The organism is Gordonia sp. JH63 (assembly GCF_009856645.1).
GTDB lineage: Bacteria > Actinomycetota > Actinomycetes > Mycobacteriales > Mycobacteriaceae > Gordonia > Gordonia hongkongensis.
Window position 1 is genome coordinate 113279 of record NZ_CP047236.1, and the last position, 49554, is coordinate 162832.

A 49554-nucleotide genomic window follows, 5' to 3' on the forward strand; every position below is an offset into this window, starting at 1 on the left:
CGTTCAGTCCGGTGAAATCGGTGTCGGCGTTGTGGGCTGTCGCGCCGCTGCCGATGGCCGAGAAGATCGAGGCCGCCCACCGTCAGGCGGTCGCCGATGCACTGGCGTTCATCGAGCGCGAAGCGTGCCTGTCGCGGTTGGGAACCGACGGCATCGCCCAGGTCGACACCGACGGTCTGATCGCCGCGGCGTTCACCCACCGCGACTCCCGCGCCGGGGACCCGGACCTACACACCCACGTCGCCATCTCCAACAAGGTGCGGGTGCGTGACGCCGCCGGGATCACCCGGTGGATGGCCCTGGACGGCACCCCGTTGTTCAAGGCCACCGTGTCCGCGTCGGAGGTGTACAACTCGCGCATCGAGCTCTACCTCCAGCGCGATCTCGGGGTCTCGTTCAGCGAACGACAACAGACCGATGCACGGAAACGACCGGTCCGTGAAATCGACGGTGTGTCCACCGAACTGATGACGCAGTGGTCGTCGCGGCGCGCGGCGATCGAAGACCGCATCGGTGAACTGTCGAAGCAGTTCCTCGCCGATCACGGCCGCGAACCCACCACCGGTGAGGCCTTCGATCTGGCCCAGCAAGCCACCCTGGACACCCGCGAAGCCAAACACGAACCCCGTTCCTATGCCGAGCAACGCCAGGCGTGGCGGGCCGATGCGCGGCGCATCCTCGGCGGGGATCGGGCGATCAGCGACCTCGTGCACGAGGCCACCCATCCACGCCCCCGCACCCGTGAGTATCCGGAGTTCACCGACGAGCTGTGCACCGACCTCGCCGATGCGTGCATCGAGAACATCTCGGCCACCCGCGCCCGCTGGCAGCGTCCGCATCTGCGCGCCGAAGCCGAACGCCAACTGCGTGCCCGCGACTTCGCCGGCATCACCGACACCGACGAACTCGCCGCCGCCATCGAGCGCATCGTCGACACCGCCCTGGCCGCTGACACCAGCGTCGCGGTGTCGTCTGACGCCCTCGACGGCGACCTCAACGAACCCGACGTGTTGCGTCGCGCGAACGGCGAATCAGTGTTCGTGCGCCACGACGTCGCCCTACACACCAGCACCGAGATCCTCGCCGCCGAACACCGCATCGTGGCCGCCGCCAAACGCACCGACGGCCGCCGCCTCGACGAGACCACCGTCGACATCGCATTGCTCGAGCAAGCCGCCAACGGCCGCGAACTCAACGCCGGCCAAGCCGCCATGGTGCGCGAACTGGCCACCTCCGGACGCCGCGTGCAACTGGTGCTGGCGCCCGCCGGTACCGGTAAGACCACCGCCATGCGCACCCTCGCCCGGGCGTGGACCGACAGCGGCGGAACCCTCATCGGACTGGCCCCCACCGCCGCCGCGGCGGCGGTGCTGCGCGAAGAACTCGACACCACCACCGACACCGCCGCCAAGCTCGTCCAACTCGCCCAAGCCAGCCGCGACCGCGCCCTAGCCGCAACACCGCCCTCGCGCACAGAGGGCAACCCCGAACTCGCTGCGAAGGTGACCGCGGCCCAGGAGAAACTGGCCGATCCCGCCTATCACGCACCCAAGGAACCGGACTGGTTCACCAGCATCGGACCCGACACCCTCGTCGTCGTCGACGAGGCCGGGATGGCCTCGACCGCCGACCTCGATGCGGTGATCCAGTGCGTGGCCGCCCGCGGTGGCAGTGTGCGGCTAGTCGGCGACGACCAGCAACTCGCCTCCATCTCGGCCGGCGGTGTGCTGCGCGACGTCGCCCACGAAACCGGCGCTCTGACCCTGAGCCAGGTGGTCCGCTTCTCCGACGCCGCCGAGGGTTCGGCGTCGTTGGCGCTGCGCGACGGCGACCCCGCCGCCCTCGGCTTCTACGCCGACCACGCACGCATCCACGTCGAGTCCGACGCCGTGGCCGCCGATGACGCCTACCTGGCCTGGTTGGGCGACCGCGCCGCAGGCCGTGACACCGTCATGCTCGCCGCCACCCGCGACACCGTCAACGCCCTCAACGAACGGGCCCGCGCCGACCGTCTCGCCGGCATCGACCCCCACCTCCGCGGCCCCGAGCTGCGCCTGTCTGATGGCCTGGCCGCCAGCGTCGGCGACATCATCAGTACCCGCAGCAACCGCCGGGATCTGCGCCTGTCGGCCACCGACTGGGTCCGCAACGGCGACCGGTGGCGGGTCACCCACATCGGCGCCGACGGCACCCTGACCGCCCAGCACCTTGACCTCAACCGGCACGTGCAGCTACCCGCTGACTACGTCGCCGAGAACACCACCCTCGGTTACGCCTCCACCATCCACGCCGCCCAGGGCATGACCGCCGACACCTGCCACGTCATCGGCTCCGACGCCCTGGACCGCCAGCTGCTCTACGTCGCGATGACCCGCGGCCGCCACGGCAACCACATCTACCTGCCCACCACCGAAACCGACCCGCACAACGCCACCACCCCCAAAGCCCGCCACCCCCAAACCGGGCTGGAAACCCTGGCCGCGATCCTCGGCCGCGACGGCACCCAACAGTCGGCGACCACCGCCCAACGCGACGCCGTCGACCCGTTCCTACGTCTGTCCCGGGCCGCCGCAGCCTACGACCACGCCCTCGGTTCGGCTGCCGAACACACCCTCGGCGCCAAGGCGCTGCGCGACCTCGAACACGACGCCGACACCCTCTACAGCACCCACACCGGCACCCCCGCAGGCACGCTCACCGCGTGCGCAGCCTGGCCCACCCTGCGCACCCACCTCGCCACGCTGACGCTGGCCGGTGACGACCCGATCGCGCGGCTACAGGCCGCGATCACCCACCGCGAACTGGCCACCGCCGCCGACCCGGCCGCCGTGCTCGACTGGCGCCTGGACCCCACCCAGCAACACTCCGCAGGCGGCGGACCCCTGCCCTGGCTGCCGCGGGTCCCCGACGGGTTCGACGACCCCCAATGGACGCCCTACCTCACCCGCCGCGGCGCCCTCGTCACCGACCTCGCCGCCGCCGTCACCGAACGCGCCTACGCCTGGGACGCCACCACCGCCCCCGTGTGGGCGCGTCCACTGCTCCTCGCTGACGCCGACCGCGGCGGCGAGCTCGTCGCCGAACTCGCCGTGTTCCGCGCCGCCCGCGGCGTCGACGACACCGACCGGCGTCCCGCCGGACCGCGACCAGCTTCCATCGCCCTGGCGCGGCGCCATGCCGCGCTGACCGAGCGCGCCGACGCCCTGGTCACCACCACCGCCGAGGCCGCCCGCTACGCCGACCTCGCCCGCGACCTCGACCCCCACCTGCTCGCCGACCCGTACTGGCCCGAACTCGCCGACCACCTGTCGCTGGCCGCCCGCGCCGGCCTCGACGTCGATGCTCTGGCCCGCGACGCCCTCGCCGACAACCCGCTGCCCACCGAAATGCCCGCCGCCGCCCTGTGGTGGCGGCTGTCCGGTGAGTTGGCTCCCGCCGCGGCCGAAGCCACCAACACCGGCCTGCGCCCCGACTGGGCAGACGCTCTCGTCGGGATCGTCGGGGACCGGGCCGCCGAAGCGATCCTCACCGACCGCGCCTGGCCCGCACTCGTGGCCGCGGTCAGCGCCGCCGACCCCGCCCAGTGGACTCCCCACGAGCTGCTCGACCTCGCCGACACCCTGCTCCACAGCGGCACCGACGACGACCACACCGTCCGCCTCGATGAATACGCCCGCCTCCTCACCTGGCGAGTCGAACTGCTCGTCACCCACAGCAGCCACGCCACCGACACCACCCCACTACCGCTGGCACCGCCCACCCCCGAAGACGAAGCCGCCGCCGAAGCAGCCGCCGAAGCCGCCGGACTGGCCGACCCCTGGGCCGACACACTCACCGGCCAGCCCGGCAACGACCTCGACGAGAACGTCGGCGTTGACGAGGACTACCTCGCCGCGCTCACCGCCACCGAACCGCCGCCGGAAACTGGCGTCGACGTCCTCGACCCGGACGACCTCGACCGCTACGAGGACCTGGACTTCGACGAGTTCGCCGCTGACGTCGTTGCACCTGATCGCTTCGCCGCGCCGACCGACCTCGCCGAATGCATCGCGCTGCGTTACGAACTCACCGCCCAACTCGCCGAACTCGGCACCGACATGGCGCAGCTGCGCGAGGCGATTAACGCCGGCACCAGTGCCCACCAGCAGGCCATGGCCCCGCATGTCTTGGCGTTGCGCGCTGCTGCCGACCACCAGTTCGCCGCGGCCGCCGACACCGCAGGGCATCACCACGACCTGATGATGGCCGAACAACTCATCGAAGACCTCACCAACCAGGCAGCCGCCCTGCGCCGCATCGCCGCCCAGCTCCGCGCCGCCGACACCACCGACCTCGACCCCCTCAGCGACGAGGAAGCACCCGGCCTCGCCGCGCTACGCGCCGAGGCCGATGCCACCGCCCTGGACTGGCGCATCACCGCCGCGACCGCCGACCGCGACGCCCTCGCCGCCGTCTACGACGACGCGAACGCCCGCCTCGAGACGGCGATCGCCGAATCCGGCGGTGTCCGCGTCACCGACACCGACGTCGAACTCATGCGCCTGCAAGCCAGCGAACTCGACGAACTCAACCTCGCCGACCTGCGCGCCCGCCGCGCCGACCTCACCACCCGCATCTACCGAATCGACAACCGCCTCAACCACGTCCACGCCCTCACCCACACCGCCCACCACCACCGCGACACCTACCTCATGCCCACCACGGCCACCGCGCCCGTCGCTACCCCCGACGCGGTCACGCCGTCGGCGACGCAGCCCGCACCTGAGGCCACCGCCACCGTGGTCGCCGAACCGGCGGCCGACGCCGAGTTGCGTGACTGGCTCCACGAGGACCCGCTCCGCGTCATGAGCGACGACCAGCTCACCGCGCACCTACGTACCCTCACCCGCCGCCACACCCTCGCCGTCGACGACCTGAAAACCAGCCGACCAGCGCCCGAGCGGACGCCGCGGGTGCGCGCCGACCGCGCCGAACTCGCCGAGACCGTCGACCGCATCGCCACCGCCCGCACCGCCGGACGCGCTCTCGCTGACGCCGCTGCCCGTGTCGCTGAGGCGCGCGCCGAACTGGCGGCACTGCCGCCCGCGGGACGCGGACGCAAGGCGCGCGCCGAGTACGACCAACACCACCAGCGGCTCGCCGAGGCGGTCGCCGCGGCCGAGCGTCAGCACCAGTACCTCGCCGCCGCCCACGAACAGACCCGTCACGACGTCGGCGCCCCCGAACACCAATGGGACGACCTGACCGCCCGCGCCGCCGACACCGCCACGCTTGCAAGCGAACTGGCTGCCGCCGAGCAGGCCGACAACCGCGCCCGCGAACTCCGACAGAAAGCCCTCGACGACCGCGACACCACCGCGGTAGCGATCGAACACGCCCGAGCCGAAAGCGGCCGCCGCCGAGCACTACCCGCCGCCCGACGCGACGCCGAAGTCGCCATCCGGGGTGCCCTCAACCCGCCAGACCCCGAAGGAACCCCCACAGCAGCACCCCACTCGCCCGTGCCCCACGCTCCCGACCTGCCCCCAGCCCGGGATAGGGGCTACGACTCTGGTCTGGGCGACTAACCCTCGCTCACTCACCTGGACCCATCGTGGAACGTCAAGAACGTGCGAGTTTGCTAGCGTAACGGCGGTTCGCGATGAGACGGCATGGTTGATGAGGGGATCACTGTCTATGGGCCTGAGACGAGTCAGAACCGGACGGAGCTACTTCGCCGCATTGGGTGTCAGCGTGGTCTTGGCCGTCACGGTCGCGGGATGCGGCGACCAGCCGGCAGAGGTTGCGATTCCCACCCAATCCACAGCAACGCAAGCGACTTCGTCGCCTGAGTCGTCCTCGCCAACGTCGGTGACCGACGGGTCGGTGGCGCCCTCGTCGGCTGTCGACGCCACTGTTCGAGGTCCCGGGACTGTGTGCGAATCGACCGAGGCTCGGCGCATCGTGATCAACCGCGGCCACGCCGACTGCGCACAAGCGGTCCGCATCATCAGCGCGATCCCGGGAGTGGGAGAAGCCGCGCCGCCGGACATCGAAGGCTGGTCCTGCGGACGCGACGGTGGTTACGGGCACCTGGCCATGTCCGGCTACATGTACCGCTGTGACCGCGGCGGTGATCAGGTCCTGTCGCAGGACGATTCGGTGCCGGTGGCGGCCAACTGGGTCGACAACAACGACTACTACCGGACCAGTGACCAAGTCGACGGACAGAGTGGCTTTTACTTCCAGAGCCCTACTGGCTACTTCGCCTGCGCGATCATCGGCACGCCTGGTGCGGCCTCGGCCGGATGCCACGGCCAGCTCCCCTCTGCGGCCCCGACCATCAACCAACATCCAGACTTTCAGACAGCCAACACCATCGACTCTCTCAACGGCGAGCACGGGCAGCTTCGGCAACGCGGTGACCCGCAGTACCAGTTCATCAGCGACGTAAAGTCTCGCGTTCTCCCCTACAACCAGCCGATCTTCGTCTCCGGCTACACCTGCACCGTCGACAGAGACGCCGGCACCACCTGCCGTAACTTCGACACTGGCCACGGCTTCACAGTGAACCGATCGACGTACAAGCTGTTCTAAACGTTCCCCCCGAGCGAAGGAATGCCGCCGCGCACCGCGACGGAAAGAAATACCGAACACCTGAGCGACTGCATTAGACTGTGAGGCATGACGCCCACGGTCCGCCTCAGCACCCCCATGACGGGGGTCGTTGCGCGGAACGCTGAGGTCGTCCGCCGGATGATGCCGCGACTACCCGACTTCGGCATCGCCACACCGCGGCCGTTCGCGTCCCTCATTCGTACTGCTCCGACCGTGTCACTGGTCGATTTCCCGGACCTCTCGCCCGTCATGAGATCGGTGGCGCCGTCGATTCCCACACCGCACCAGATGATCGCTGCGTCGATGGGCCGCGGGTTTGGCCCTGTACGGAACCCGCGGACATCGACTGATCCTCGAAAGCGCTTCTGGACCTCGGTCATCGACCAACGCCGCGCCGCCGGCGACGCGCTGAGCGCATTCCTCTCCTTCGACCTGCTGGCCTTCTTCAATCTGCACGTCGTCCCGGACGCTGTGTCCGCTGGGATCGCCGCCGTCCAGGCGACGATCCTGCACTACGCCCAACTCCTAACTATCGAAATCGCGCTGGCGATCAAGGCTCTGCTGCAGCAACGATCAGCACGCCAACGACCACCAGGCCATCAGGTACCCACCCAGCCACGAGTGGTCCGCGGACCCACCTCCCGCAAGGTTCTCCACATCCCTTACCTTGCGGGACCTCGCATCGCGCACACGGCCGCCTAACCCCGGTTTCTCGTCAACAGCGTTGCGCTGTCCCCTTACCCAAGGAGACAGACCTCGTGTCATCCCTGAACTTTTCAACCCTGCCCCCCGCCCTGCTCGCCGCCGCCATCGGGATCGCTGGTGCGGTACTGCTGTCGACTACCTGCACCGCACTGTGGAGCCCTGACCCTGTCCAGCGCGAGCACGCCCGACTCGTGCTGGCCGATCTGCTCCACACCGTTCGAGTCGTCCTCGGCCGAGGCGACAGGGAGCCGCGGTCATGACCACAACCATCACCCGCCGCCCGGTCGGGCGGCCACCGCTGTGCTCGGCCGCGATCGCCCGCACCATCGCCGACTGGCACACCGCCGGGGACAGTGACCGCGTTATCGCCGACCGACTCAACCAGGCCGGGGTCCCGACACCGGCCGGCGGGACGCACTGGACCCGCGTACACGTCTGGCGGCTACGCCACACCGCCCACCTGCGCGCTGAAGGGTCACAGGTAGCCTCAGTTGCGGCGGCGCCGCACCCGGCGCGGCAGCCAACGTCTCCGCGCCGGTAGCGCCACCGCGGTCTGGGCGGGCCCGGTCTGGGCAGGCACCGACCAGATGGTCTCGGTGTCCCAGTGCGCGGGGAAACCCAGTTCGTCCGCCCGCCGCCCTGGTGGCAATTCGCTGAGCACCAGATGCCGGAGTCGTTGCGGCCAATCGTCGTTCGGGTTGATCCGCCGGACCAGGACCGCGATCACCGCCAGCGATGCATAGGGCCGCGAAAGCGGTCGGCCAGCAGTGATATGGGCGAGTTCAGGAACCGACGACAGCAGCCTTGGGCTCATTTGCTGGGTGACGTTGGCATTCCAGAATCGGGCATGGTGGGCACATACGTTGCGCACGTAGTTGAGGTTTTTCAGCCAGTCCTTCAGTGCGCCACTGTTTCCTACTCCGGCTCTGTCGAACAGGCCCAGCTGGGCGGCGATCGCGTCTCTGTCCTTCTGCAGCATCCCGCCGTAGAGCATCGACAGACCCCCGAAGTCGAGTAACTCGGTGATCACCCACACCGGTAGCGGCAGGCCGTACTTCTTCTTGAAGTGGGTCACGAAGTCGGCCTTGGAACGGGTGGTTTCGCGGGTTCGGTTCTCCAACCATTTGCGATGCTCGCTGTCGAGCCAGTTACTCACACCAGGTGGCGGGACCACGGCGCCACCGGCAAACTCAGCATCCAGGACAGACGGATCGGCGTGAGCGAATGCGCCGTGTCTGCCGAGGGTGTGGCCGACGTGAAAGCGGATGCTGACTTCGATCTTCTCGATGGCATCGAGGGTGAGCAAGCGGAGCTTTCGGTCGAACTGGTAGATGTCGATGACATTGGCCAGCGTTGCTCCGGTGACGAACTGATCGGTCACGACCGCCGGCTGGCCTGGTTTTTTGATGCTCTCACGCAACGGGTACCAGTAGCCACTGAGCCGGTAGTAGCCGACCCGACGTAGGTGTTCGCGAGCTTCTGCCCGATCTCCGAGAGTCAGTCCGCGGCTAGCGAGCAGGTCGAGTTGCTCGTCGACAGACTTGAACGGCTTCGAGTAGGGCGTGGAGGGCGTGACTGCCATACATATAGAGAACCAGCCTCCCCCCTCGCGAAGCGAGACGGAAGGCTGGCCGTGATGTCTAGCAGTCTACGGCTACACCCGGACAAGGCGCAATATGCCTGTTGAGTCGTCGCCGCGCTGCGATACGGGAGGCCCAGGACGTTATTCGCCGATCTTCACTGCGGCAACGCCACCGGGGGCTGTGCAGGTGCTGTAGGAGTCTGCGTGCGAACGCCCAGCAACGTACGACCACTGACACTCCCAGCCGTCGACGGTGAGGAACAGGCCCTGGCCCTGGGCTTGGTCGATCGAGGCGAAGTACTTCTGGCTCACTGTCATTGCGGTGGCGCAGTCGACCGGTCCGTTGAGCACAATGACGGGTTGTTCACCGGCCGCCCCGGGCACATACCCGCAGATGAGGCCCGCTGGTGCCGCGGTGGGCGCGCTGGGAGGTCGTGTTGTTTCAGTGATCGGCGGGCTCGACACGACAGGGGGTTGTGTCGTCGCTGGTATCTGCGTCGTCCAATCCACCGAATCTGATCGTTCGTAGTCCACGAACGGATCGGCGGTGTCGGCGCCGTTCTCGGTGCTTTGCCCGCAGGAGGTGAGCCCGAGCGTCACCACCCCCGCCGCAAGCAGGGTGACTGCGACCCTCGCCGCCCGCTGTCGTGAAGTCGCCATGCGCGCGAGTGTATCGCCGCGTGTGGCCGCGGACTGACGGCTTCTCCACGAGCGGTTCAGGGCGGGTCGCGATCTGGCTGCTGGCACTGTGCGGGTTGCTCAGGACGGTGTAGGTGGTTGGTATTGCCGGAGCATCGCGGCTTCGAGTGTCCCTGTGTCGGGGTCGATCACAAGACTCCAGTGCCCGCCACGGATCTGCACATGGCCGTGCTGACACAGGCCGTCACGGGCGGTCGCAGCCAGGTAGTCGTCGACTCCGACACGGAGCTCGGTGGAGGGCGGCTCGCCCAGCGCCGCCGCAGAGTCGTGAACCTTCGTCCGGGCGGTCTCGTAGACGACCATGGACGGATAGTCGACGTGGGGCAGCTCCTCGGCGAAGCGGGCCAGCGCCGGGGTCGACCGATTGGTAGCGCTGAGCGCGATGAGTTCGTCGCGCTGCAGAATCGCCACATGCGGCCGCGGCGGCGGGAAGCCGCGAAAGACCCCGTCGTCGTCGACGGCGTCGGCGAAGTCACGAAAGCCCATATTCGAGATTGACAGGTTGTTTTCGACCGACTGCACCTGGTCGGGGATGACGCGGAAGGTCCGGCCGGGTTCGTGGCCGAAATCAGGACGGCCGCAATCGACCACCAGGATCGGCATCTCCGGATGGGTCATTGAGATCGAGTCAGCGATAAACGCGTAGTAGGGCGGATCGTCACCGATCCGCTCGACAAGGGCCTCGACGGTCAGACCGTCGTTGTCTCGGTGGTCGATACACGTCAGCCTCGCCTCGAAGGTGGAATCGTCATCCATGCCGCTGTCCACAGGGGCCATCGCCGCCAGCGCGAGCTCGCGCCAGCGGTCGTCGTCGCTGAAATCGGTGCGCACCAGCAGCGACACACCGTTGGGGCTGTGCAGGTAGTCGTCGAGGTTGCGGCCGATCCCTAACGCGGAGATGATCGCAGCCTCGTCGTCGGCTTCCTGGCGGGCCGTGGCGGCGTCCCGGATGTCATCGACGTTGCCGGGCGGGTCAGGTAACACCACCTCGGCAAGGACTCGGTCGGCGTCTTCTGCGGAAATTGCGTTATAGGTGCGTAATTCGACTGTCCACGGCCCGATCGTGGTGCGTGCTCGGGGCGAGAATAGTTCCATCGAGAATCCCACTTCGGGCTCACCGAGTTCGGTCAGCCAGCGACGGATACCGAATTGGGGCGAATCCGCCGTCACGGTGACATCTAGTGCACCAGACAGGGGGTCACCTTCTGTTGGTGACGCGGTGACCTGCATCGGCACCCACCCGATGCGGGTCGGCGGCATATCCATCAGTTCCTGCATCTTCTGCTGGTGTTCGAGCTGTTCCCGTGACTCGAGGTACTCCTCGAACTCGACTGTTGGTCCGTCCCAGGTGAACAGGGCGGGGTCGAAGTCCTCGTCGAGCACCGGCGATTCCATCTGCATCCACTGCTCGCCTTGCCTCCATGAGAGCGCGATCCCCAACTCGGCGTCGATCACCACCGTGATGGTGGGACCGCCGTAGGAATCGTCGAACTCCACCTGCCAACCCCGCCGGCCCCGAACCTCGGCCTCGATTAATTGCTTCGGCTCACCGAACCGCGGTGGCCGTCCCGTCAGCTCCATTGGGGTCCAACTGCGGTACGCGGTGAACAACACCGTCGGAGACACGCCCGTCACTGCGACAAGGCGGTTCGGGTGCTTCGCGGTGTGCACGGCGACGCCGTCCTCACCGAACACGTACTCATCGGTGGCGCTCTCGATATAGGAGGGTGACCCGTCAGCGTTCTCCATCCGCCACGACGTGGGCGGAGCGAACCACACCGAGCTTGCTGTCCCGTCACTGGAATACACGGTGCCACGGGCCGTTCGGCCCATCGTGCCGAAGGACAAACCCCGAATCTGCGACCACGACGTCATACCCACCAACCTAACCGGCGTACCTCGCCCTGCTCGCGACTTCAGGCTCTATGAAGTGGTCGGTGGCTGATCGCCGTCGTCAGTGCGGTCGGCGGCGCGTTGTTGTTCGCGGGCGGTCTGACGTTGTTTCTCGGCGCGATCTCGCAACTGCTGCAGGAACTCCCGGTCTGCCTCAGGGTCTTGCGGAACGTAGCGGCCGGGGTGGTCGTACTCTGGGAACTCGTTGGCCGCACCAGCACCCGCATGCCGCCGCCGGCGCGGTCGTTCATCGCCCACAGGACGTCCGACCGCGAGCCACACCAGCGCACCAATCAACGGCAGCATCACAACCAGGATTACCCAGGCGAATTTGGGCAGCCTCGCGCACGGCAGCGTCGTCGGTGTTGATGATGTCGATCAGTGCGATCACCAGGATCACCAGGTAAATCAACCCGAGATACGGCACGTCTGCTCCCTCTTTTTCACGTCGGTCACCACACCTGCTGCACCCACAGTGGATGCCCGTTCAGACTCTTGGTTCGGTCAACATAGACCGCGATCACAACCCGCCCGCCTGGGTGGGCGGCGGCCTCGGAGATGACCTGGTGACCGGTCACATCATTCCAACTGGCGGCCTTGTCCGGACGGTAGTACGCCCTGGCGCGATAGCGGGAGTCGGTTTCGAGGATGACGCCCCAGTAGTCGTTGCCCAGTAGGGCGTTGATGACCCGGCCGGCGCCGAGATGGGCGGCGGCCACGGTGTCGGCGTGGTTGAGTTCGATCACCACCACCCCCGGCTGCGACGTCTCGACGATTCGCGCCGCCTGTGCCGGTGGACTGGCCAGCGCCACCCCGCCCGCCGCTACCGCGAGACTGAGCGCCGCGCCCGCCAACGCGGTGCGCATCCCCGACCTCGTCACCATCGCGTGTTCCCTTTCATAACCACGACCTTTGTTATCGCGAATAGTAGGCTCTGCCGCTCTGCTTGGTGTTGGTGGGAGCGTTTCATCACGGCGATGCTGTGCCGGAGGACTGGCCAGCACCACCGCCCGCCCGACAGTGCCGGTCCGCCCGATCGCGCCGAACGACAAAGGGTCGCACAGGCAATTCCTGCGCGCCCTTTGTGTGGTCAGCGGACCTTACGTAGATAGACGTCGCCGGTGGGGACGCCGCCGGCGAACAAGACACCTTTGTAGCCGTGTGGTGTCTTTCGTAGTTCGATGCGGGAGTACCAGTGCGCGACTGGGTCACCGGCGATCGAGACGATGCCGCCGTTGCGGGTCTGGGTGATGTGGCTGTTGGTGGCATTCCACGGCCCGACGCCGTAGATGTCTTGGAAGAGACGGTTGCCGATCACTCGGGCGTTGGATTCCGGGTAGGGGATGACGCCGTACATGACCAGCTGGTACTTGTATCGGCCGTCGTCGATCTTCGCTTGCGCTTGCCCACTTCCGAGGCCGAGACCAGTGGCGAGGCCTGCGGTGATGAGAAGTCCGGCGACGATGGTCTTGACGGCGGTGGAGAGTCGAGCTGTTGGCAAAGGCATGAAGTCACGTCCTGTTCGGTATTGGTTGCTGGTGATGGGTGCGCGGGTTTGGCGGTTCGCTTCTATCACGAACCCGGGACAGGCGTGGCCGGGCGACGCTGGTCGCGCGTGGCGAGCCACGCCTGTCCGGTGGGTCACCCCCGCGGGGTGGGCTTGTGCTCCTGGGGGCCAGGTGATCTTGACGTGGCGGGTTCTTGTGAGCGGTTGCCCCTTGTCGAGTCAGGTCCGAGGCGGCCTGCTCGGCGGCCGGGCCGAGAACCGCATCCGGGGTGCGACAGCGAGCTCGCACCCGCCATCGCCTCCGTCGGAGCGCGGTGAACGTCACTGCTGTACTCACAGGTCCAGGTCCGGGTCGCGTTGGGGCTGTGGCCCGTTATCGAGTGGGTCGGGTGGCGGGGGCTGCGATCCGGGGTTCTCTGTGCGTTCTGCTTCTGGTGGGGGTCGGGTGTCGGCGAGTAGTGTTCCGATCCCCGGTTCTGCTGTCGTGGTGTCTTTCTCGGCTTGGTACAGCTCTGCTTGGTGTTGGTGACTGCGTTTCATCGCGGCGACGTAGTCATCGGCATGGTCGAGTCCGGCTTCTTCGACCATGACCGGTGTCGGGTTGAGTTCCAGACTCCAGCCGGGTTGGCGACCGGCGTTGCGCATCCGTTCTTCGGCGGCTTGGCGGGCGGCGACGGCTTCTTCGGATTGTTGGGCCTGTTCGATCTCCATGCGTAGTTGCCGTAGCCGGACCTGTTTGGTCTGCAACTCATCGGCCCGGGTGAACGGTGCGTCGATGCGTGGGGCGTTGACCTCGACTTCTCGTCGGTAGCTGGCGATGCCAGCTTCCATTTGGGCGCGGGTGTCGTCGAGCCCGGCGTACAGGTTCTCCAGGCGGGTGGCGAGCCCGGACGCGGTCGCGGTGCGCCGCTCGGCGGTGGTGAACACCTGGGATGCGTCGAGAGTGAACCCCGGCCGCCCAGGGCAATCGAGCCACACGTGGATCTTGTCCTGGGCGAACTCGCGTGAGGCGTGCGCCTGGAGTCCCGACGGTATCGACGCGATCGGCATGGACTGCTTCATGCCGGCACCTTTGAGCTCGTGATAGACCGCGGTGACCCGCGACAACAGCGCCTCGGACCGCTCCGGGCGCTGAGCCCGGGACCTGTCCCCGGTGACCACGAACTGCTTACCGGCATCGATCCACTCCTGATGCCCGACCAGCAGAGCGTCGAGTTTGTCGATGCTGGCTTCCAAGCGTGGGATGGCGTGGTCGGCGGAGGACACGACCCGGCGGGCGTGTGAGCGGGAGTCGGCGTGCGCGCTGGCCAGTGCGGACAGGCTCTTCACCTCGTCTTCCAGGGTGGCCATTTCGAGGAACCGCTCGTCGCCGGTCGCGGCGGCTTTGGTCGCCGCAGCGGCCTCAGACAGTGAGTCATCGGCGATGTCGTCGACCTCGACGACGTCGTCGAGCTGCCCGCGTTTGGCCTGCTCGATGAACGCAGCCTTGGATTCGACTTTCGACCACATGACGGTGTCGGTGGTGCCGGCGGTGACGTAGTTCAGAATCTCGATCCGAGGATTCTGATTGCCCTGCCGGATGATCCGCCCTTCGCGCTGCTCGAGATCGGCGGGCCGCCACGGCACGTCCATGTGGTGCAGACCGATCAGGCGCCCCTGGACGTTCATGCCGGTACCCATCTTCGAGGTCGACCCGACCAGCACCGCGATCCGACCGGCTCGGCAGTCGGCCTGCAACGCCAGTTTCTGCGACGGCGATTTCGCGTCATGGATGAACGCGATCTTCTCCGCGGGCACGTTGTACTGCTCGACGAGAAGGTTTTTGAGGTTGGAGTACACCGACGGCCCGTCGGGTCGCGGGGTGCCGCGGTCGCAGAACACCAGCTGCAACGCCCCGCGGATCGGGGACCGCTCCCCTTCCTCGGTGAGGTACTCGTTGTCGGCGGTGGCGTGGTAGATGCGAGCGACCTGTTCGGCGACTGCATCGGCGCGGGTGTTTCCCGGATCCGGTTCGAGGTTGGCCAGCACCGGGTCCAAAGCGACGTTGCGGCCGTCGTTGAGGATCTTGAGCACGTTGTCGATGTCGGCGCGTCGCGGGTCGAGATGGTCGGCCCGATAGTCCAGATCGGCAATGAAGTCCTGTCGCTCCTGACCGGGTGTGCTGGTGACGATTTGCCGCCCGTCATGGGTCGGTAGATTGGCCGGGACCTGTTCACGGACAACGACATCGGTGTACTGGGCGGCCATGGCGAACATTTCCTTGGGGTTGGCGAACGCCGACACCTTGGAGACCACCCGCAGTTTGGTGCCGGTGGCGTTGGGGATCGTTTCCGAGCGGGTCGCGGTGAACGACGCCGCCCAGTCGGTGATCGAGCGGACCCCGGCCGCTTCGAGCACATCGGGGCGTAGGTATTGCTGCATCACCCACGACTCGGCGAGCGAGTTGGCGATCGGGGTGCCGGTGGCGAAAGTGGCGACCCGCTCTGCGCCTGGGGTGATGACCCGCCCGGCCGCGGCCGCCTGGTGCTGGCGACGTTCGCGCAGGTAGTCCAGCTTCAACGACAGGTCCTCGGCCTTGTTCGACCCGGTCAGCGACAACGAGTCGATCGCGCACTGGCGGCCCTTGTTCTTGTACTCGTGGGCCTCGTCGACGAACAGATAGTCCGCGCCGGTGTCTTCGAACAACACCCCATGGTCCTTGGTGGCCTGCTCGGTCGCGGTGGCGAGGCGGTCCTCGAGCTCCTTCTTCGCGCGTTCGATCTTCTTGACCGTTGCCTGGGTCATCTCGCCTGCGTCCGCGGACAGCGCGGCGTCGAGGTCGGCGACCTGACCGGCGATGTAGTCAGCGCGTCGCTGCGGGTGGACCCGGATCGCTGCGAACACCGACGCCGGGATGATGACCATGTCCCAGTCGCTGGTCGCGGTCTGCGCGGCGAACACGCGGCGGTCCTCAGGCGACATCCCTTTGCGCCCCACGAGCACGTTGGCCGCGGGATACCACATCTTCACTTCCCGGCCGAACTGCTCGATGAGGTGGGTGGGCACCACGATCCACGGCTGATTGACCAAGCCGCGGCGTTTAAGCTCCATCGCCGACATGAACATCGTGCCGGTCTTGCCGGCACCGACCACGTGATCGAGCAGCACCGTCGGCTCGGCGAGAATCCGCGCCACCGCATCGCGTTGGTAGGGGTGCGGCTCGAACACCGGGGACAGACCGGGCAGCGCCAGCCGTGACCCGTCGTGCTCGGGCCGGACCCAGGTGTTGAAGCGGCGATTCCATTTGGCGACCAGGCGGTCGCGGCGCTCATCATCCGACCACAGCCACGACCGGAACTCGGTGGTGATCTTCTCAGCCTGGACCTGGGCGAGGATGGTGGCCTGGGCATCCACCTCCGGCGCCCCCTCCTCCTGCGCTGCCTTGGAGTTTTTGACCACGATCGACCGCTGGTTGAGCAGCATCTCGGTGAGGGCGACCGCATCGAGCGCCTTGTTCTTTCTATCGGCATTGTCGGCGCCGTACTCAGTGCGCATCAGCGCGCTATTGCGTTCAAACGGTGGGACTTCGACCAACCACGTACCCGCCGCGCGCGACACCTGCACGCTGTCGGCGCCGAACGTCTCGCGCACGAACGCCTCGTAGTCGCGTGGCTCGATCCAGGTCGGTCCGAGTTTGACCGACCCGATCTGGGAGGGCTGCTTATCGGCCGGAATCACCTGTGCCAGTGCTTGTGTTAGCTCCGCCCAGTCCCGTTTTCCGGGATCGGTGCGGGCGGCTTCGGCGGCGCGGGCGTGTTTGGCGCGCACGTTGCCCGATAGCGCGGTCGCCGCGGGGACCAGGTCCTCGGGCATGTCCGGGTCGGCGTAGACCAGGCCGCGGATCGACTCGCGCGCTTGGGTGGTGGGTTGGTCGAGGAGTTCGGCGACACGGTCGAGATCGACCCGGCCGCGTTCACCGAGGCTGATCGCGACGGCTTCGGCCGGGGTATCCGCGCGTGACACCGGTACCGGCGCGACGACGACATCGCGGGAGAACACCGCGGTCTTGCTGACGGTGCCGGTCTCGTCGTCGTAGCGTTCCAACGCCAGCACGCCGGCCATTCCAGGATCGGCACGGACCGCCTCGAGATGGGTTTGGCGTCGCGAGGGTGCGCTGACCTGCCACGCCTTCTCCTCGAGGTCGGCCGCCACATCCTCAGGCAGCGGGCCGGGATAGGCGGCGCCGTCGGCGTCACGGTGGGCGTTACGCCACTTGGCTTCGAGTTCGGTGAACTTCTTGGAGGCCTGCTCGGCGGTGCGTTCCTTGCCGCCCACCAGCTTCGCCCGGTTCACCGGGCCGTAGGTGTTCAGGTAGGCGTCGTAGACCTCGTTGAGGTCCGCGCGCAGCGCATCCCGCTCGGCGCGGCTGCTCTGGGTGCGCTGAGCGGCGATCGTGGCCGCGAACAGGTCCCGCAGCCGCAGCAGATGCCGGGTCTCGGTGGCGCGGGTGGCGGGCACCTTCATCGGCTCATCGCCGCCGATCCCACGCCGCGAGAACACCCCGGTGGTCTCGTCGTAGCTGACGTGCCCGATCGGTATGTCTTCGCCATAGAGGGCGTCGGTGTCGAGGGCGCCGGCGGTGAACTCCATTCCGGCCGTGGCGGTGTCGTCGGCGAGGAACAGCCCGTCGCCGCGTTGCAGCGCGGCGTCGACGATGCCGGTCAGCCGGTCGCCGAGGTCGGCGGCGACATCGCCGCCGGGTTCGGCGGCCACGACGAGCATTCCGTCGCGGTAGAGGCCGCGATCGACACGCATCGTGCCCAGCACATGCTCCGGGTGGGTGGTGAAGTAGCGGTTCACGCCGATCTCGGTGGTCTCGCCGGTCCGGTCCGGGAGGTCGACGAGGTCGGAATGCAGCCACTCGGCGTCCGCAGGCGCGGCGGCGTCGGGTTCGCGGCGGCGGAACACCAGGACGTCGGTGACGACCTGGGTACCGGCGACCCGTTCGAACGCCGTCGACGGCAACCGCACCGCGCCGACGAGGTCGGCGACGGCGTGCATGTCTCGGCGGGCTTTGTCCGAGGCCGCGTCCAGCGTGCCGGCGGTCGTGATCGCCATGACGTATCCGCCGGGGGCGGTGAGGTTGAGCGACTTGAGCAGGAAGTGGTTGTGGATGCGGTGGCGGGCCGGATTGTGGATCGGGTCGTGCACCGTGAACCCGCCGAAGGGCACATTGCCGATCACCGCGGCGAACGAGCCCTCGGGCACCCGGGTGGTCTCGAAGCCCTCCAACCGCACTTGGGCGTCGGGGTAGAGCAGATGGGCGATCTGGGCGGTCGTCGGGTCGAGCTCCACGCCCACCATCTGCGCGCCGGGCGGCGCCATGCCGATGAACGTGCCGCTGCCGCAACCGGGTTCGAGCACCAGCCCGTCGTCGAACCCGGCGCGGGTCATTGCCGACCACATCGCTTGGGCGATCGCGGGATCGGTGTAGTGGGCGTTGAGGGTGGAGGCCTTCGCTTGGCGCCACTGCTCGGAATCCAGCAGGGCGCGTAGCTGCTCGCGCTCGGGCGCCCACTCCGACTTGGACTCGTCGAAGATGTCGGCCGCGGCACCCCAGCCCGACCACCGCGCCAGAATCTCGTGCTCGGCCGCGGTCGCCGGGCGTCCGGTGCGGGTCGTGTCGGTGAGGACCTCGAGTGCGGCGATGTTGGCGCGGGCGCGGGACTTGGCCCCCGATGGCACCAGCACCGTCCCCGGATGGATGAACCGGGTCGCAGGCCCCACCTCAGTCGCAGGCCCAACCTCAGCAGCCGCGGGCGAGGTGGTGGCCTCGTCGACGGCCGCAGCGCTCGCCGGCTCCGGTGCCTCTGCGTCGGGGGTGGGGTCGGGTTCGAGCCCGGCCACCACATGGTCGGCCTTGATGTAGACCACCGAGCCGTCCGGGCGTCGCGCCGGGGTGACCCGGGTGCTCGCCCACGCCGTCAGTGGCAGCCCGGTCTCGGACTGCGGGACCTGCGGCAGCGCGTCGTCGGCCTTCGGTGGCAGCGGTGTCCCGCCCGGGTCGACGACGGCCGGGTCAGTTGGGATCCGCAAATCGTCCAGGGACTCAAACAGCAGTCCCTGGCCGTCGTCGACTACCTCTGCGCGCGCTCGGCGGCGTCGCGAGCCCGATCGGCCAGCGCTGCGTCCACTATCGCGCTCAGCTCCGGAACCAGCGGATGCTCCGGCCCGTTGGGCACCGCCAGCCCGTCGGTCAGGCGTGCTTGCAGCAGTTGCTCGGCGTACACCTGGAACCGCGGCGTCTGATCCGGCCACACCTGCTCGGTCAGTTGTTCGGTCTCGCGGGTCGCTTCGATCGCCGACGGCGTCAGCCACCGCTGCATCCCGGTCATCGTGTCCGGGTTCGGTTCGGTCGGCTGGTCGTCGTCCTCGGGGCTGCGATGTCCCTCCCACAACGTCGCCAGCACCGTCTCCTCCGCGGAGTACCGGGCCTGCTGGTACAGCCGCTGCGTCGTCGGCACGTCCGGGTCGTTGCCCTCGTGGTCGGCTTTCCACGCCGCGATCGTCGCCAGCTCGGTCTGTGACTGCGTCTGAGCGATCTCGGCCTCCAGCCGCGTCGCTTCCGCGGTCACGAAGTCCTCGAACTCCATGCGGTCCATCTGCGTCAGTTCCTGGGCGTACCGCTCGGTCAGTGTCGCGCGCAGATCGTGAAACATCGGTGTCCTCCTCGTTGTGGGTATCCATAGTGCTCTGCGGTGCCGACATCCGCTGCCCGGATGGGTGGGTGTCGTTGAGCAGATCGAACAGATTGGGGGTGTTGTCGTCAGGGGTGGCGTTACGCGCCATACGTCGGAGCTCCTACCAAGTGAGGTCCGCCCGGCCCGGCCAACGCCGGCCCTCGCGGGGGTGGTTATTGTTCTCACTGGTCAGAGGCTGGATCTCTGGCCGATCAGTGCCCTGGCAGGTGTGTCCAGCACCTGTCAGGGCCTGAGACATCTCATGGCGGTTCCACGCGGTCGCCCTGGCCGACAAAGCGATACCGATACCGGCCGCCTACAACCTCTGTCGCCATCAGTCATTCACCCCGCAGGTGATAGTCGGACTCGATCGGCTCGCCGAGTGCCTGACCGTCCCGGCAGTCGTCGACACTGCCCGCCGCAGGGTCCTGCATGGATTCGTGGCGCTGGATGCGGCGTTGGCGAGTGCGGTTCAGCTCGTAGTCGATGCGGCGGCTGAGGTCGCGGCCGTCGACTCGAAGCATAAGGATCAGTCCACCGACCACGACAGCAGAGATGCCGGTCACGGTCGGACCGAAAACGTCGAGACCGATACCGACCACTGCCGCAGCACAACCCAGAATCGAGACCATGGCGGCCGCGAATCCGGTGTCGATGCCCGACCGGCCACGGGGGATGGCATACCTGGGGTCGGAGAGTACGGTGACCGGATCGGACAGGCAGGTGCGAATTTCCGTTGCATACAGGGGTTTCGGGATGACATGGAGGAAGTTCGCTGCCGTGGCCTGAGCCAGGGCTGCAACTTCCACGCTGTGATCGGCCAGTAGTTCGGCCGCTCGTCGGCTCGCTGCGGCGAGGATGCCGTCGATGCTCCACTCTCCGGTGTAGTCGGCGGGGCGGTCGTTGCTCACCAACAGGCGAAGCGCCACCTGGTGAAGCCGTGATAGCTCGTCATCGGTCCACTCGGCCATCTGTGGGTCACCGAGGGCGCCGCGGTAGTGGTAGGACGCTGCGATTGTGGCCACCAGTGTCGCCCAGTTCTTTTCGGTGTTAGTGGCCGGCTCTTGCAGGAGAGCACGCCAGAGGGCGAAGGTGCCTCCGGCATGGAGTGTGGAGTTGACGATGGTGCTGCTCAGTCTGATCTCGCTCACCTGTGCTCCGAAGGCGTGCAACACCACTGTCTGAGCTGCGTGGTAGCGGGCCACAGCGTCGACGGTGTCGGAGTTCTCGTAGTTCACGCTCCGCTTCATGAGGCCACGGTGGGGCATCGCGGCGCCGGCGAGTCGGACGGTCACGAATGTGAGGGCGATGATCCCTATGACGGCGATGACTGTGGCTCCGGTGCTCACGAATCGTCCGCGGTCCTCGGCAAGTGTGTGCAGCCACGACCACACCTGTTCGCCACCGTCGTCGGAGGTCCAGAGGTCGCGAATCGCGAGGACAAGACCGACGATGACGGCCGAGATGCCCATGTTGGCAGCAAATGTCGACGACACCGACCGCCGGTAGGGCTGCCAGCCGGGTCCCATTGACGGTCCAGGAAACGACGCGAGGGGGATGGCGATCATGGCTGGTCTCCTTGGGGTGTATCGAGCTGGCCAGGATCGTGGGGTTGGCGCTCGGATGGTTGGCGGCGTTGGTGGAGGACGGCTCTGGTGACGACGACTGCGCTGGTGATAGCGAGGATCACCAGCAGGACGACGCAGCCGACGAGTGCCCAATGAATCAGTGGCGGTGGTGGCATGGGCTGTCCCTCAGGGTTATGCGGCGTTGATGTCGGCGGGCGGGTCGAACCATCCCGGTGGGGGTGGGGTGGATTGATCGGCCAGCGTCTCGGTGGTGGTGTGTTTGTCGGGTGTGCACAGGTAGAGCGGCCCGTTTTCGGCGGTGAGCGTCCGCCAGTGGGTGTCGAGGTGGGCGGTCCACCACGACGACAGTGCGGCGGGGTCTTCGCTCAGGCGGGCGGTCTCCCACGCCTTCCACAGCTCCTCGAGGCGGATGACGACTTCGTCGTGGCGCCACCATTGCGGGCACCAGCGGGTGTCGCGGTCGAAGCGTCCGGCTTTGATGTGGCTGAGCCAGTTGGTGAACCAGTCGGAGCCGGAGGTGAATCGCCAGTGCGCGCGGGGGTCGTCGTCGGGGCTGTCGGTGTCGGGGGTGGTCATCGGGAAGTCCTTTCGCGGAGGGCGGCGGGTTGGGGTGTGGCGGACAGTGCGGCCTGCTGGGCTGCGCGTTCTGCCCCGCAGGCCTTCTTGGAGGCGTCGATCAGTTCGGCGTAGGGGCCGAGCCAGTAGGAGTTCTTGGTGGTGACGACGGTGCGGTTGCCGGAGGTCGCCAGCACTGCTCGTTCGGCGGGTAGTGCTTTGAGGTCGTCGATGCCGAGAATGGGTTCGCTGGACCAGGATTCGCTGGTGCTGGTTGATCCGAGACCTGAGCTGGAGTGTGAGCGGCTGCGGCGGCGGACGTCGCGTTGGCCGATCATGCGGCTCAGGCCGGACAGGTAGGACTCGTTGTTCGATGAGCCGGCGTAGATGTAGACGTTCGAGGAGTCGACGAGCATGTCGAGTTTGTCTTTGGACCACACTTTCGCGGCCTGGGCCAGCGATTGCAGCATGGTGACGATGACGATGCCCTGGCTGCCGAAGTGGGAGTACCAGTCGGGCAGTTCGGGCAGTTTGCACACGTTGGCGGCCTCGTCGAGCACTGCCACGACCGGCACCGGCAGCCGTCCGCCGTTGCGTCGGGCTTGGGCGACGGCGGCTTTGAAGATGGTGTCGGCGAGGGCGGTGGTCAGTGCGGTGGCCGCGCCGGCACCTTCCATCGACAGGGCGTACATGGTGTCGGTGGAGGTGACGAACGCTTGCGGATCGAACTTAGGCAGGTCGTGGCGGATGTCGTTGCTGCCGACTGTGTTGTCGCCGTCGAACCGGACCCGTTGGGGTGGGAGGACTGATCGGGCGTAGGCGGGCACGGTCATGACGTTGATGAACCGTCGCGCCATGTCGTAGAGGCCGTCTTGCTGGCGGGGGTTGAGGTTGGCGGCGGTGTCGATCTTGGCTGCGGCGTCGTGGTGGCCGTGGCGGGTCAAGACCTGGCGGGCGACTTTGAGTTTGGGGTCGGTGAGCCAGCCGTCGACGTGTTTGAGGTCTCCTCCACCGACCGATGCAGCCAGGATGTGCAGGGCCAGTAGTTCTTTGGCTCCGCCGTCGAAGTAGGCGTCGAGGCGTGATCCTTCGGCGGTTTCGGCTCCGGCGAAGATCGCGGCGAGCTCGCGGGCGTCGGAGAGTTCGTGCACGCACCACAGCGGGTCCCACCACCACTGCTGGCCTTGGGTGCCGGCGATGTGCTGGAGGTCGGAGAGCCAGATGGTGCCGCGGGTGCGTGGCGGTTTGCGCCGTTGGGTGCGGTAGGCCCACAGTGCGCGCAGCCCTTGTCGGGTGGCGGCCTTGGCGGCGGGAGCGGTGTCGAGGTCGTTGCGGTCACGGACCCAGCGGGTGGCGTCGTAGATGTCGGGCTTGTTCGAGGTGGCGAACACGGCGCCGGGTGCCTGGCAGATCATGGGGATGGCGTAGCCGGTGGTCTTGCCGCATCGGGGTCCGCCGATGATGAGTCCGACCCATTCCCAGCTCATGTAGAGCGCGGACGTGCCTGATCCGATCAGCGATCCCAGCGCGAGCCCGTAGTCGAGGTGTCCGGTGATGGCGTCGCGGCCGCGCAGGCGCTGCGCGGAGTGTTTGGCGTCGCGGGCGGTGATGGCGTGCAGTTCCCGGGGACGGGGAAGAAACTGGGCGACCTGGTCGAATTCGCGCAGCACGGCGGTGGCGGTGCGGTGACGTCCCACGATGACGGTCACCACGGCGGTGGCGATGACCGTGACCACCAGGAGCACGGTGGAGGCCACCGGCCACTGGAATGTGCCGTCGACGGCGGCGGTGGCCGGGTTGATCAGCACTGGGCCGGGCTGACCGGTGAGCCAGCAACCCGCCCGCCAGCACACGTAGACGATCGCCAGCAGCGCGAACAGGGCTGCGGCGAGGTAGTAGCCGACCATGGATTCGTGTTGGCCGCGGTCGCGGCGATGGGTGGTGCTCACAGCTGGGCTCCGGTGTCGAGGGAGACGCTGGCGCCGACGTCGGGGGCCGGGGTGATCTGCCAGTCGCTGTCACCGGCGGCGATCAACGCGGCTTCGGGGGCGGGTTCGGTGTCGGCGATGAGCTCGCTGGTCGAGCGGTGCCCGCCCGCTGACGCAGCGTCGTCGACGTCGATGGCATAGTTCGCGGCCGCGGTCGACACCTGGTCGAGCAGATCGGTGTCGGCGACCTCGCTGAGGTCCTGGTCGCGGTCGCGACCGGAGATGGTGTCGGGGTCGACGCCGGCCTCACGTAGCCGCTCATCCCAGGCGTGCGCCCATTGCTCGGCGCGCTGCGCGGTGGCATTGGTCTGGGCTTGCCGGGCGGTGTCACCGTCGCGGGCGGCCTCGGCGGCGGCCTCACGGGCCAGGTCGGCCGCGGCGTGCGCTCCGGCCCAGCGGGCCATCAGATCCGGTGTCAGCGGGTGGCGTTCGGCGCTGGTGTCGGTGTAGCGGGGCTGGCGGGCGCCGGTGGCGCGCGCGGTGTTCAGGCGCTGCTGAGCGCGGGTCTGCTGAGTGCGTCGGCGGTGCTGCTGGCTGCGGACCTGACGCAACACTTCGTCGGCGTGGCGGCGGGATCGGCGCATGATCGAGCGGACCTCGTCGAAGATGTCGTCGACTTCGCGGCTGTTGTCCTGAGGGACGCTCTGTGGGTCGAGCATGGTGTGCCTTCCTTCGAGGGGTGATGGGTCGGTAGGTGGGTCAGGTGTCGGCGCGGGGGTAGGTGGCGACCTTCCACTGGCCGTCGACGCGGACGAGATCGGCGGTGACAGTGAATTTCCGGAACGAGGTCACCGTGGCGTCGATGCCGAGCACGGTCTGGATGACGGTGCCGCGCGCGCTGGCCTTGTCCGGTGAGATCAGCACCGCTGAGGCGTTGTCGACGCGGGCGGTGATGACGTCGAGGGACTGTTTCCATGCGCCCCACTGGGCGCTGGGCCGCACTGTGGCGGGGCTGTTGGCGGAGTCCAGTGCCTGGCCGGTGAGGGTGGCGCGGGTGCGGCGCAGCGCATCGGTGGGTGAGGTGTCGGTGGCGGGTTGCCAGCTGAACATGGTGGTGACGGTGGTGGTGAACACCCCGATCGGTTCGGCGCGCTCGGGCAGGCCGGGCGGGCTGCTGTAGTGCTCGCCGTGGTCATGGTCGTGTGCGGGTTCGGTGGTGTCGTCGCTGCCGGAGCATCCGGCCAGTGCGGCGATCAGCACGATTGCGAAGACGACCAGGAGGTGGTGGTGGCGGTGGTGGTTCATCGGTTCTTCTCCGGAAGTCCTTGATCGGCGAACTGTTTGGCGTAGGCGATGACTTTCTGGCCGTACGGGCGGGTCTGGGTGTCGTAGTCGCCGCCGGTGGGTGTTCCGCCGGCGTTGAGCACCGCGCCGACTCCGGCGTTGTAGGCGTAGGCGTAGAGGATTTCGCGGCCCTCGGCGGGTTCTTTCACTCGCCCGGCGGCGATCGCGGCGTCGATCTGTTTGGCGTTGGCGCACGAGAACCGGCCGGCGGCCATGACGGCGTCACCGATGTCGGTGGCCGAGGCGCGGCCGTTGCCGTCGTCGTCTTTGGCCCAGGACGGGTAGGTGTAGTCCATGAACTGCATCGGGCCTTTCGCTCCTGCCGGGGACACCAGGGAGGCGTTGAACCCGGTCTCTTGCTTGCCGATTCCGCCGAGGAATGCCGAGCTGATCTGCGGACAGAGCACCCCGGCTTTGCGGAACCATGGCTCGTAGGCTGGTGGGACGCGTCCGGCGGCGAGGTTGTCGACTCCCCCGCCGTGCTGGTCTTCGACTGGGCCGCAGTCGGCGCTCTCGTCGGCGCTGATGCCGCCGGTGATCCCGGGTGCGGTGTAGACCTCATTGCCGCGGGGCATGCCGTGGCCTTCGACGGTGGCGTGGACGTGGTCGAAGTGGTTCTGGGTGGGGTCGCCGCGGTCGTTCATGACGTTGGACTTGCCGACGGCCGGGTAGTAGGTCTGGCGCCAGATCGTGTACTCGAGCTTGAAGTGCTTCTTGTTGTCGAGGATGTATTTGTTGACGGCGTTGCCGAGCGCGATCCCTTGGGCGGAGGTGTAGTTGGGGATCATGACGTCGACGGCGCGGCCGGATGGGTGGTCGTTGTAGCCGCCGCCGTCGGCGCGCCAGCCGCCGATGGTCTGGATTTGGGGGAACTTGGCGGCGATCGCGCGGGCGAGGCGGATGGTGTCGACCTGGAAGTGCGCTTCGGAGCCCTTGGACTTGGGCAGCGGCGGCAGCGGACCCGACGGCCCGGACGGTGCGGGCGGGCCGCTGGGGGCGCCTGCCGGTGGCGGCACCGCGGCGGCGTTGAGGAACGTGCCTGCGGGTGCGGGTTTCTTGCCGGTGACCCCGGCGGTTTTGGAGGTGGTCGGCCAGGCGCCCCAGCCTTGGGACCCCAGGACGCGGTTGGCGACCTCCATCTGCTGTTCGCGGGTGGCTTTGTCGGCGGTCGGCGCGTACTGGCCGCCGCCGGCGCCGGTCCAGGTCGACGCCGCGAACTGCAATCCGCCGTAGTAGCCGTTGCCGGTGTTGATCTTCCAGTTGCCGCCGGATTCGTGCTTGGCCACCGCATCCCAGTCGGCGGCGGTGACGACGTCGGCGGCGGGGATCACTCGGGGTGCGGTGAGCACCCGCGGTCCGCCCGGTTGGGCGGGCGCTCGCCCGGCGGGGGCGGCGCCGGGTTCGGGGCTGGTGGACACCCACCCGGCCGGGTCGACTGAGTGGCCGCCGGTGAAGTCGCGGTGCCCGCCATCCCACACCTCGAAATGCAGGTGCGGGCCGGTGGATTGGCCGTCGTTGCCGAGCTTGGCGATGTGTTGTCCGGCGGTGACTTTCTGACCGGCTTTGACCAGCACGCCGTCGGCGAACATGTGCCCGTAGACCGTGGACCACACGTGTCCGTTGATGTTGTGGGTGAGCACGATCCAGTGCCCGAATCCCGAGGCGCTCCCGGCGGCGGTGACGGTGCCGTCGGCGGCAGCGTAGATCGGCGCGCCGATCGCCCCGGCGAGGTCGATACCTTCGTGCATCGCGCCGTCGCGCGGACCGTAGCCGGAGGTGATCTGAAAGTCCTTGACTTTCATCGGCTTGACCTTGGCGCCGGGTGAGAGGGTGGCGTCGGCGGGTTGGTCGACACCGCCGGTCAGCGGCAGGCAGGAGTCGTCGTCGCCGGCGACGGAGATGATGAGGGTGCACGAGGCGAAGAACCCCACGACCAGTGCCAGCAGCGGCACCAGCAGTTTGGAGGCGTTGCCCTCACCCACGAGGCAGGTCCCGGTAGTCGGTGGTGTCGCGGTCGAGGTCGCGGACGTGTTCGGTCAGCGCCTTGTTCATCGAGCGCATGACGTCGAGGCGGGTGGCCCATTCGCGGTCGCGGGCGGTGACGTCGCGGCCGACCCCGGCCGCCCGGCACCACCGCATGACGCTGTTGGTGCCGGCGCCGATGTTGCCGGCGACGTCGGCGGCTGCGGCGGTCAGCGACAGCGAGGTGCGGGCGAGCAGCTCGGCGACGGCGCGCACCGCCAACCGCCGGACTTCCTCGGGGTGGGCGGTGCGGCGCGGGTTGGGTTCGACCACCCAGTCCTGCACCTGTTCCCAGGCGCTGGGTAGCGGGTCGAGCGGGGTGGCCACCCCCGGGTCGCTGTCGGTGCTCATGCCGCGGATCCGGACTTGGCGCCGCGGCCGCGGGCGAAGCGCTTGTTGGTGTTGTGCATCTCGGTGGCGCGCTCGGTGGCGGTCAACCGCATCTGCACCGGGATACCGGGCTGCTCACCCTCTTTGATCAAGAACTTGCCCATACCCGGGGGGACGGTGTTGGTTTCGGTGCCGGTCGCGCGGACCCCGTCGGCCCAGTCCGCTTCGTTGATCTCGGAGACGACCGGGTCGTCGATGCCGCGGGGGGTGGTGGCCCACTCGGCGAGGGTGGCGGCTTCTTTCTCGTTGAGGTTGACCTTGCCCTCCATCAGCGAGGCTTCGTCCTCGGGTAGCGGGAAGCACACCTTGACCCGGGCGCGGTCGAGGAAGCCCATGGCGCGCTGGCGATCTTCCATCGAGTCGAACGCTTGGAGGTCCTTGACGGTGTGGGTGGTGAACAGGCTGCCGGTGCCCTGTTCGCGCTGGACGCGGGTCACTTCGTCGACGCGCCACACGATGCCGTTGCCGACACCGAGTACCAGCGAGAACTCGTCGCACACCAGGTCGTAGTTGCGGGGCTCTTGCAGGCCGTGATCGGAGAGCAGATGCGAGGCTTCGACGGCGGAGAATCCGTCCGACCAGCACGCCAGGAGTACCGCGGCGCGCAGCTTGCGGGCGTTGGCCGGCAGCCGGGACATGTCCACGCACACCCCGAGGGCGTCGATGTCGATGGGCTCTTTGGTGGGGGCGTTGAAGATCTCGCCGAACTGCCCCGACACCAGCTGGTCGAGCGACTGGCGCAGGTTCTCGGTCAGCAGCAGGTAGCGGTCGACGGCGATCGCGTCGTGGGGTCGACGCCCCAGGGCGCCGGAGGCATCGAGGAGGTCCTGGTGGGCGCGGCGCAGTTCGGGATTGGTGTCGGCGTCGCGGGCGGTGGCGTCGATGAGAGTTTGCGGGACCTGGCGCAGCAGGGTGAGCACATCGCCGGGCAGGGGCGCATTGGTCAGGGTGAACTCGTTGGCCGTGCCGTAGAGCACCCGCAGGGCGGTGGTGAGCAGGGTCTCCTCGTGCGGAGCGATGGGACGTCCGGAGCTGATCTCGAGCAGGCCGGTGGCGGCGGTGACTTGGCGTGCCCGCATTTCGCGTTCGGCGAGCTGGCGGGCCGCGGCGGGCAGTCGGGCGATGAGGTTGCCGAAGGTGCCCACGGCCAGCGGATTCATCGGCGAGTCGAATCCGACGCTGGTGACCTGCGGGGTGACCGGGGTGATGCCGTCCTCGCGGTACTGCACCCGGCCGTTGTCGTCGTGCAGGACCATCTGGCGCATCATGTTGACGAAGTCGGGGCGGTGATCGCCCATGATGAGCGGGCGGACCCCGGTCGCCAGGTCGTGGCAGACGATGCGCCGGTTCAGCGTGCTTTTGCCGAATCCGTTGAGGCCGAACACCATCGCTGAGGGTGCGGTGATCTGTCCGGCTTCGAACCAGCCGATCTGGTCGAACCCGACGGGTTGTCCGGTGTCGAGGTGCGAGCCGACGGGCGCGCCGTCCAGGGGGGCTGAGGCGCCGATGGGAAACGGGTAGAACCCCGGCACGTGCGCGGTGGTGCCGCGCAGTTCGTTGGGGCGGCGCACGTGGGCGACGCGGCCGCCGCCACGCCCGTCGAAGCCCCGGTTGGTGCGGATCAGGGCGGGCACGTCGAACTGGATCGGCCGGGCAATGGCGGCTTCGTGGCTTTCCCGTCGGCGGGCATCGTTGCCGAGTTTCTGTCGGGCGAGGTAGCCGGTGACTCCACCGCTGCGAGCGGTGTCGAGCAGGTCCTCACGGGTGTCGTCGTCGTAGAACGTGGTCGGCTTGGCCGAGCGTTCTTTGGTGCTCGGCCGGGTGGCCGAGGCGGCACCGGCATCCAGGCGCAACGTCGAGGGCGCGGTGTCGCCGTCAGTGGCGGCGGTGGTGGCTGTGCGGAGGTCGGTGACGGTCATGGTGGGGCGTCTCGCAATCGGTTAGCGGTGGCGGTGGCGCAGGGCTTCGTCGGTGATGTCGCCGTGTTCGGGCAGCAGCACCCCGAGTCCGATGCCGGCGGCGAACAGTTCGGCGTGGCGGTCGTAGCCGTTGCGCACGCCGAGGCGGGCGAACAGTGGCAATCGGTCGCGCACGGAGTCCACCGACGGGGTACGAGGGCGCGGCTCGGTGATCGTCAGCGTGGCGCCGAAACGCTGCAGGGTGGGCTGAAAGGTCGCCCGGATCGGGTCATCGGGGTGGATGGTCTCGGCGATCCGAGTGGCTCGCCAGGTGATGGCCAGCCGGGTGCGTGGGGTGGTTGGGTCCCGCTCGAGGAGCTGGGCCAGTACCGGACCCATCGCGTGTGGCGGTTCGAGCACGTGTGGGGCGATCACCCATGTTGCCGAGACCAGGTCGTTGTGGCAGAACACATCGCGCACCCGGTGTGGTGTGGAGTCCGGTGCGATGTCGGCGAACGCGGGCGCTGGGTCGTCGGGCAGGCCGCCGCGGTAGGCCCGCACTCCGACCGCGGCGACCTGTGCTGCGGTGAGCGGTGTGGTGGGCAGCCCGGCGGCGTGCAGGGACCCGATCAGGGTGTGCAGGCGCCGGCCCACTTCCACTGCCATTTCGTCGGGGGTGGTCTTCATTGCTGAGGTGGCCGCGACGAAGGTCACCGCGAGATAGGTGTCGGTGGCGAGGTCGGCGACGTCGAGGCGGTAGTGGTGATCTGTGTCCATCCACTGCCGGTGGGCGTTGTCGGTGCGCGGGAAGGTATCGGCGACGGCGGTGACCGCGACGACATCCCAGGCGTCGGCACCGAAGTCGATGCGGGTGAAGTCGCACAGCTGTTGCCAGTCGCGCAGTGTCGCGCCGGTCGCGGCGAGGATCACCGTGTAGTGGCCGGTGGCGTGTGCCCGGATCAGGCCGTAGTCGTGACCGCCGGCCGAGCGGTGCTCGGTGATCGACAGGACGGTGTTGATTTGGGGCAGCGTCGTCGCCGAGGTGGACAGGCGGGCGCGTGAGCGCTGGAGCAGCGAGGTCAGGGCCGGGAGCGTCGGCATTGGCGGGGTGGTCCTTTCTGTCCTGGTTAGGCGGCGAGCTTGTCGGAGACGGTGCTCTCTTCGGAGAGCACGACGCCGAAACCCAGTCCGGCGCAGAAGGTGACGAGTTGTTCGTCGCGGGCCGGTTCGAGTGGGGTGGCCGCTGAGAGGCCCAGATCGGTGACGAGGGTGTCGATCTTCTGGGTATCGGCGCCGATCGGGCAGGTGGCGGTCACGACCATCGACACCCGGGTCACGCCCGCACCGCGGGCCTGTTCCTGGCGGGCGCCTTCGGCGCTGTCCAGGCGCACCAGTGCGCGTTCGGGCAGTTTGCCGACGTGGGTGCGCACGGCCTGGCGGGCATCGTTGTGGTCTTTGTTGACGATGGTGGTGGCTTGGGCCGGGGTGTAGGGCTGGTAGACGAAGGTGACTCGTTTGCGGGGCACGTCGCTGTGCGGGGACAGCAGATCAGCGAGCACGTTGGAATCGAACGGCGCCTCGGGTTCGTTGCGCATCGTCCACGACATCGACTGCGCCGCATCGTGAAGCAGGCGGCCGTGCTGGTCTGAGGCCGAGGTCGGTCCGCAGTCTTCCCACCGCAGGCGCATCGGTTCACCGCTCATCAGACCGATCTCGAGGTCGAGCTCGTCGGCCGGGGAGAAACTGCGGCGGGCGATCGCGCAGATTTCGCGTTCGAGCATCGGCCGCACCCGCAGACCGGCGGCGTGGCAGTAGTCCCGAATCCGTCCGAGACGGCGCGCCAACTCGTTGCCCATGTCGGTGGCGTCGCGTTTGCGGTGCATGGTGTCTGCACGCCAGGTCAATCCGATCCGGGCTTCCAGGCGCACTTCGGCGGTCGGTACCGCTTCGGTGGCTTCGATGATGATCTTGCGGGCCAGCGCCGGTGCTGTGTCCTTGAGCCGGGACCGCACGATTGTCGAGGCCCGCATCCCCGACTCGGGCAGCGTCTCCATGGTGATCGTCGCGGCCACGAAGTCCGGTGATTGGCCGAGGAAGGTGAGCATGTCGCCGAGGCGGGCGACCCACCGGTCGCGCACGGGCTGGTCATTCCACTCTCCGCCCTGGGGCCAGGTCCGCAGTACCAGGGTGTAGAAGTTCTTCGACGACAACTTGATCAGACCGAACGGTGCCGACCCGTCGCCGGGTGAGAAGTTGAACGTCTCGGCCGTGGCCAGCGGCCCCGGTAGTGGGGTGCCGTCGGGGATCATCGTGAACGGCCCGGACCGCAGCAGAGTTTCACCGGCACGGCGGGCCTTCGACACCGAGCGTGCACCCATGCCCAGCTCCCAGGCTGAGCGGCCCCGCAGCGACACCACCAGGGGCACAAACAGCACTGCCAGCGTGAACGGCAGCCCGAAGAACTTGATCACACCGGGCAGCGGCAGCATCAGGCCCACAACGGCGACGAACATGAACACCAGCAGCACCATCGTCGAGAACATGGTGAACCCGAACGCGCCGGAGGACCGGAACGCCGCGGCCGGGCGGTACAGCAGTCGGCGGGTGCTCGCTTTGTCTGTCATGACAACCTCTTTCGACAGTCAGAGGGATGGAGTGGGCGGCGGTTAGTGCGCCATGGCGTGTTCGTTCCAACCCGAGCGCATCGGCGGCGGACTACTCAGTGACGGGTCGGAGCTGGTGGATTCGACTTCGGATTCGACGCTGTCGGCGACGGTTTGCATGGCTGCCCCGGCGAGCCCGCCGGCCGATCCCATCGCGTCGCCCAGCCCGGAGGTGGGACCGCCGCCACCGCCGCCGGAGCTGGCCTGCCCGCCCTGGCCGCCGGAGAGGGCGGGTTGGGCGCCGGGTCCGCCACCGCCCGATGGCGGTGGTGGTGAGGGTGCCGACGCCGTCGAGATACCGCCCGAGGGTCCACCGCCGCCGCGACCGGCGATCGAGGACATGCCGCCCGCGCCCGCGCCCGCACCGCCGCTGGCCCCGGCGGTCGCCCCGCCCGAGGCAGCCATGGCCGCGACCTTGCCCGCCGCGACGCCGGCACCGATGGCCGCACCGGCTGCCGCGGCACCCGAGCCGCCGCCACCCATGCTCGCCACAGCAGGGGCAATCAGGCGCATCAGTGCGGGTAACACGAACGCGCACAACATCATCAGCACCATGCCGAGCACGACCTGTTGGGCGTTGTCTTTGGAGGCTCCGGCGCGAAACGCCACGAAGTAGGTCAGCGCGCCGACGGGTTTGAACAGCAGGAACGCCACCGACCAGGCGACGAGCCGCTGGTAGCTCTGTGACCCGGGGCCGGTGCCGGAGAATGCCGCGGCCACCGGGAGTGCGGCGACGACCAGCAGCAGCATCGCCTCGCGCACCACCAGCAACGCCAACTGCAAAAAGGCGCCGAGGAATCCGACGAGGGCGAAGATGCCGATGGCGGTGGTGCCTAGTGCAGAGTTGGTCAGCAGGTTGAGTTTGAGGAAGTTCTTGATGACGTCGCCGTTGCCGCCGCCTGCGGTCACTGATTCGCTGACCAGCCAATTGGAGATGCCGTCGGCGATCTGCCCGCCGACGGTCAGTGCCAGCGGAATCGCGGCGGTGGCCATCGCCGAGCGGAAGATCAGTTTGAAGCCCTCCTCGGCGTCATCGGCCATGGAGCGTTTACGGTCGATCATCATCCGCAGGCCGAAGAACATCAGCGAGAACGTCAGGCCCACGATCTGAATTTGCAGGGTGTGATCGTGCACTTCCTGCATGAGGGAGGAACTGTTGTCCAACTGCGGGTTCGGCAGCTTGATCCACCACGCCAACGCCCACGTCAGGATCGTCTGGTAGCCCTCCAGGAGCGAGTTGACGATCTTCTCGAACGTCCCGCCGACCACACTGCCGGCCACATTGCTGGCGGCGTTGCCCGCGGCGCCGCAAAGGGCGCGGCTCAACGAGCCTGCCACGTCACACAACGGGTTCGCTGCCGCCTTACCGACCCCCACCCACGACGACACTGTCGCAACGATCAGCGCGACCACGACCAGGGCGTGGGTCCGTCGACCGGTCAGGGCAGCGCGCAGACGCGCATGGCGGCGGGTGCGGCGACGGTGAGAGTTGTTGGGATGGTTCACCATGGGGTCCACCCATCGCCAGTGGTCGAGATCAGCAACCGGCTGGGATCGTTGCCGGGTTCGGGGACCACCCACTTCCACTGGCCGTCGCGCCAGACCATGTCGACGCCGACGGAGATGGCGGTGAAGCCGTCGTCGCGAGTCAACGGCTGCGCGAACTCGACATGGGCGAAATCGGATGAGTAGGTGGTGATGCGCACTGCCACCGGCACATCCCGCATCTGCGCGGGTAGCCCCGGATTGCCGGCATAGATCTGTGCACCGTTGGTGCGCAGGTTGTCGGCTTCGGGTTCGGCGGCCGCGGAGACCACCGCGGCACGATCGAGCAGGGCGGCGTTCTGGTCATCGGGCGCCCAGGTGGCCCGCTGGCCGATTTGCCAGGCCGCCAGCGCCGCACCCTGCGGGGTGTGGGCAAACCCGGTGGGCACCCCGTCGGCGCTGATCGCGGTCGGACCATCGGAGGTGGAGAACGGTATCGTCGCGCCATATACGCGCTGCCACATCAACCCACGCGGCGGTGGGAGCGCAGCCTCAGGCTCATCGGTGTCGGAGGGATCGGTGGTCTGCGGGAGAACCTGGCCGAGCGGGTTGGTCGGGGTTTCCACCCGGCGGCCGCGGGTGTCGGTGGTGGGCACCCCGAACGCGTCGTCGGGCAGCCGGGTGACCGGGGTTTGCGGCGTACCCGACGTCGGTGTGTCCGTGGCGGTGACCTGTGGCGGAGCCGGCGTATCGTCATCGTCGCCGCGGATGGCGACCAGCACGGCCGCGCCGATGATGATGCTCAGCACCAGCAGCGACAGCACCAGGGTGGTGCCTTTGTAGCCGCCGGACTGGCGCAGTGAGTGCAGCGCTGCGAGGCGGCCGAGGTCGTCGCGAGGGTCGGGGGTGCTCATGGGGTTAGGCTCCTGTCAGTGCGACCATGTCGGTCGGCGTGGCGGTGATCGCGTCCACTGGTGAGGCGCCCGCCGCGGCGTCGGGCAGCAGCAGCCGCCAATCACCGAACGCGGGTGCCCACACGACCGTGGTGTGGTTGACCGTTATTGAGCCGTCCGGCATGCGGGTGTAGATGTCGACGGACGTCTTGTCGGGGGTGAACGCGGTCAGTTTCCAGCCCTGCACCTGCGGGGCCTGACCAGCTGGTACACCCGATGTGGTCGACAGCTGAATGCGGTTGGTGATGAAGTCATCTCGTGCTTGTCCCGGTGCGATGAGTTCACGGACCACCTGCGGCCACTGGTCATCGAGCGCTACCGAGAGACGCACGATGGCATTGACCGCGGCCAGCCCAGCTCCCGGCGGTGTGCGGTCGAACCCTTCCGGAGCGACGGCATCGGTCAACTCGGTGGGTCCTTCGGCGGCTTGGGGAATGCGCATGCCGTTGAACTCCACCCATCGCAGCTCGGTGGGTGGCGTCGTCAACGGAATCTGTTGCGGCGTCGACGGTGTGGCGGTGTCGGGGTCTGATCCGCAGCCGGTCAGCAACCCGGCCAGTGCGTAGGCGGCAACGAGGGCAGCGATCAGCCGAAGACCAGCACCGCCGCGGCGAGGTTGCCGGCGATCGCTACTACCCACACTCCGAAGATGATCTTGGTGAACCACTCCCCCGCGGTGATCTGTGCGAGTGGATGATCGCGCACCTTGTCGAACGCGATCGAGGCGCCCAGAAAGACCAGATGCACGAGTGCGAGCATGTTGGCTACGAACACGAACCAGCCGCCGATCAGGGTGATGTTGTTCATCACCTCGGCGGGCAGTTTCGCGTACGCCACTGTCATGGTGGTGTTCATCGCTGTAGCTTTCGGTCCGCACGGCTCACTGCCCGCCCGCGGCCTGGATGATCGTGGCGCTGGCCGCGATCACCATCGTCCCGACGATCGCGCCGATCGCGATCTTCACGCCCTTGTTGTCACCGCGGTCGGTGATCTTGTCGAAGGCGATGAAGCCGCCGCCGACGACGATCGCCACGGCGGTGGCGAAGTAGGCCAGGAAGGTGACCCACCCGCCGAATGTGTTGAGCCGGTCCGACAAACCGGGAATCGGGATGGGGTTGAACGCCACGTAGGTGGTGGTGGCTTTGGCCGAGGCCAGCGTGGACTGGAGCATGATCTCTTCCTTCTCGTGAGGGTGGAGGTTGTGGAGTTGTGCCGTTATGGGGTTGTGCCGGCGTCGCCTGATATCGCCGCGATTGCGGCGTCGCGCAGGCCCTGGCCGACGGCGGCGATGTCAGGGGCGACGACGGTGCGCGGATCGGTGCGTCGCGCCGCTGGGGCCGGGTCGGGGCCGGTCGAGGGCAACTCGTTGAGCGGGGTGTCGATGAGGAAGTCGTGCCAGGCGACGTGCCATACGTTCGCGAAGAGCCCGGACCCGACGAGCAATTCCCGATCGCGGCGGAGCCGGGCGGTCGGCTTTCCCTTCCGCCCGGCTACCAGCACCAAACCCAGCAGCTGCACGTGTGCTGGCGCATTGTTCGTCGCGTACTGGCGCGCGGCCAGCGACGCTGTGGCCAGGCCGCGCGCCGATTCCCGCGCAACGAGTACCGCAAACGGCGGCTCATCGGCCCGCCCGGGCCACAACTGGCCGGAATCGCCGACATGCTCGAGTTGGGCCGCGAGCGTGGACACACCAGCACCGCCGTGGCAGCCCACGGCCGCCACCAGATGCGCCGGTAACCGGGTCGTGCGCCGCCCCAACATCTCCGATGCGCTCGGCGGCAGAATCGACGCACCCCGAACTGCCCCGACGATCGGCGACCGGACCGCGGCAGAGCCCACACTCGCGGCCGACATCACCGCATCGCCTCCAACCATCCATTGGCGGCGTGGTCGCTCGCCGGTGGCAAACGGCGATCTGGGACGCAGTGCAGCGTTGGCGACGTGTGCACCCTCGTGGCGGCCAGGCGCAGATTCATCAGCTCTGGGTACAGGCAAGCGATCTGATCGGTAGTTGTACGGAGAGTGTGTGTATCACCGTCGGTGGGCGCGGTACACCGTGACCCGCTGCCGGGCAACGCTTTAGGTGACATGTGCGCCTACACTCCCTTCGGTGCGAGTTGGGGCAAGGTGACCTTCAGGCCGGGAATGGCCTTCTCTGCTTGCCGGGAGAGGTCGACCGCGGCGTCGGTGACGGTCTTCTTCACCTGATCGGCGGCACCGCCGAGGGCCGTGTAGGGGGCTTCGGCCTGCTCCGCGGTCCAGTTCGCGGTGTAGGTCTGGCCACCAATGGTGGTCTCGGCGTTGACATCTCCACCGACATTGACCTGGTAGTGAACCGCCGGCAGACCGGCCTTGGTCGCCTGGTCTGCGGGCAGATGCACCTCGAACTGGTTCGCGCCAGGGTTAGGCAGCGGAGCCGGTTTCGGACGCGGCGGTGCAGGTGCGCGGCGGTTCGGGTCCGGCTGGCCGGGCAGTCCCGGTTGACGCGGGTTCGCACCCGGATCTCCGGCGCCCAGGGCGTGCGCGAGGAGTCCACCGGCGGTTCCGCCGGCCACCCCGCCGACGATCGCCGCGGGAATACCCAGGGCCGCGGCGCCGATCGCCGCACCGGCTGCGGCGCCGATCGCTGCGCCCGTTCCGGTGTGCGCGCCGGGGAAGGGCACCACCATGGTCGACCCGATGACGGCTCCCACGCCGGTACCGATCAGCGCACCACCCACACCGCCGGTCACTGCGGCGGGCACGCCGAGGGCGACCGCACCTGCGGTGCCGCCAAGTGCGACGCCGATGATGGTGGCCGCGGCCTGGCGGGACGCTTCGTCCTCGGGAACGCCGACCGAGATGAGGCCCTGGGCGATCTTCGCTTCGCCATAGGCCGACCACTCGTTGATCGAGACCCGCTGACGGTCGGTCAGCCAGGGAGCATCGCGCTTGAGCTGGTCTTCCTCGACGAGGAAGTTGCCCACGCGCAACGTCTTCGGGGGCGGGGCAATCGGGCGGACCGGCGCGACCGGGCGGGGCAAGGTGTAGGCCCGCGGCGGCGCCGGGTTGTAGACGGTGTCGTAGTTGGGCTGGTTGTACGCCTGCGGATCGGCGTAGGGCCGATACGGCGCTTCCCGGGGCGGTGCCGGAATTGCGCCCGGACCGGGGTTGTAGTTGTAGCTCGGCGCAGTCTGCTGCGGAGGTGCGACCGGTGGGGTTGCGTCGTCGCCACCACCGCCGACCCCACCCTGCTCGAATCCATCGTCGGTCTCGCCCTGGTCGACACCGCCCTGTTCGTAGGCTACGGCCGAGCTGTCGACCAGGAGGGTGGCGCCGAAGGAACCGGAAACCATCAGCGCGGCAAGCACTGTCCCGACGAACGGGGTGGCTGGTGGGGCGGTGCGGTGCCGGCGTTGTGTCCGCGACCGCCGGGGCGGGGTGTCGAACCGCGGAGCCGTGACCGCTGGTGAGGTGATGTACATGAGAGGGGGTGACCTTTCTATTTCTTGTTTCGTGTGACAGACGCGATGTAGGTGCGTTCGCCGATCTGGGTGGTGGTGATGTTCTGGACATCGGGGTCGGGGTCGCGGGTGCCGTCGGGCAGGATCAACGTGACCGCCACGCGATAGCTGTTGGAACCGGTCTCCTCAATCGACAGGCAGTACCGCGCTTGGGGATTGAGCGTGTCGATGCTCGACTGCAAATCGACGGCGCTGCCAATGCCCTCGACATTGGACGAGGCCATCGCCCGCGCGGCCGGCCCCGAACGCCAGTGGAAGTAGGCGTAGTTGAACGCTTTGATCACGTTCGGGCCCGACGTCAGGTCGCCCGGGTCGCGGCCGGTGGTCGTGGCTCCCTCACTGGTTGAGGGGCATTCCACCGCATCGGAGAACGGGTCCGGGGTGTCCATCGCAGCAACCGGATCGGTGATGCCGTCCTCGCCGCCGCCGCTGACCAGGCCCCGGATCATGACTGCGATCGCCACTAGCCCCATGACCGCCACCAGAGCGGCAGCCGCCACGATCAGCAGCCACCGGCGGTCCCGACGTCGAACCGGGGTCGGAGCGGGCGCACTTCGTGTGAATGGCGCTGCGGCATAGACGTTGCCGGTGTACGGGGGCTCCTCGACTGCGGGCTCGGCGACCTCCGCGAAATCGGCGTCATCAGATTCAGCGTCATCGAGCGGGGCGTAGCTGTATGTGTCGTCGACCTGGTCAACGCCCCCTGCTGTGATGTCCTGTTCGGGGCGCGTCGGCTCGTCAACCCACTCGGTGAGCTGGTCGGAGTGAGGCTCACTGGTGTGCAGCCAGGACTGCACGCTCGGGTCGTTCTGCCAATCAGTGCTCATCCGAACGTCACCTCGTTCCCGTGGCGGTATGCGCGGGTCCAGCGATCGCACGCGGCGAGGTGCCAGTGCAGGGGGTGTTCGTCGCCGAACACACCGCGCCGGACCGCGGTCAGCGAGAACGGATCGATGGTGTGTAGCGTGTCGTCGAACACGTCGCGGTAGGTGGCGCCGACCAGCAGCTCGTCCGGCAACGAACCGTTCGAGCCGACCACCAGCACAACGCTGTTCGCGTCGAGGCGGTAGCCGCGGTCACCGGGCAGTACGCACCGCGCCCGTTCGTCGTAAGCCTCTTTGAGCCGCGTGATGCTGAGGCCATTGCCCATCCCCCATCGAGTCGACGCGCAGCCGTTCTCATCGGTCAAGATCACCGACGTGGCCGGGTCGGTGACTGCGGTGATCAGATCGATGGGACTCAACCACGCCGGCTCACCACCCTGCGAGCTGATGGGACGGTTCGGATGGCCGGGGTTGTGAGAGGCATGTCCCCCGAACGGGGGCCGGATTGCACTGTCACTGAACATGTACTCGCTCCTTCCGGAGTGATTCGCTGAGTGCGCTAGTGGAGAGGAAGGGTCTAGCTGGAGGTGGTGGTTCGACCACCACCACAAGCGCGGCACAACCCGCGCCCGCACACGCGGGAAGGGCTGGCCGAGAGGACGGTCAGACTCACTGCGAGGCCCCGCTGAGGAACGGCGGAAGGCCGGACGCGCCGCCAGGAGGTGTGGATTGCGGGACCGGTGAGGACCCCGAGGGAACCGTCTCGGACGAAGCCGATGGTGACGAAGTGTCGAGCTCCCACGGATACGCCGGTTCCGACGTCGCAGCGCTCGGCGGAAACGACGTCGTGGTCAACGATGGAAGCGTCGACGAACCAGCGGACCCCTCGCCGAACAGCCACGAAAAGTCATCGCTGCCGCTGCCGCTACCGGACGAGTTCGACGACCCGCCGTCCTTGCCGGCGATGTCGCGCGCGGCCGCCACGATCCAATCACCGATCAGCTTCGTCGGGGGCTGGCCTGTCGGCGTGGCCGACACCTGCGAGTACGACGTGTGCTGCTTGGCCGCATCCCAGTACTTCAACAGCGAGGACACCTTGAACAGGTCGGAGTTCGCTTGGAACTCGGACTTGAACGCGGTAAATGCCTCAGAGACAAGACGTTCCTGGGTTGCCGGTGGAACCAGCGTGACCGCTGCCTGGCCCAGCTTTGCGCCCAGAATGCCGACGATGGCCAGTGGATTCGCAGCACCCGCAGTAGCGATCGCGGCGATGGTGCTCGGGGTGGCGACTGTCTGCACAACGGTCTTCACCGCGTTGAACCCGATCGTGCCCACCTTGATGACCGCCGACAACGCGTCCTGGACACTCGGCAACGGCGTACGAGGGTCTGAGGCCACGGCCAACCGCTCTGACAGGGTCTGTCGCGGTTGGTAACTCACGGATTCGAGGTTGTTCTCCGGCGCCTGGACATCTTCATTGACCACCGGCACCGCGGTCTTGACTGCGGTCAATGCCAGTGCTTCGGCGATCGTCGACAACGACCCGATCGGATCGTCCGGGTTGAGTTCCGACTGACCCGCGATGTTGGTGACCAACCGCGCCAGCGGTGCGTTCGCCGGCGCATCGCAGGCGAGGTCGCCGGGCGTGCACGCGGACAGATAGCGCCCCGCGATGGCCTGGTACGACGTGTCCTCGACATCGCCAACCGGGGCGATACCGCCACCCGGGGCGTTGGTCGTCGACACCGCCACGACCTTGGACACGTTCGCGCCGCTTGTTCCCGGCACCGGATCGGGAGAAGTCTGCCCCGGCTTACCGGGGAACAACGAAGCCCCTTCGGGACGGCCAGGATCGCCGAGGTTGGCCAGCAGAGCCAGTTTGTCGGCGCCGATCGCTGCTTTGCCACCGACGATGTCGTTCAACACGATCCGCGTGACGTGAGCGCCCTGGGAGTAGCCGACCAGACCGAACTTCGTGGCCGGGCACGCGGCGGCTTTGTCTTTGATCCAGGACAGTGTCTTGGCGACCGCGCCCTGAACCGACTGCTCGTACGGGACCTTGCCGCCCGCTACAGCACCACCGAAGCCGGCGTCGTAGGGCACATACGCGCGGTCCATATCACCGCGGGCGGCCGTGATCGCCGGGTGCAGTACCTGAGACAGGAAGCCCGCGTCCTTCGACGGGTCGGCGTCTGGCGACGACTGGCCGGTGCCCTGTACCGCGTACACCATCAGACCAGGACAGCCCCCCGGCTGCGCTGGCGCGGCAGACACGTTCCCGACCCCGACATTGGCGAGGGCGATGACGGCCGTCGCCATGACGGCCAAGGTCGTCGCCCAGATCGAGTGTCGCGAGTCCTGTCCACCCCTCTGGACAGGACGATGCATCTCTACACTGGTCACCGGGACAGCCCCCCATCGACAGACAGGGAGCTGTCTCCTCGGGTGACCACACGCGAGCCGTTCGACGGCAAATCAATCGCGCTCGCGCGTAGTCGCCAACCACCACTCCGGAGAGGGACTGTTCGACGGCAATCTGACCGTCCCTCTCCGGAGCCTGGGACCTGTGCCATCGATCGAAAGTCGACAGCAACACCCCCAGACCAATCTGGCCCACGAGGATCGGGCTCAAGAAGGTTCGTCATGCGAGTTCCTTCACTCCAAGGGTTTCCCCGAAGCTGTAGGAGCAGCCCACCCAGACGACCGTTGTCAGCGCATACCCGCAGGTACACTGTTCAACGCCCGCCTCGATGCCTGCACTTACCGCATCGAGCTGGTAATCACCCGGTCCGGACGCCGTTCGAGTCGCCAAACTTTGCAGCGTCCGGCCGGGGTCAAATCCTTTGTCCTATGGCACTACATCGGTTCGGTCCACAGACCTCTTCTGTGGGACTCGAGCTGTGTAGCCGTCCTAAGGTGTCTGTACTATAACACGGTCTATACTCACAGCTTGTGATGATCGCCCGAGAGGTCCTGCAAAGTGTCTAGATATGAGCGCGCGAGGAATCTCTCTGTGAGCCGTCGTGTTATGCGGGGCTTCTCCCCCGATCGGTTGCGCCAGCTTCGAGCAGACCGCGACTTCTCTCTCTCGGACCTCGCGAGACTTGCGAACATTGGGCGAAGCACACTCCACCACTGGGAGACTGGACACGCGACCCCGCAGGTCGACCTGCTTGCACGCGCCGCTGACACGTTGGGTGTGTCGATCGGTGACCTGGTCCATGTCCCCGAACATGAGCGATTTCCAGGCGATCTGCGCATTCTGCGGGGTCTGACCCAGCCCCAGCTCGGTCGAGAAGCCGAGGTCCCCACCGCCACGGTTGGAGCAATCGAGCGCGGCGAGGCGGTTCTTACTGACGAGTACGGACAGCGTTTGGCGGCCGCCCTGGACGTTTCGATCGACGTGTACCGCGCGGCTTACGAGCGTTCTCGTCGGCGGCCTCCCGGCACGCCCGCTTAGGCCGACTCGCATTATCGGGCTCAATCGCCGTCGTCGCCTGCCAGGTTTCCCGGCCCATCGTTCGACATGGAGTGAGGGAAGTCGGGACACGGGCAAACACGCACTGGCGACAGGTACGGGTAACTTACGCATAACAACGCCGTACGTTACCCCTAGATGCGCTGAACCGCTACGCTGGTGTGACTAAAGCGTGAGAATTCCCGGCCAGGAGACGAGGTTTAGTGTCAAGCGCTACCTCGTTGCGAAGACGCCGCACAAAACCGAATAGGGTGCGAGGTGTGGCCAATAACCAGCGCTTCGGACGGCTCGTCGAGGCTCGACGCCGAGAGCTCGGCATGTCTCAGTCTGCCGTCCGCGAGGCCGGCGGCCCAAGCGCCCTGACGGTGCGGAGGCTCGAACACGGTGACATAGCGCAGCCGGACTTCGTGACCTTCGGAAAGCTTGATCAAGCGCTCCAATGGATGCCCGGCAGCGCGGGCAGGGCCTTCCAGGGTGGAGAACCGACTCCAATCTCAGAGGGTGATGGTGCTACCGCTACCGCGGCAGCACGGGAAGAGTCGGCCTACCATCGAGCCAGGCCAGCTCAGCCGGTTACGGCCTTCGAGCACGGTGTTGTTCTGCGGACCGACGCGCTAGCCGAACTCACCCGGAACGGTCGTGCGCTCGACGCGCTGCCCGACAATCTGGCTGACGACGTGCAAGCAGGAATCTCCGAACTGCGGTACACGATCGACCGGCTCACTCGAGCCTGGATCATTCGCCTTGCCGAGAGCTTTCGTAGAGAAGGTAACCTCGCCGATCTCGTGATTGCCCTGGATGATCACCTGCGGTCGAATCCGAGTCAGGGGACCACTGAGGATATTGATGACCTTCGATACCTTCGGTGGCTAGCCGGCTACTACCAGAACCCCTCAGACGACGAGCGTGAACGGTACGAACGCCGATTTTCAGGCAGTCAGTGAAGGTAGGCAACATGATCCCCCCTCTGAACGAGCGCATCAGCAGACTCGTCGCTTTCGGGCATAGTCGGCATGAACCGCCACTCACCGACCGTCAGATAGCGGACCAGCTATCCACAACGGTGAATGCTCCAGTGCCTGAGGACCTGATCCGCGGACTACGGGAAGGTACAGCGAAGGTCGTGCCAACCGAGTTGGTCGAGCCACTGGCTGCTGTGTTCGGCCTCTACGACGTCGCCTACCTTGCTCCGGAACATTCCTCGCTCTCGTCTGCCGAGGTCGACCGAATCCTACTCATGCACGAGAGACTCGAACTGCTCAGTGAGGCTCGCGATTTGGGTGTGCAGCACATAGCGACACGAGACGTCGACCAGGACCCGCAGCTAATTTCTAAGCTCAAGGCGGCCCTCAACGCTATGACGAAGAAGAACTCACGCGACGCCGATTAGGCGAGAAGCAGAGTGCTGTGCCCAGGCATTCGCTACGGCCTCCAGCTCTGCGTCATTGGTCGCCCAACTGGGGCGCGACGCCGGCACTAGCATCCTCGACCCCGGGGAAGAGCCCGGTGCGGTTGCATCGTGCTGTTCGGCGAACTTCCGGCACGCCTCGCCCAGAACATGGGCGCGCTCGTCGGGAGTGTCTGGCCACGCGGTATCTGGCGGTAAGTACCGTGAGACCGCAAAGATGATCTCTTCCAGCTCGATACGCATCCTGAACTCGCGTTCCGCCTCGCTGGGCAGACCATCGTCCGGTCCGAGTTCGGCTAGACGGTACGCGGGTGCAACAGCGGTGAGATCGCTCCAGAGAGGTCGCAGCTGGGTCATTCGATCCGCAGGGCCGCGGTTCAGCCCTAGCCTACGACGGATGTCTACAACCACCGCCGGAATACCGACTGGTATCCACGGCAGAAGCGTCGGATACAAAGCAAGGTCGTTACGCACCATGGAACGGGGCTCGGTGAGTGGGCCATCGACGCCAGCGCTCATTAGCCAGCCTGCTCCCATCACGAGCAGCAGATTGAAAGCGCTGAACGCAATCGCCAAGGACAGCAACGTCACTAGCAGCCGGCGAGCGCTGGTCGTCGATTTCGCCATCTGCCAGAGGGTTGCAACAACGACGAGCTCGGCTGGAATGAACAGGAAGCTGTGCAGGGTCAGGTAGGCCCCGGTGCGCCACGAGCCATCCAGCTCCTCGATTGCGAGGCCAGTGTGCCGAACGGGCTCGTGGATGATCAGCAGGGCGATGCAGACCACGGTGACCCCTGCGATCAAGGCTGGCCGTACCCACTTCTTCACGTCGCCGGTACGTGATCGCCAGCACAAGCCAAGCAGAAGCAGGGCGGCGGCCGAACACACTTGCAACATTGCTCCGATGAGCCGGACATCGCCCAGCGTTATGTGCAGATGGGCAATAACCCAGTCGTGAACAACCCCGATCCGGAGCGCGGCGTAGACACCAATGAACAGGGCATACCAGTGCGCTGCGGTCGTCGTCGGTCGTCGGTCGCGAATGATGAGCATTCTGTACGCGATAAGCAGAAGGCCGAACCCAACGCCAGTACCGACTATCTCGAGCGGGACTGCTGTTGTCGTCTGATCAATGAGAGTCTGGCTCGGAGTCATCGCTTCACAGGTTCAAAGAACGCACTAGCGATCCGATCGAATCGGCCGTCACCACGCTGCATGCGACTGAGCACCGCTAGGCGCGTACCGACGAGCTCAGCGGCGATCTCCTCGGCCGAATCAAACACGCTGCGGTGTAGCACGCGCTCCACCATCGCGAGGTCGAGGCCTTCGGCCAAGCCCGCCATCGCGTCGGGGTTCCATGAGTCGCCGCGGTGGTCGCACAGAATGTGCCCGATCTCATGGAAGATCTGTTGCCGCTGGTGCCGTTCGCTACGCGTGTCGTCGTAGTTGATGATGAACGCGTCTCGCGTGACCCAGAGCAGACCACATGAACCCGGTTCGCCGGCCTCCGGCGCTTCAGTTTGCCAAGGCGACAACTTGATCTCACGGTCGTAGCGTTCCTCTACCCAGGCGCAGAACTCATCGACCGTCCACGGTGGGATCAGCGGAATCTGGGCCAACACCTGGTCGATGTGACCGGACGACGCAGCAGTGTTGCGTCGCCTCCAGGAAGTTCCGGCCATAGCTCTATACCCCTAGACCCGCTATCGACCTTTACACACAACGTCTGACAGTCTGGGTGCGCTTACCCCGCCAAGAGGCCCCCGTTCGGAGAGGACCCAAAACACCAGTGCATACCTTCAACTCGGATTCACTGACGCTACAGGTTACCGAACATGGACCTGCGGACGGCGAGCCTATCGTGCTGCTGCACGGCTTCCCCCAGGACGCGACGTCCTGGACGGCTGTTGCCGAGATCCTGGCCGCATCAGGTTTCCGTGTCCTCGCCCCGAATCTGCGCGGCTACTCTCCCGGAGCTCGACCGCCGGGCCGGGCGGCGTACGGCTCCAACCAGCTGGTAAGCGATGTCGTGGCTCTCCTTGATACAGAAGGCCTCGACACGGCCCACGTCGTAGGTCACGACTGGGGCGGTGCGCTCCTTTGGACACTGCGCAAAACGCATCCTCACCGGATCACATCAGCGACCGTGGTTTCCACTCCCCACCCGGCCGCCCTCGCCTGGTCATTTACGCACTCAACTCAGGCGCTACGAAGCTGGTACATCGCCGCGATCGCGGTTCCTGCGCTGCCCGAGCTCTTCCTGCGCCATCGACTTGCCCAGTTCATTGGATCAACCGGTTTGCCTGCTGACCGAGCCCAGTACTACCAGCAGCGAATGCAAGAACCAGGCGCTGCCACCGCCACGCTGAACTGGTACCGGCAGATGATGATCGAGCAGGTACGGCCACCGCAGAGGCCCGTACAGTCAGGAAAGACGGACCCGCCCCCCACCGCCTACGTATGGGGCAGTAGCGACGCGTTCTACACGCGAGCGGTCGCCGAACGGACGTCGCACGTGGTCCGCGATCTCACCTTCTCCGAGGAGATTGAGGGAGGACACTGGCTCCCTGAGACCCACCCGACTCAGTTGGCCGCCGCTATCCGACGACACGTCGAATTGGCAGCTACTCGATAGTCGGCCTCCCAGCAGCGAGGTTTAGGCGAGGTTTGTCGTAGGGTTAGCGATATGTCGCACACCTACGGCGTGTCGATCCCGCGATTTCCATTTCTGCGCGGAAGAATGGCCGCCATGGCCGGCCGACCTCGTAAAGACCCCTCGGGCAAGCCCTTGGTGACTTTAAGTCTGTCTCCGACGGAAGCTCTGAAGACGACAATCCAGTCGGCTGCGAAGGCCCGCGGGATGAACGTTGTCGACTACTTGGGCGCCCTCGTTGCGAACGATCTAGGCCAGCCCATTCCCGGCGTACCACCTTTGAAGGAGGTTCTCCCGCTGCGTGATAGCGCATAACTGAAACGACGAACGCCCCCGGCGGGAACCGAGGGCGTTCGTGAAGTTTGTGAGTGTGAGCCGGGAATCTCGCACTCAGTGACCCCGAAGGGACAGTCTTGGAGGACTGGTCTCAGGGTAGCGCGTACCCATTTGTTCGCGCTAGTTCTGACGAACGCGTGTCGCATCACGACTCGGTTACTGAGTCGCGGTGGTCCGAGGTCTATCGGTTGCTGCGCGCACCTGGTGGCGAGAGTTTCGCGCTGGCGGGCACAGCGTCGGCGAACAAGGCTCGTCGAGAGCGCAGTGGCGACCCGATTGATCTGATCACCGAGGCCGAACGCGCCGGCGGTGGCAAGGCAATCTGGGCGGTCGTTGCCCCGATCCGCAGTGACCTGCTGGTCATCGACCTCGACCGTTGCGCAGAGCAGGTGTGGCCACGCCTACGCGATGTGCTCGGTGACTATTCAGCGAGCGCCGCTTATCTGGCCAGGTCAGGTAGCCCGGACTCGTTGCACGTGATTCTCACGTGCTCCTCCCCTGCGTCCGACCGCGGGATACGCGAGTTCCTAGCGGATCTCCGCCGTCAACTCAATCTGTCGGCTCGCCGCATCGACGTGCTGAGTCCGGGACATCTTCTACGTCTGCCGGGTAGCGCATCGCTGAAGCCTGGTGGACATCACTGCACACCAGTCAACGACGCCCTCGCCCCCATCACAGCGGTCCAGACCGCCGAACGACTGCGTTCCGCCCTCGGCAGTGATGAGCCAGGGCCGGTGGTGGCGACCTTTACCCGGCACGGAGACGGGTGGTGCGTGCAGCTCGACGCCGAGGTGTACCGCCCGGGACTCGAGGTAGAGGTCCACCGCCGCGACGGCCAGGTCAAGCGCGTACGTATCGGCGCGGTCGTATCCCACGCCGGCGACAGAGTTCTCGCTGCGATCACCGAAGACCTCACCCCCCACTCCCCTACCGCGGGTTCAATGGTCGCGCTGTCAGTTGCCGCGCAGATGCACGAATTTGCTCCCGACCCTGACGGTGCAGGCGAGTTGCAGTGGCAGGCCCCGCGAGCCTGGCGGCGTCGCACACCCATCTCCGCGCAGCAGTGGCGGGTCCTCAACGACGCCGGTGGTGAGGACCGCTCGGCCGCAGCGACGGCCGCGGCGTGGGTGCTGTGGGACGTAGGGCTGCGTTCCTTTGCCGCGGTGCGCTGGTTCTACGCGCACTGCCCCGCCTTTGCCAAGTTCCGCGATCGTGACGGTAACCGCCGACGTGCACGCTCGGCGTGTGCTGTGCACTGGCAGAGCATCGCTGAGCGCGCCAGTACCCACCGGCCGCCCCTGGACCCCGCCGACCAATCCCTCGTCAACGACGCCCTCAAAGAGGTTGCGACCTGGGATGACTCTGCACTTGTCGCGGCCGCGGTTGCGGTCATCACTCACCGGTTCACCGACGGCCACGGGCTCGTCGATCGCCCGATCGCCAAACGCTGCCTCGCAAGCTGGATGTCTATCTGCGACAGCCGCGCTTTTATTCACCTCCAACGACTTCAAGAGCGCGGCCTTCTAGTTCGCACCCGAGATTGGCGAGATGGACCAGCCAACGAAGCGGCCCTCTACTCACTGCGAGTGCCAGCTGAGATTTACCGGGGAAATGGTGCCCATGACGTCACAGACCCCCTACGGCTCCACCCCCTCTGGGGTCAACTAGGGCATGACGCCCACCTCGTATGGTCGCTCCTAGTACGAGAAACCACACCTGTCCGCACCCTCGACCTCGCTAAACGGTCCTCTGCCCCCGTCGGTGGTTCTGGATGGGGAGTTATAGGGATGCTCACTACGTTGGTTTCGCTGGGGCTGGTCTCACGGACGGGTACCGGTAAAGGGACCAGCTGGACAGTGACACCCGAGCAGGCAGATGGAGCTGCAATTGATCGTGCGGCGCGATCGAGCGGAGCCTTCGAACGGTCCAAACAACTTCTGGCGCGCATCGTAGGTGAACGCAAGGCCTACCACGCGGAAGGTCCAGGTGAGAGGGCCAGAATGCGGGCCGGGCTCAAAGTTCTACGGGAGCGCCTAACCCACTCTGACGTGGCTGGCCGGGACCAAGGGAGCCTGTTCTCCGCACTCGCTGGGAACAGCGAGCGACCAGATACTCAGGCGGTGGGCCGTGCTGTAGAAACATGGCCGGGTCGTGGTCGGTCCGGCGGGCGACTGCGTGGGCCGTAAGTGGGCCTTGGTTCCGTGAGGTCTCTAGGTGGTAGCCGCACTCCCCTGTCGACGCCGTGGCATCGCGTTGTAACGGCACAATTGCCTAACTGGGTAATTGTGCAACGTTCGAACGCGTGAAAGGTGGAAGTAACCACTGGGTGCCGTTGCGCATGAACCATGACGGTTTGGTCGTGGTCGGTCCGGAGTTGGTTTGCGTGGGCCGTAAGTGTGGCCTTGGTTCCGTGAGGTTCTCGGGCCGCACTCCCCTATAGGTGCCGTGAAGAAGGGTTGTAGCGTTACAATTGCCTAACTTTCCAACCTTGCGAAGTTGAAACACGCCAGTGTTTCAACGTAGTAACTTTGTGCGTGTCGAACGTTGCGCTGGCCCAACACTGTGTAGTTAGATGGTTACAACGGGAGAAAGTGGGAACGGCGCAACGCGACAACGCCGTAACTGCCTAACCGGGGAATGCTGTATAGCCGTAATGATGTAACGCAGTAACGCCGTAGGGATGTAACGGCCTAACGCTATAACCCGCCAATTGGGCAACGCCGTAACCATGTAACGGTGCAACGGGCTAACACTGCAACGTTCCGCATGTGTGCCGTTGCAATGGCAAGTACTACGTCTGCGGCGTTCTGCAGTTACAACGCT

The 49554-nt window shown here is 66.9% G+C and carries 37 protein-coding genes and 1 pseudogene (1 of these 38 running past the window's edge); 8 read left to right on the forward strand and 30 right to left on the reverse strand.

Features of this window, described 5'->3' with window-relative positions:
• From mobF to GR168_RS23535, 3 genes are all read left to right on the forward strand, one after another.
• Positions 1–5567, forward strand: the 3' portion of a protein-coding gene (gene mobF / locus GR168_RS23525) for a MobF family relaxase (RefSeq protein WP_238995125.1). The gene continues 628 nt to the left of window position 1, outside the view; the window shows 5567 of its 6195 coding nt (coding positions 629–6195); its start codon lies off the left edge, out of view; it ends in the stop codon at positions 5565–5567.
• 346 nt (positions 5568–5913) lie between these two features.
• On the forward strand, positions 5914–6576 hold the full coding sequence (locus tag GR168_RS23530; protein WP_159372077.1) for a hypothetical protein: 663 nt from the start codon (positions 5914–5916) through the stop codon (positions 6574–6576).
• A gap of 87 nt (positions 6577–6663) precedes the next feature.
• Positions 6664–7299 carry a hypothetical protein gene (locus tag GR168_RS23535; protein WP_159372078.1) on the forward strand — a complete coding sequence of 212 codons (636 nt, stop codon included), beginning with the start codon at positions 6664–6666 and terminating at the stop codon, positions 7297–7299.
• Between the two features lie 490 nt (positions 7300–7789).
• Here GR168_RS23535 and GR168_RS23545 read toward each other — a convergent pair whose 3' ends face one another.
• The 21 genes and pseudogenes from GR168_RS23545 to GR168_RS23645 all read right to left on the reverse strand — a co-directional run bounded on the left by GR168_RS23545 (position 7790) and on the right by GR168_RS23645 (position 34971).
• Positions 7790–8884: an Abi family protein gene (locus tag GR168_RS23545; protein WP_159372080.1), complete on the reverse strand. Its 1095-nt coding sequence runs from the start codon at positions 8882–8884 to the stop codon at positions 7790–7792.
• A gap of 141 nt (positions 8885–9025) precedes the next feature.
• Positions 9026–9484: a hypothetical protein gene (locus tag GR168_RS24100; protein WP_238995126.1), complete on the reverse strand. Its 459-nt coding sequence runs from the start codon at positions 9482–9484 to the stop codon at positions 9026–9028.
• Between the two features lie 159 nt (positions 9485–9643).
• A complete protein-coding gene (locus GR168_RS23555; protein ID WP_159372081.1) occupies positions 9644–11458 on the reverse strand; it encodes a hypothetical protein in 1815 nt (604 codons plus the stop codon).
• A 48-nt stretch (positions 11459–11506) separates the two neighbouring features.
• Positions 11507–11903, reverse strand: a pseudogene (locus GR168_RS23560) (PLD nuclease N-terminal domain-containing protein).
• A gap of 25 nt (positions 11904–11928) precedes the next feature.
• The gene (locus GR168_RS23565) at positions 11929–12342 is read right to left on the reverse strand and encodes a hypothetical protein (protein WP_159372082.1); all 414 of its coding nucleotides are present in this window, start codon (positions 12340–12342) and stop codon (positions 11929–11931) included.
• Positions 12343–12566: 224 nt separating this feature from the next.
• Positions 12567–12983 (reverse strand): hypothetical protein, encoded by a 417-nt coding sequence (locus tag GR168_RS23570; protein ID WP_159372083.1) that lies wholly within the window; start codon positions 12981–12983, stop codon positions 12567–12569.
• A 333-nt stretch (positions 12984–13316) separates the two neighbouring features.
• Complete coding sequence (locus GR168_RS23575; protein WP_238995127.1) at positions 13317–19058, reverse strand: DEAD/DEAH box helicase family protein; 5742 nt, start codon at positions 19056–19058, stop codon at positions 13317–13319.
• A gap of 41 nt (positions 19059–19099) precedes the next feature.
• The gene (locus GR168_RS23580; protein ID WP_159372084.1) at positions 19100–19681 is read right to left on the reverse strand and encodes a hypothetical protein; all 582 of its coding nucleotides are present in this window, start codon (positions 19679–19681) and stop codon (positions 19100–19102) included.
• Between the two features lie 359 nt (positions 19682–20040).
• A complete protein-coding gene (locus tag GR168_RS23585) occupies positions 20041–21270 on the reverse strand; it encodes a hypothetical protein (protein ID WP_159372085.1) in 1230 nt (409 codons plus the stop codon).
• 192 nt (positions 21271–21462) lie between these two features.
• Positions 21463–21867, reverse strand: a complete 405-nt coding sequence (locus GR168_RS23590) for a DUF4913 domain-containing protein (protein WP_159372086.1) — start codon at positions 21865–21867, stop codon at positions 21463–21465.
• The gene (locus tag GR168_RS23595) at positions 21864–23795 is read right to left on the reverse strand and encodes a TraM recognition domain-containing protein (RefSeq protein WP_159372087.1); all 1932 of its coding nucleotides are present in this window, start codon (positions 23793–23795) and stop codon (positions 21864–21866) included. Before GR168_RS23595 ends, GR168_RS23590 begins: the two co-directional genes overlap by 4 nt.
• Entirely contained in the window at positions 23792–24493 is a 702-nt protein-coding gene (locus GR168_RS23600; RefSeq protein WP_159372088.1) for a hypothetical protein, read from the reverse strand. Before GR168_RS23600 ends, GR168_RS23595 begins: the two co-directional genes overlap by 4 nt.
• A 40-nt stretch (positions 24494–24533) precedes the next feature.
• On the reverse strand, positions 24534–25079 hold the full coding sequence (locus GR168_RS23605; RefSeq protein ID WP_159372089.1) for a hypothetical protein: 546 nt from the start codon (positions 25077–25079) through the stop codon (positions 24534–24536).
• Positions 25076–27100, reverse strand: coding sequence for a transglycosylase family protein (locus tag GR168_RS24195; RefSeq protein ID WP_159372090.1), 2025 nt, complete (start codon positions 27098–27100; stop codon positions 25076–25078). Before GR168_RS24195 ends, GR168_RS23605 begins: the two co-directional genes overlap by 4 nt.
• Positions 27093–27491, reverse strand: a complete 399-nt coding sequence (locus tag GR168_RS23615; RefSeq protein ID WP_159372091.1) for a hypothetical protein — start codon at positions 27489–27491, stop codon at positions 27093–27095. Before GR168_RS23615 ends, GR168_RS24195 begins: the two co-directional genes overlap by 8 nt.
• Positions 27488–29449 (reverse strand): hypothetical protein, encoded by a 1962-nt coding sequence (locus GR168_RS23620; RefSeq protein ID WP_159372092.1) that lies wholly within the window; start codon positions 29447–29449, stop codon positions 27488–27490. Before GR168_RS23620 ends, GR168_RS23615 begins: the two co-directional genes overlap by 4 nt.
• Positions 29450–29470: 21 nt before the next feature.
• Positions 29471–30529: a hypothetical protein gene (locus tag GR168_RS23625; protein ID WP_159372093.1), complete on the reverse strand. Its 1059-nt coding sequence runs from the start codon at positions 30527–30529 to the stop codon at positions 29471–29473.
• 26 nt (positions 30530–30555) lie between these two features.
• Complete coding sequence (locus tag GR168_RS23630; RefSeq protein ID WP_159372094.1) at positions 30556–32052, reverse strand: SCO6880 family protein; 1497 nt, start codon at positions 32050–32052, stop codon at positions 30556–30558.
• 42 nt (positions 32053–32094) lie between these two features.
• Positions 32095–33600: a hypothetical protein gene (locus tag GR168_RS23635; protein WP_159372095.1), complete on the reverse strand. Its 1506-nt coding sequence runs from the start codon at positions 33598–33600 to the stop codon at positions 32095–32097.
• The gene (locus GR168_RS23640) at positions 33594–34490 is read right to left on the reverse strand and encodes a hypothetical protein (protein WP_159372096.1); all 897 of its coding nucleotides are present in this window, start codon (positions 34488–34490) and stop codon (positions 33594–33596) included. The genes GR168_RS23635 and GR168_RS23640 overlap by 7 nt, the downstream gene beginning before the upstream one ends.
• 4 nt (positions 34491–34494) lie before the next feature.
• Positions 34495–34971, reverse strand: coding sequence for a hypothetical protein (locus GR168_RS23645; RefSeq protein ID WP_159372097.1), 477 nt, complete (start codon positions 34969–34971; stop codon positions 34495–34497).
• Here GR168_RS23645 and GR168_RS24200 point away from each other — a divergent pair.
• On the forward strand, positions 34970–35095 hold the full coding sequence (locus GR168_RS24200) for a hypothetical protein (RefSeq protein ID WP_275406241.1): 126 nt from the start codon (positions 34970–34972) through the stop codon (positions 35093–35095). The genes GR168_RS23645 and GR168_RS24200 overlap by 2 nt on opposite strands.
• 19 nt (positions 35096–35114) lie before the next feature.
• On the opposite strand, the gene GR168_RS23650 is transcribed toward GR168_RS24200, so the two are convergent.
• The 7 genes from GR168_RS23650 to GR168_RS23680 form a co-directional block, all read right to left on the reverse strand.
• On the reverse strand, positions 35115–35384 hold the full coding sequence (locus GR168_RS23650; RefSeq protein ID WP_068971308.1) for a hypothetical protein: 270 nt from the start codon (positions 35382–35384) through the stop codon (positions 35115–35117).
• Between the two features lie 25 nt (positions 35385–35409).
• The gene (locus GR168_RS23655; protein ID WP_068971309.1) at positions 35410–35700 is read right to left on the reverse strand and encodes a hypothetical protein; all 291 of its coding nucleotides are present in this window, start codon (positions 35698–35700) and stop codon (positions 35410–35412) included.
• A 44-nt stretch (positions 35701–35744) separates the two neighbouring features.
• Positions 35745–36383, reverse strand: a complete 639-nt coding sequence (locus tag GR168_RS23660) for a hypothetical protein (RefSeq protein WP_159372098.1) — start codon at positions 36381–36383, stop codon at positions 35745–35747.
• Positions 36384–36625: 242 nt separating this feature from the next.
• Positions 36626–37993 (reverse strand): hypothetical protein, encoded by a 1368-nt coding sequence (locus GR168_RS23665; protein ID WP_159372099.1) that lies wholly within the window; start codon positions 37991–37993, stop codon positions 36626–36628.
• A gap of 17 nt (positions 37994–38010) precedes the next feature.
• A complete protein-coding gene (locus tag GR168_RS23670) occupies positions 38011–38829 on the reverse strand; it encodes a hypothetical protein (RefSeq protein ID WP_159372100.1) in 819 nt (272 codons plus the stop codon).
• A 26-nt stretch (positions 38830–38855) separates the two neighbouring features.
• Positions 38856–39380, reverse strand: coding sequence for a hypothetical protein (locus GR168_RS23675; protein WP_159372101.1), 525 nt, complete (start codon positions 39378–39380; stop codon positions 38856–38858).
• A 145-nt stretch (positions 39381–39525) separates the two neighbouring features.
• Positions 39526–41175, reverse strand: a complete 1650-nt coding sequence (locus tag GR168_RS23680; protein WP_159372102.1) for a cutinase family protein — start codon at positions 41173–41175, stop codon at positions 39526–39528.
• Positions 41176–41884: 709 nt separating this feature from the next.
• Here GR168_RS23680 and GR168_RS23685 point away from each other — a divergent pair.
• The 3 genes from GR168_RS23685 to GR168_RS23695 all read left to right on the forward strand — a co-directional run bounded on the left by GR168_RS23685 (position 41885) and on the right by GR168_RS23695 (position 43724).
• A complete protein-coding gene (locus GR168_RS23685; protein ID WP_159372117.1) occupies positions 41885–42316 on the forward strand; it encodes a helix-turn-helix transcriptional regulator in 432 nt (143 codons plus the stop codon).
• Between the two features lie 278 nt (positions 42317–42594).
• On the forward strand, positions 42595–43278 hold the full coding sequence (locus GR168_RS23690) for a helix-turn-helix domain-containing protein (RefSeq protein WP_238995128.1): 684 nt from the start codon (positions 42595–42597) through the stop codon (positions 43276–43278).
• An 11-nt stretch (positions 43279–43289) separates the two neighbouring features.
• On the forward strand, positions 43290–43724 hold the full coding sequence (locus GR168_RS23695) for a hypothetical protein (RefSeq protein WP_159372103.1): 435 nt from the start codon (positions 43290–43292) through the stop codon (positions 43722–43724).
• Here GR168_RS23695 and GR168_RS23700 read toward each other — a convergent pair.
• Both GR168_RS23700 and GR168_RS23705 read right to left on the reverse strand, forming a co-directional pair.
• Positions 43707–44795, reverse strand: a complete 1089-nt coding sequence (locus tag GR168_RS23700; protein WP_159372104.1) for a DUF6545 domain-containing protein — start codon at positions 44793–44795, stop codon at positions 43707–43709. The genes GR168_RS23695 and GR168_RS23700 overlap by 18 nt on opposite strands.
• 98 nt (positions 44796–44893) lie before the next feature.
• Entirely contained in the window at positions 44894–45424 is a 531-nt protein-coding gene (locus GR168_RS23705) for an ImmA/IrrE family metallo-endopeptidase (protein ID WP_068971318.1), read from the reverse strand.
• Positions 45425–45531: 107 nt separating this feature from the next.
• Between GR168_RS23705 and GR168_RS23710 the strand changes: the two genes are divergently transcribed.
• Complete coding sequence (locus GR168_RS23710) at positions 45532–46377, forward strand: alpha/beta fold hydrolase (RefSeq protein ID WP_159372105.1); 846 nt, start codon at positions 45532–45534, stop codon at positions 46375–46377.
• Positions 46378–49554 lie beyond the last annotated feature (3177 nt).

What these genes read in the sequence shown, in the direction of transcription:
- GR168_RS23685 (WP_159372117.1), top strand. Translation starts at nt 41,885, where the DNA reads ATGCGGGGCTTCTCCCCCGATCGGTTGCGCCAGCTTCGAGCAGACCGC.
- GR168_RS23565 (WP_159372082.1), bottom strand. Translation starts at nt 12,342, where the DNA reads ATGCGCACCGCGTTGGCGGGCGCGGCGCTCAGTCTCGCGGTAGCGGCG.
- GR168_RS23600 (WP_159372088.1), bottom strand. Translation starts at nt 24,493, where the DNA reads ATGCTCGACCCACAGAGCGTCCCTCAGGACAACAGCCGCGAAGTCGAC.
- GR168_RS23605 (WP_159372089.1), bottom strand. Translation starts at nt 25,079, where the DNA reads ATGAACCACCACCGCCACCACCACCTCCTGGTCGTCTTCGCAATCGTG.
- GR168_RS23585 (WP_159372085.1), bottom strand. Translation starts at nt 21,270, where the DNA reads ATGATCGCCATCCCCCTCGCGTCGTTTCCTGGACCGTCAATGGGACCC.
- GR168_RS23615 (WP_159372091.1), bottom strand. Translation starts at nt 27,491, where the DNA reads ATGAGCACCGACAGCGACCCGGGGGTGGCCACCCCGCTCGACCCGCTA.
- GR168_RS23535 (WP_159372078.1), top strand. Translation starts at nt 6,664, where the DNA reads ATGACGCCCACGGTCCGCCTCAGCACCCCCATGACGGGGGTCGTTGCG.
- GR168_RS24200 (WP_275406241.1), top strand. Translation starts at nt 34,970, where the DNA reads ATGCCGTTGAACTCCACCCATCGCAGCTCGGTGGGTGGCGTCGTCAAC.
- GR168_RS23555 (WP_159372081.1), bottom strand. Translation starts at nt 11,458, where the DNA reads ATGACGTCGTGGTCGCAGATTCGGGGTTTGTCCTTCGGCACGATGGGC.
- GR168_RS23650 (WP_068971308.1), bottom strand. Translation starts at nt 35,384, where the DNA reads ATGAACACCACCATGACAGTGGCGTACGCGAAACTGCCCGCCGAGGTG.
- GR168_RS23655 (WP_068971309.1), bottom strand. Translation starts at nt 35,700, where the DNA reads ATGCTCCAGTCCACGCTGGCCTCGGCCAAAGCCACCACCACCTACGTG.
- GR168_RS23545 (WP_159372080.1), bottom strand. Translation starts at nt 8,884, where the DNA reads ATGGCAGTCACGCCCTCCACGCCCTACTCGAAGCCGTTCAAGTCTGTC.
- GR168_RS23625 (WP_159372093.1), bottom strand. Translation starts at nt 30,529, where the DNA reads ATGCCGACGCTCCCGGCCCTGACCTCGCTGCTCCAGCGCTCACGCGCC.
- GR168_RS23675 (WP_159372101.1), bottom strand. Translation starts at nt 39,380, where the DNA reads ATGTTCAGTGACAGTGCAATCCGGCCCCCGTTCGGGGGACATGCCTCT.
- GR168_RS23700 (WP_159372104.1), bottom strand. Translation starts at nt 44,795, where the DNA reads ATGCTCATCATTCGCGACCGACGACCGACGACGACCGCAGCGCACTGG.
- GR168_RS23635 (WP_159372095.1), bottom strand. Translation starts at nt 33,600, where the DNA reads ATGGTGAACCATCCCAACAACTCTCACCGTCGCCGCACCCGCCGCCAT.
- GR168_RS23620 (WP_159372092.1), bottom strand. Translation starts at nt 29,449, where the DNA reads ATGACCGTCACCGACCTCCGCACAGCCACCACCGCCGCCACTGACGGC.
- GR168_RS23580 (WP_159372084.1), bottom strand. Translation starts at nt 19,681, where the DNA reads ATGTTTCACGATCTGCGCGCGACACTGACCGAGCGGTACGCCCAGGAA.
- GR168_RS23640 (WP_159372096.1), bottom strand. Translation starts at nt 34,490, where the DNA reads ATGAGCACCCCCGACCCTCGCGACGACCTCGGCCGCCTCGCAGCGCTG.
- GR168_RS23570 (WP_159372083.1), bottom strand. Translation starts at nt 12,983, where the DNA reads ATGCCTTTGCCAACAGCTCGACTCTCCACCGCCGTCAAGACCATCGTC.
- GR168_RS23695 (WP_159372103.1), top strand. Translation starts at nt 43,290, where the DNA reads ATGATCCCCCCTCTGAACGAGCGCATCAGCAGACTCGTCGCTTTCGGG.
- GR168_RS23705 (WP_068971318.1), bottom strand. Translation starts at nt 45,424, where the DNA reads ATGGCCGGAACTTCCTGGAGGCGACGCAACACTGCTGCGTCGTCCGGT.
- GR168_RS23660 (WP_159372098.1), bottom strand. Translation starts at nt 36,383, where the DNA reads ATGTCGGCCGCGAGTGTGGGCTCTGCCGCGGTCCGGTCGCCGATCGTC.
- GR168_RS23630 (WP_159372094.1), bottom strand. Translation starts at nt 32,052, where the DNA reads ATGACAGACAAAGCGAGCACCCGCCGACTGCTGTACCGCCCGGCCGCG.
- GR168_RS23665 (WP_159372099.1), bottom strand. Translation starts at nt 37,993, where the DNA reads ATGTACATCACCTCACCAGCGGTCACGGCTCCGCGGTTCGACACCCCG.
- GR168_RS23645 (WP_159372097.1), bottom strand. Translation starts at nt 34,971, where the DNA reads ATGCGCATTCCCCAAGCCGCCGAAGGACCCACCGAGTTGACCGATGCC.
- GR168_RS23680 (WP_159372102.1), bottom strand. Translation starts at nt 41,175, where the DNA reads ATGGCGACGGCCGTCATCGCCCTCGCCAATGTCGGGGTCGGGAACGTG.
- GR168_RS23590 (WP_159372086.1), bottom strand. Translation starts at nt 21,867, where the DNA reads ATGACCACCCCCGACACCGACAGCCCCGACGACGACCCCCGCGCGCAC.